Origin of the sequence: Rothia sp. HMSC071C12, assembly GCF_001813895.1 — a bacterium.
Classification (GTDB): Bacteria; Actinomycetota; Actinomycetes; order Actinomycetales; family Micrococcaceae; genus Rothia; species Rothia mucilaginosa.
The window spans coordinates 280,610-338,280 of the sequence record NZ_KV814378.1 but is presented as its reverse complement, the minus strand read 5'-3'; the positions used below and the strand labels follow the sequence as shown (position 1 = coordinate 338,280).

Annotated in this window: 40 protein-coding genes, 3 tRNA genes and 1 pseudogene; 36 read left to right on the top strand and 8 right to left on the bottom strand. The window is 61.0% G+C overall.

The genetic code is table 11. The features are described from left to right. Positions 1–448: 448 nt before the first annotated feature. The 3 genes from HMPREF2942_RS09055 to HMPREF2942_RS09045 all read left to right on the top strand — a co-directional run bounded on the left by HMPREF2942_RS09055 (position 449) and on the right by HMPREF2942_RS09045 (position 3,859). On the top strand, positions 449–1,096 hold the full coding sequence (locus tag HMPREF2942_RS09055; RefSeq protein ID WP_070604573.1) for a MerR family transcriptional regulator: 648 nt from the start codon (positions 449–451) through the stop codon (positions 1,094–1,096). Between the two features lie 191 nt (positions 1,097–1,287). Continuing rightward, on the top strand, positions 1,288–2,100 hold the full coding sequence (locus HMPREF2942_RS09050; protein WP_005507726.1) for a ParA family protein: 813 nt from the start codon (positions 1,288–1,290) through the stop codon (positions 2,098–2,100). Positions 2,101–2,401: 301 nt separating this feature from the next. Then, a complete protein-coding gene (locus tag HMPREF2942_RS09045) occupies positions 2,402–3,859 on the top strand; it encodes a mycothione reductase (protein ID WP_012903832.1) in 1,458 nt (485 codons plus the stop codon). Positions 3,860–3,985: 126 nt separating this feature from the next. Here the strand turns inward: HMPREF2942_RS09045 and HMPREF2942_RS09040 are convergent, their stop codons facing one another. Next, complete coding sequence (locus HMPREF2942_RS09040) at positions 3,986–6,148, bottom strand: AMP-binding protein (RefSeq protein WP_070688913.1); 2,163 nt, start codon at positions 6,146–6,148, stop codon at positions 3,986–3,988. 151 nt (positions 6,149–6,299) lie between these two features. Next, the gene (locus tag HMPREF2942_RS09035) at positions 6,300–7,166 is read right to left on the bottom strand and encodes an alpha/beta hydrolase (protein ID WP_070688912.1); all 867 of its coding nucleotides are present in this window, start codon (positions 7,164–7,166) and stop codon (positions 6,300–6,302) included. Positions 7,167–7,391: 225 nt separating this feature from the next. On the opposite strand from HMPREF2942_RS09035, the gene HMPREF2942_RS09030 reads away from it, so the two are divergent. Both HMPREF2942_RS09030 and HMPREF2942_RS09025 read left to right on the top strand, forming a co-directional pair. Further along, positions 7,392–8,141, top strand: a complete 750-nt coding sequence (locus HMPREF2942_RS09030) for a lysophospholipid acyltransferase family protein (protein WP_070688911.1) — start codon at positions 7,392–7,394, stop codon at positions 8,139–8,141. 351 nt (positions 8,142–8,492) lie between these two features. Then, entirely contained in the window at positions 8,493–9,857 is a 1,365-nt protein-coding gene (locus tag HMPREF2942_RS09025; RefSeq protein ID WP_049340751.1) for a class II 3-deoxy-7-phosphoheptulonate synthase, read from the top strand. Positions 9,858–10,029: 172 nt separating this feature from the next. Here HMPREF2942_RS09025 and HMPREF2942_RS09020 read toward each other — a convergent pair whose 3' ends face one another. Next, complete coding sequence (locus HMPREF2942_RS09020; RefSeq protein ID WP_239662206.1) at positions 10,030–11,730, bottom strand: serine/threonine protein kinase; 1,701 nt, start codon at positions 11,728–11,730, stop codon at positions 10,030–10,032. Between the two features lie 249 nt (positions 11,731–11,979). Between HMPREF2942_RS09020 and HMPREF2942_RS09015 the strand changes: the two genes are divergently transcribed. Next, positions 11,980–12,348: an Rv2175c family DNA-binding protein gene (locus HMPREF2942_RS09015; protein WP_070506761.1), complete on the top strand. Its 369-nt coding sequence runs from the start codon at positions 11,980–11,982 to the stop codon at positions 12,346–12,348. A 127-nt stretch (positions 12,349–12,475) separates the two neighbouring features. Here the strand turns inward: HMPREF2942_RS09015 and HMPREF2942_RS09010 are convergent, their stop codons facing one another. Beyond that, entirely contained in the window at positions 12,476–13,708 is a 1,233-nt protein-coding gene (locus HMPREF2942_RS09010) for a polyprenyl synthetase family protein (RefSeq protein WP_070688910.1), read from the bottom strand. A 185-nt stretch (positions 13,709–13,893) separates the two neighbouring features. Between HMPREF2942_RS09010 and dinB the strand changes: the two genes are divergently transcribed. The 24 genes and pseudogenes from dinB to nrdR all read left to right on the top strand — a co-directional run bounded on the left by dinB (position 13,894) and on the right by nrdR (position 46,064). Then, a complete protein-coding gene (gene dinB / locus HMPREF2942_RS09005; protein ID WP_070688909.1) occupies positions 13,894–15,303 on the top strand; it encodes a DNA polymerase IV in 1,410 nt (469 codons plus the stop codon). Between the two features lie 172 nt (positions 15,304–15,475). Further along, positions 15,476–15,877, top strand: coding sequence for a DUF3040 domain-containing protein (locus HMPREF2942_RS09000; protein WP_005506566.1), 402 nt, complete (start codon positions 15,476–15,478; stop codon positions 15,875–15,877). Between the two features lie 557 nt (positions 15,878–16,434). Then, a complete protein-coding gene (gene mraZ / locus HMPREF2942_RS08995) occupies positions 16,435–16,866 on the top strand; it encodes a division/cell wall cluster transcriptional repressor MraZ (RefSeq protein ID WP_005507741.1) in 432 nt (143 codons plus the stop codon). 102 nt (positions 16,867–16,968) lie between these two features. Then, entirely contained in the window at positions 16,969–18,033 is a 1,065-nt protein-coding gene (gene rsmH / locus HMPREF2942_RS08990) for a 16S rRNA (cytosine(1402)-N(4))-methyltransferase RsmH (protein WP_070688908.1), read from the top strand. 20 nt (positions 18,034–18,053) lie between these two features. Continuing rightward, positions 18,054–19,043 (top strand): cell division protein FtsL, encoded by a 990-nt coding sequence (locus HMPREF2942_RS08985; RefSeq protein WP_070688907.1) that lies wholly within the window; start codon positions 18,054–18,056, stop codon positions 19,041–19,043. A gap of 62 nt (positions 19,044–19,105) precedes the next feature. Further along, positions 19,106–20,971 (top strand): peptidoglycan D,D-transpeptidase FtsI family protein, encoded by a 1,866-nt coding sequence (locus HMPREF2942_RS08980; protein ID WP_070688906.1) that lies wholly within the window; start codon positions 19,106–19,108, stop codon positions 20,969–20,971. 168 nt (positions 20,972–21,139) lie between these two features. Next, a complete protein-coding gene (locus HMPREF2942_RS08975) occupies positions 21,140–22,885 on the top strand; it encodes a Mur ligase family protein (protein ID WP_070688905.1) in 1,746 nt (581 codons plus the stop codon). Further along, a complete protein-coding gene (murF, locus tag HMPREF2942_RS08970; RefSeq protein ID WP_070688904.1) occupies positions 22,878–24,497 on the top strand; it encodes a UDP-N-acetylmuramoyl-tripeptide--D-alanyl-D-alanine ligase in 1,620 nt (539 codons plus the stop codon). The genes HMPREF2942_RS08975 and murF overlap by 8 nt, the downstream gene beginning before the upstream one ends. 6 nt (positions 24,498–24,503) lie before the next feature. Further along, complete coding sequence (gene mraY / locus HMPREF2942_RS08965) at positions 24,504–25,709, top strand: phospho-N-acetylmuramoyl-pentapeptide-transferase (protein WP_049353001.1); 1,206 nt, start codon at positions 24,504–24,506, stop codon at positions 25,707–25,709. Beyond that, a complete protein-coding gene (murD, locus tag HMPREF2942_RS08960; RefSeq protein ID WP_049353000.1) occupies positions 25,709–27,295 on the top strand; it encodes a UDP-N-acetylmuramoyl-L-alanine--D-glutamate ligase in 1,587 nt (528 codons plus the stop codon). The genes mraY and murD overlap by 1 nt, the downstream gene beginning before the upstream one ends. A 149-nt stretch (positions 27,296–27,444) precedes the next feature. Continuing rightward, positions 27,445–29,577 carry an FtsW/RodA/SpoVE family cell cycle protein gene (locus HMPREF2942_RS08955; protein ID WP_070688903.1) on the top strand — a complete coding sequence of 711 codons (2,133 nt, stop codon included), beginning with the start codon at positions 27,445–27,447 and terminating at the stop codon, positions 29,575–29,577. A gap of 210 nt (positions 29,578–29,787) precedes the next feature. Continuing rightward, a complete protein-coding gene (gene murG, locus HMPREF2942_RS08950) occupies positions 29,788–30,888 on the top strand; it encodes an undecaprenyldiphospho-muramoylpentapeptide beta-N-acetylglucosaminyltransferase (protein ID WP_049350352.1) in 1,101 nt (366 codons plus the stop codon). After that, a complete protein-coding gene (murC, locus tag HMPREF2942_RS08945; protein ID WP_070634444.1) occupies positions 30,888–32,387 on the top strand; it encodes a UDP-N-acetylmuramate--L-alanine ligase in 1,500 nt (499 codons plus the stop codon). The genes murG and murC overlap by 1 nt, the downstream gene beginning before the upstream one ends. 9 nt (positions 32,388–32,396) lie before the next feature. After that, positions 32,397–33,995 (top strand): cell division protein FtsQ/DivIB, encoded by a 1,599-nt coding sequence (locus HMPREF2942_RS08940; protein ID WP_246824416.1) that lies wholly within the window; start codon positions 32,397–32,399, stop codon positions 33,993–33,995. Between the two features lie 197 nt (positions 33,996–34,192). Beyond that, positions 34,193–35,377 carry a cell division protein FtsZ gene (ftsZ, locus tag HMPREF2942_RS08935; protein WP_070688901.1) on the top strand — a complete coding sequence of 395 codons (1,185 nt, stop codon included), beginning with the start codon at positions 34,193–34,195 and terminating at the stop codon, positions 35,375–35,377. A gap of 149 nt (positions 35,378–35,526) precedes the next feature. Then, positions 35,527–36,375, top strand: a complete 849-nt coding sequence (locus tag HMPREF2942_RS08930) for a purine nucleoside phosphorylase YfiH/LACC1 family protein (RefSeq protein WP_070688900.1) — start codon at positions 35,527–35,529, stop codon at positions 36,373–36,375. A 52-nt stretch (positions 36,376–36,427) separates the two neighbouring features. Further along, positions 36,428–37,261: a YggS family pyridoxal phosphate-dependent enzyme gene (locus HMPREF2942_RS08925; protein ID WP_049360261.1), complete on the top strand. Its 834-nt coding sequence runs from the start codon at positions 36,428–36,430 to the stop codon at positions 37,259–37,261. Positions 37,262–38,037: 776 nt separating this feature from the next. After that, positions 38,038–38,349: pseudogene (locus HMPREF2942_RS09570) on the top strand (cell division protein SepF); the annotation flags it as partial. A 10-nt stretch (positions 38,350–38,359) separates the two neighbouring features. Then, entirely contained in the window at positions 38,360–38,659 is a 300-nt protein-coding gene (locus HMPREF2942_RS08915; protein WP_070629514.1) for a YggT family protein, read from the top strand. Positions 38,660–39,120: 461 nt separating this feature from the next. Further along, entirely contained in the window at positions 39,121–39,663 is a 543-nt protein-coding gene (locus tag HMPREF2942_RS08910; protein ID WP_049352995.1) for a DivIVA domain-containing protein, read from the top strand. Between the two features lie 356 nt (positions 39,664–40,019). Next, positions 40,020–40,634, top strand: a complete 615-nt coding sequence (gene lspA, locus HMPREF2942_RS08905; RefSeq protein WP_141755606.1) for a signal peptidase II — start codon at positions 40,020–40,022, stop codon at positions 40,632–40,634. A gap of 122 nt (positions 40,635–40,756) precedes the next feature. Next, positions 40,757–41,743, top strand: a complete 987-nt coding sequence (locus tag HMPREF2942_RS08900) for an RluA family pseudouridine synthase (RefSeq protein WP_005506532.1) — start codon at positions 40,757–40,759, stop codon at positions 41,741–41,743. A gap of 144 nt (positions 41,744–41,887) precedes the next feature. Beyond that, positions 41,888–45,430 (top strand): DNA polymerase III subunit alpha, encoded by a 3,543-nt coding sequence (gene dnaE, locus HMPREF2942_RS08895; protein WP_070688899.1) that lies wholly within the window; start codon positions 41,888–41,890, stop codon positions 45,428–45,430. Between the two features lie 178 nt (positions 45,431–45,608). Then, on the top strand, positions 45,609–46,064 hold the full coding sequence (gene nrdR / locus HMPREF2942_RS08890; RefSeq protein ID WP_005506525.1) for a transcriptional regulator NrdR: 456 nt from the start codon (positions 45,609–45,611) through the stop codon (positions 46,062–46,064). 136 nt (positions 46,065–46,200) lie between these two features. On the opposite strand, the gene ppgK is transcribed toward nrdR, so the two are convergent. Both ppgK and map read right to left on the bottom strand, forming a co-directional pair. After that, positions 46,201–47,052 carry a polyphosphate--glucose phosphotransferase gene (gene ppgK, locus HMPREF2942_RS08885; RefSeq protein ID WP_070688898.1) on the bottom strand — a complete coding sequence of 284 codons (852 nt, stop codon included), beginning with the start codon at positions 47,050–47,052 and terminating at the stop codon, positions 46,201–46,203. A gap of 143 nt (positions 47,053–47,195) precedes the next feature. Then, positions 47,196–48,107: a type I methionyl aminopeptidase gene (gene map, locus HMPREF2942_RS08880; protein WP_070688897.1), complete on the bottom strand. Its 912-nt coding sequence runs from the start codon at positions 48,105–48,107 to the stop codon at positions 47,196–47,198. A 257-nt stretch (positions 48,108–48,364) separates the two neighbouring features. Here map and HMPREF2942_RS08875 point away from each other — a divergent pair, with 257 nt between their 5' ends. Continuing rightward, the gene (locus HMPREF2942_RS08875; protein ID WP_083313480.1) at positions 48,365–48,622 is read left to right on the top strand and encodes a hypothetical protein; all 258 of its coding nucleotides are present in this window, start codon (positions 48,365–48,367) and stop codon (positions 48,620–48,622) included. 153 nt (positions 48,623–48,775) lie between these two features. Here the strand turns inward: HMPREF2942_RS08875 and panB are convergent, their stop codons facing one another. Continuing rightward, positions 48,776–49,690, bottom strand: coding sequence for a 3-methyl-2-oxobutanoate hydroxymethyltransferase (gene panB / locus HMPREF2942_RS08870; protein ID WP_070688896.1), 915 nt, complete (start codon positions 49,688–49,690; stop codon positions 48,776–48,778). A gap of 54 nt (positions 49,691–49,744) precedes the next feature. Next, the gene (locus HMPREF2942_RS08865) at positions 49,745–51,592 is read right to left on the bottom strand and encodes a geranylgeranyl pyrophosphate synthase (protein ID WP_070688895.1); all 1,848 of its coding nucleotides are present in this window, start codon (positions 51,590–51,592) and stop codon (positions 49,745–49,747) included. 423 nt (positions 51,593–52,015) lie between these two features. On the opposite strand from HMPREF2942_RS08865, the gene glnA reads away from it, so the two are divergent. The 5 genes from glnA (at position 52,016) to HMPREF2942_RS08840 (ending at position 57,557) form a co-directional block, all read left to right on the top strand. After that, positions 52,016–53,356: a type I glutamate--ammonia ligase gene (gene glnA / locus HMPREF2942_RS08860; protein WP_049340701.1), complete on the top strand. Its 1,341-nt coding sequence runs from the start codon at positions 52,016–52,018 to the stop codon at positions 53,354–53,356. A 159-nt stretch (positions 53,357–53,515) separates the two neighbouring features. Then, positions 53,516–56,869 carry a bifunctional [glutamine synthetase] adenylyltransferase/[glutamine synthetase]-adenylyl-L-tyrosine phosphorylase gene (locus HMPREF2942_RS08855; protein ID WP_210399428.1) on the top strand — a complete coding sequence of 1,118 codons (3,354 nt, stop codon included), beginning with the start codon at positions 53,516–53,518 and terminating at the stop codon, positions 56,867–56,869. A gap of 401 nt (positions 56,870–57,270) precedes the next feature. Beyond that, positions 57,271–57,343, top strand: a tRNA-Gly gene (locus tag HMPREF2942_RS08850). Between the two features lie 47 nt (positions 57,344–57,390). Next, a tRNA-Cys gene (locus tag HMPREF2942_RS08845) sits at positions 57,391–57,461 on the top strand. Between the two features lie 24 nt (positions 57,462–57,485). Beyond that, a tRNA-Val gene (locus HMPREF2942_RS08840) sits at positions 57,486–57,557 on the top strand. The last annotated feature ends 114 nt before the right edge of the window (positions 57,558–57,671 follow it).

Here is a 57,671-nt window from a genome sequence, read left to right as displayed (position 1 = left end):
CAGCCCGTACGCATTTACTTTTTAAACTCCCCCTGTATAAACTCCCCTGTGGGATGGGCGCCCAGAAAAAGCGAACGGAACGGCGGAGGAGGAGCGCCCCTATGAGGCGTTAATGAGGCAAGAATGAATCTGAAAAGATCGTTCGCTCCGGTGGGTTCAATTTTAAGTAGAGCCCTCTATCAGTTAAAATAGATTGAACAACCGCGCCTATCGCGCATCGGTCGCACTATCGAATCGTGTTCTACGAACCGAATAGTCGAGCCAATGTGTAGTATTGAAAACCGCGTAGCTAACCTCGCAGAGGGAAGCCACGCGAATCATAGATGCAGATTCTAAGGCCTAGCCCTAGAATCTCACCCCGAAAATCGGGGCTACACCGGAACGAAGTCGACCACATTTGATAGGGCGCGGTGAATCGCATTAAACGGGTTAACGAAAAGGAGGGACCGTGCTAGAGCAGCAGGTAGCCGAAAATGCAGGCGAGGCCGCAGGCACCCATGAGGCACCCCAGGGCTTCGACCAGCCCCTGGATGGCTTCGACACCCTCTTCCCCGTAGCGCCGCCTCCGCGCGGTGAACAAGGCGTACTCTTCACCGACCCGGTCTCTGTCGTCGAGGAAAACCTCGGCTACCGTGGCGCCGTCGCCTGCAAGGCAGCAGGCATCACCTACCGTCAGCTCGACTACTGGGCACGCACCGACCTGGTTGTACCCACCGTGCGTAGCGCCTCCGGCTCCGGTACCCAGCGCCTCTACAGCTTCCGCGATGTGCTCGTGCTTAAGATTGTGAAGCGACTGCTCGACACCGGCGTGTCCCTGCAGCAGATTCGCACCTCCATCGAGCATCTGCGTACCCGCGGCATTGACGACCTCGCGAACATCACCCTGATGAGTGACGGTACCACCGTCTACGAATGCACCTCCCCGAGCGAGGTTATCGACCTGGTTCAGGCTGGTCAGGGCGTCTTCGGTATCGCGATTGGCCGCGTCTGGCGCGAAATCGAAATGAACCTCAACGGCCAGCCCGGCGAAGAGATGCACGAAAACTTCGAAGGCGACGAACTTGCCGCCCGCCGTGCCCGCCGCGCACAGGCATAAAACACAAAACGTGAATCAGCCCGCGCTCACTACCTATCGGGTAGCGAGCGCGGGCTGAAGCTTTAAATGCGAGGGAATATTCAATGCTCACTTGAGAAAAAACTCAAGATACACCCCTGTCAGAGCCAGAAGAAAAGCGAAGATTCGCTAAAATAAAGGGGCATTACACCTCACTCATAAAAGGGACCTGCATGCCCCGCATCGTCAGTATCAGCAGCCTCAAGGGTGGCGTTGGCAAAACGTCCATCACTTTGGGGCTCGCCTCCGCGGCATTACACAGCGGACTCTCCACGCTTGTTATTGACCTCGACCCCCACGGCGACGCCAGCACCGGCCTGGCAGTGGATGAAACCATCCCCGACGTCGCCTCCCTGATTGCCAGCTCCAATGAGCGCGCCTTCGCGGAGGAAGCCGGTAGCTCCTCCTGGAACGCGCTCGTCGGCAAACCCACCCTGCTGACCAATAACCCCGTGACCACCGGTAGCGTGAAGGTGGCGCGAGGCTCGGCGCGCTCCACCCTCGTGGACCGGCAGGAAGCCGCGCCGTTCATCCGCCGATTCAAGCGCATGGTGGAGGCGGCAGCGGACGCCTACGACGTGATTCTGATTGACTGCCCGCCGTTCCTCGGAACCCTGTCTTCGATGGGCTGGGCGGTGAGTGAGCGTATCCTCTCGGTCGCTGAGCCTTCCCTTTTCTCTGTAGCGGGCACCGAACGAACCCTGCGTGCCATCGTGCGCTTTCAGCAGGAAAGCGGCATCAGCATTGACGGTGCGGGAGTAGTTATCAACAAGATGCGCCCCAACGACAGCGAACACCGCTACCGACGCGACGAAATGCGCTCCCTCTTCGGCGAGCTCGTGGCAGATCCTGTGCTCGCTGAAAGCCCCGTGCTGCAACGCGCCCAGGGTGCGGCGTACCCGATTCATTTTTGGCCCGACGAAGAGTCGGTTGATCCCGCCATTGACTTCACCCGCCTGCTGGCTGGGCTCATGGCAGACCTCTAAGCGCAGACATCTACGCGTCACTAATCCGCGGGCTCACATAGTTTCAACGCTTGAGGTTTCAACGCTTGAGTGCGTCTTCTCAAAGAACCTCTGTATTTTCAGCGCTGTGTTCTCAGCCCTGTGTTCTCAGCGCTGTGTTCTTTGGGACGGCGCACTTTCGTATATCCGTCAACATTGACACTAGATAGTGGGAATAGCCGGTAGCCTCCACGCGTTATAGTGGCAGTAACAGAAATAACCCCGCCATCGAGGGGCACGCTGGGAACGAGCCCAGCCTCAACATCATCAACGAGAGGACCACATGAGCATCGAGAACGTAGAACGCATTGACGGCGTAGCACAGTACGACCTCATCGTCATCGGCTCCGGATCCGGCAACACCCTCATCGGCCCCGAATGGGACGACAAGAAGGTCGCCCTCATCGACGGCGGTATCTTCGGCGGCACCTGCCTGAACGTTGGCTGCATCCCCACCAAAATGTACGTCTACCCGGCGACCATCGCGCAGAAGACCCGCGAGGTCAAGCACCTGGGCGTCGACGCACACGTAGACGCCGTGCACTGGGCGCAGATTCGTGACCGTATCTTTGCCTCCCGCATTGACCAGATTGTTGAAGGCGGCCGCAACTGGCGTGCCGGTCTGCCCAACGTCGACTTCTACGACCAGTACGCGCGCTTCGTCGGCTCCCACACCGTCGAGCTGACCGACGGCACCCGCCTGCAGGGCCGCCAGATTGTTGTTGCGGCAGGTTCACGCGCCGTGCTGCCTCCCGTACCCGGTATCGACTCCTCCAAGGTCTACACCAATGACAACGTCATGCGCATGGACGAGCTGCCCGCCCGTATGGTCGTCATCGGCGGCGGCGTGATTGCGGCAGAATTCTCCCACGTTTTCTCCGCATTCGGTACCGAAGTAACCCAGCTGAACCGCTCCTCCCGCCTGCTACGTGGCGTGGACGAAGAGGTCGTGGCACGCTTCGAAGAAGCCGCAAGCAAGCAGTGGAACATCGTCAAGGATGCGTCCCTCTCCGAAATCCGTGAGAACGCCGACGGCAGTGTGACCGTCGTAGCTAAGCACACTACCGAGAACGGTGAAGAACTGCTCGAAATCCCGGCAGACGCTGTGCTCGTGGCAACCGGTCGTCGCCCCAACACCGACACCCTCAACGCGAAGAACTACTTCGACGTGCAGGACGGCGGCCAGCTCAGCGTCGATAAGTACCAGCGCGTGCTCTACAACGGTGCACCCGTACCCGGTGTCTACGCCCTCGGCGACGTCTCCAGCCGCTACCAGCTCAAGCACGTGGCAAACCACGAGGCCCGCGTTGTGCAGCACAACCTCAGCCACCCCGAGGACCTGCGTGCCAGCGACCACCGCTACGTACCCGCCGCGGTCTTCAGCAACCCGCAGATTGCCGTGGTCGGCATGACCGAAGAGCAGGCGCGCCAGGCCGCTGAGCGTGAAGGCTTTGAGATCACCGTCAAGGCACAGAACTTTGGCGACACCGCCTACGGCTGGGCAATGGAAGACAAGATTGGCCTGTGCAAGCTCATTGCCCGTAAGGACAACGGTGAGCTGCTCGGTGCACACCTGGTCGGTGAAGAGTCCTCCGTGCTCATCCAGCCGCTCCTGCAGGCAATGAGCTTCGGCATGGATGCGCGCACCCTCGCACGCGGCCAGTACTGGATTCACCCGGCACTGACCGAAATCGTTGAGAACGCGCTGCTCGGTCTGGAATTCGACGAGCCCGCAAACTAAGAACCCGCCATCTAACGACGGCTAGATAACGTCCGAAAATCGAGGTTTCTAGCGAACAAACAGAGAGGAGGGGATCGTACCTAAGCGGTACGACCCCCTCCTCTCGTTATTGGTGGCCAGAGCCGGTTATGCCTTGTCGCTGTCAGACTTCTGCGGGTTCTGCTCTGCAACAGTCTTCTTCTCAGTCTGCGCGGGCTTCTCAGCGGGAGCATTAGCGGAAGACTTCTCAGCCTTTTTTACCTCTTCAGCCTCCTCTTCCTGAGGCTTCTGCATCATCTCGGCGGTCTGTTCACGCAGCTCCTCAAACTTCTCAGCCGCCTGCTCACGCAGCTCGGCAAGACGCTCCGCCTGGTGGTCCGCGTACTCGTGCAGACGCTCTGCCGCCTGCTCACGCAGTTCAGCGAACTTCTCAGACTGCTCCGCCGCGTACTCCTGCAGACGAGCCAAAGAATCCGACGTGCTATCAGAAACCTTGCCGTACATCTCATCCACGTAGGAGGAGAAGTCCTGCAGAATCTTCGCGCGGCGCAGCTTCTGCGAAGGAGTCAGGTAGCCGTCCGCCTCGGTCAGATCACGGTTCATGATGCGGAACTCGCGAATACCCTCGGCGCGGGAAACCAGCTGGTTCGCCTCGTCCACGAGCTTCTGAATTGCGGCACGAACCGCCGGGTGAACAGCAGCCTCCGGGATGGAGAGTGAACGGGGCAGACCCAGGTGCTCCAACTGCTCGGGTAGGGTATCCGGATCCAGGGTCACCAGAGCCGCAATAAACGGCTTCTCGTCGCCAACCAGCATCGCCTGAGAAACCAGGGGAGAGGTACGCAGATGACTCTCCGCAATACCCGGAATCACGTTCTTACCGCCGGCGGTGACAATGATTTCCTTCTTGCGGCCCACAATCTTCAGGTAGCCGCGCTCATCGAAACGAGCCAGGTCACCGGTGCGGAACCAGCCGTCCTCAGTGAACGCCTGAGCGTCCTCTTCAGGGTTCTTGTAGTAGCTGCTAATCACGCCCACGCCACGAACCAGAAGCTCGCCGTCCTCAGCAATATAGCCTTCGGAACCGGGGATGAGCGGGCCGATCATACCAATCTGGTACGGGTTGATGCGGCCAGCCGCAATCGGGGCGCAGGTCTCGGTCAGGCCGTAACCCTCAACCACCTGCACACCCACCGCGTGGAAGAAATGAGCCAGGCGCTCGCCGAGGGGACCGCCGCCGGAGACCGCGTAGTGTAGCTGCCCGCCCAGAGCCGCACGCAGCTTGGAGTACACGAGACGGTCGTACAGGGCGTACTGCGCCGCGAGCTTGAAAGATACATGTCCGGTGACCTTCGCCTTCGACCAGGCAATCGCGATGTCCACCGAGCGGTCGAAAAGAGCTTTGTTGAGAGAACCGCCCTTCTCTGCCTTGGCCTTGGCCCCCTCATACACCTTCTCGAAGACTCGGGGGACCACCAGCAGCATGGTCGGCTTGAAGCTATCAAGGTCGGCCGCGAGGTTCTTAATGTTCGGGGAGTGGCCGATAACCACACCGGCGTCCAGGGCCAGCACCTGAATCAGGCGAGCCAGCACGTGGGCCAGCGGCAGGAAGAGAATCGACGAGTTGCGGGGGTTCGCAATTTCGCTTTCCACGAAGCGCGTGTTGGCGCTCAGGTTCAGGAAATTGCCGTGGGTGAGCGGGCAACCCTTGGGGCGGCCGGTCGTGCCGGAGGTGTACACAATGGTCGCGAGGTCGTCACAACCGGCTGCGGAACGTACCTGCTCCAGCTGCTCATCGCTGACCTCGGAGGCGCGAGCACTGAGGGCATCAAGGTCGCCGTTCTCAATGACCCAGCGGTGCTTGAGCTGGAACGGCTCAGAAGTAGAAGCGGCGTATTCTTCAGCCTCAGCCACACGATTCAGGAGCTTCTCATCCTCGACGAAGATGGCGACAGCCTCAGAATGGGACAGCGCCCATGCAGCCTGGGCGGCAGCGTTCGTCTCATATACCGGCACGGAGATGGCGCCCGCGTACCAAATCGCGAAGTCAATGACAGTCCACTCAAAACGGGTGCGGCTCATAATACCCACACGGTCACCCGGGCGGATACCAGAGGCAATCAGGCCCTTAGCCAGGTCGGTCACCATCTGGTGGAACTGCTGGGCGCGAACCGGCTGCCAGTTACCCGGAGACATCTGACGGCGGTACAGTACCGGATTGGAGCTATCGGCACGGTGGCGCTCAACAATGCTTGTCAGGTTCAGCGAGGGGTCGACAAGAACCTCAGCGGGAGTGGAGAAGACTTTCATAATGCGCCTTTCAAATCAGGGCGTGAGCCCGTGGCGAATCCGGTGCCGCGGGGCGCCCTCGATGGTTCGAGGTGCCGTGATGGCTATCTGAATGTTCTGCCCACCTCGGCGGGTGATGCATTCGCCGGTTGGTACGCTGAACCTTCAGAATTTAGTGGTTTAGTGATGCGACAAAAGCTTGAACAGTAGAGAGAAGATACTCGGCGTCGTAGTCGAGCGTTGCCACATGGTAGCTGCGGGTCAGCCACCTAAATTCTACAGGAACTGAACAATGTTCGAGAAAATATTTGTGGGAGCTATCCGACACAGTATGATCGCCCAGTGAACGCAAATACAGAATCGGCGACTTCAACTGCGGGATCAGAGCACGAGTCTCAGCACCCAAAAGATGCAGCTGATGCACCGCCGCGGTCGGAACGATAGAATACGCGCCCTCACTCACGCCCGGAACCGCAATATCGGAACCAATCGCCTTGAGCACCGGCAGAACCTTCGACACCTTACCGGCGTGGCGCATCATCGGGTTCACATCCACCATATAGGGGTTAATCAGCACCGTACCCGCCACCGGCAGACGCGCTGACAGATGAGTCGCAACCGTACCGCCCATGGACATGCCAATGACCACCACCTGCAGGCCCTGATTAGCCAGGCGGCGGTACCCCCGCTCAGCAGAATCCAGCCACTGCTGGTACGTGCTATCACGCAAATCCTGCCAACGGGTCGCGTGCCCAGTCAGCACAGGCATCTCCACCGCGTAACCGAGCTCCATAAAATGCTGAGCCACCGGGCGCATGCTATGCGGCGAACCCGTAAAACCATGCACCAGCAAAATACCCACGGAATGCTGCACCGAATCAGGGGCAAAAGAAACAGGGGAGTGGTCGAACGCATCCTGCTCTTCCCCGAGGCGACGCGCCAAAGATTCCTTAACATTTTGGGTCGCAAGAAGCCTGCGCTCGCGAGCCTTGCGCCGAATCCTCTTAATCGGTTCCAGCGAATTATCGAAAATGCTCATGGTCCTCCTCCGCCAACCTGCGCGAGTATGAGCGCAGGTGAGGCTCTATAGCGTACCCTGACCGGCTACCACGGATACAGCACCGATGCTGGTATATCGCCCCCAGCGCACCCGATACACCGGTGCGCAGAAAAATCGTTCTCTTTTCTTTAATTATCGCGCGTTCTCTCGCTACGCTCCAGACAAGATAGAATTGACCCGGGAATATTCAGAGAGGAGTCCCCAATGCCTAACACCGCCCTCTATTCAACGCTCAAGGTTCTTGGCTCACCCCTGCTGCAGGGACTGTACCACCACGACGTGGTTGGCCTGGAAAACCTGCCCGAGGGGCCCTACATCGTCGCCAGCAACCACCTGGCATTTTGCGACTCCATTTTTATTCCTCTCGCCATGCCGCGCACCGTGAACTTCCTCGCCAAGAGCGACTACTTCACCACCCCCGGCGTGAAGGGCCGCGCCATGGCGGCATTCTTCCGCGGCGTTGGCCAGCTTCCCATGGACCGCTCCGGCGGCCAGAAGAGCCAGGAATCCCTTAACGCCGGCGCGCAGGTCCTCAAGGACGGCGGCATCATCGGCATCTACCCCGAAGGCACCCGTAGCCCCGACGGACGCGGCTACCGCCCCAAGGTCGGTGTCGCCCGCCTCGCAGTTGAAGCAGGCGTGCCCGTAGTGCCCGTCGGACAGATTGGTACCGACCTGATTCAGCCCTCCGGCTCGAACCGTATCCGTCTGCGCCATGACGGCAAGCCCATCCAGGTGCGTACCATTATCGGTAAGCCCCTCACCTTCGAGGAATACACCGACGGCTCAGACCTGAGCCACCGCGTTCAGCATGAAATCGCCGACCGTATTGGCTCCGAGATCCGTGCCCTCAGCGGCCAGGAATACGTGGACGTGTACGCCGACCGCGTCAAGAAGCTCATGACTGATAAAAACATGAGCGCTGATGAGGCAGTCGCACACCTGCAGCACTAGGCATTGAGACAGCACCCTGAGACAACACCTCGGGTGCGCATATACTCCAGATGCGCACATACGCCAGAGGGCGGGATGCGGTACATGCCGCATCCCGCCCTTTCGTATGCGGCTCTGCAACGGTGCTCATCAACCCGCGTATCGCCGACACCGGGTGGCGCCGACACCGGGTGGCGCTATCTAAACATGTGAGATGTACCTGACTGCAGGGTTAGGTGTTGAAGCAAGCAAGAGTACAATTAGGTCTATTCGGCCTGAAGAATCGCAAGCCAGCACGCCGCACACGGCGCGCCGAGCACCCGAAACGCGGCTGAATCAGAAAACGCACAAGACCATCCCGATGGAGTGAAGATGAGCAATCAAAACCTCAACACCTCGCAGGCCACCGACCACGGCCTAGACACCTGGCGTCAGCTGCACATTGACCAGCAGCCCACCTGGAGCGAGCACGAAGATTTTGAGAGCACTATCGCCGAGCTGAACTCGGTACCGCCGCTCGTCTTCGCCGGTGAGGTCGACGCCATGCGCCAGGCACTCGGTGAGGTCGCTGAAGGCCGCGCATTCCTGTTGCAGGGCGGCGACTGCGCAGAAACCTTCGCTGGTGCAACCGCCGACAAGATCTCCGGCCGCATCAAGACCATCCTGCAGATGTCTGCAGTGCTCACCTACGGCGCCTCCATGCCCGTGGTGAAGATGGGCCGCATGGCGGGCCAGTTCTCCAAGCCGCGCTCCGCAGACATGGAAACCCGCGGCGACGTCACCCTGCCCTCCTTCCGCGGCGAGACCGTCAACGGTTTCGACTTCACCCCCGAAGCCCGCGTACACGACCCCAAGCGCATGCTGCGCGGCTACCACACCAGCGCATCCACCCTGAACCTGGTGCGCGCCTTCACCAAGGGCGGCTTCGCCGACCTGCGCGCCGTGCACCAGTGGAACCGAGGCTTCACCTCTAACCCCGCCCACGAGCGCTACGAGAAGACCGCTAACGAAATCGGCCGCGCCCTCAAATTCATGGAAGCATGCGGTGTGAACTTCGAGGCCCTCAAGACCACCGACATGTACGTCGGCCACGAGGCACTAGTTCTGGACTACGAGCGCGCCCTGACCCGCATCGATTCGCGCACCCACCTGCCCTACGACACCTCCGCACACTTCCTGTGGATTGGTGAGCGCACCCGCGGCATCGATGACGCCCACGTGGACTTCCTCTCCAAGGTCCGCAACCCCATCGGCGTGAAGCTCGGCCCGACCACCACCACCGAGGACGCACTCGCACTGATTGACAAGCTCGACCCGAACCGCGAGCCCGGCCGCCTGACCTTCATCACCCGCATGGGCGCGAAGAACATTCGCGAGAAGCTGCCCTCCATCGTTGAAGGCGTGCAGGCCGAGGGCGCGAAGGTCGTGTGGGTGACCGACCCGATGCACGGCAACACCATCTCCGTGCCCTCCGGCTACAAGACCCGTCGCTTCGACGACGTGCTCGACGAGGTTCGCGGCTTCTTCGAGGTGCACGAGGCTCTGGGCTCGTTCCCCGGCGGTATCCACGTGGAGATGACCGGCGACGACGTGACCGAATGCCTGGGCGGCTCCGACGCCATCGACGAGGCAGCACTGGCTGACCGCTACGAGTCCCTGTGCGACCCGCGTCTGAACCACTCGCAGTCCCTGGAAATCGCGTTCCTGGTCTCCGAGTACCTCAAGAACCGCGCATAAAACGTTCATGCGCCTCGCCGGACTAGTCGGTGAGAAATAGCAGAAAAAACAACAATGCCCGGGTCTTCACTCATCGTGAGTGAAGACCCGGGCATTACGTTTAACCTGCGCACCACACAGACGAGGACAGAGTGCACAGACGAGGACGGAGTGCTCGAGGGGGGGAGCACTACTAGAAGGTCAGGAACGCCTCAATATTGCGCCACCACTGCGACTGCACCAGTGAGGTCGCAAGCCACCAACCGGTAAAGCTCGAACCCATGCCCAGCAGAATCAGCGCCAGAGCCCAACCGCCCACCGCCATACCCGAGGGCGGGGTCCTAAACTGCTTGGCGGGCAGGCGAGGATCCTTCTGCGAAGACTGCTCGGATTCCTGAGAAGAAGCGGCCTCCTCTGCCGGTGAAGCCTCCGACGCGCTCGCCGCCCCCTTAGACTTCGAGCGACGCGTGCCGGAGGGACTCAACGAACGCTCCGCATGGATTGGGGCGTACTCGCCATGAGCCGAGATGAACTCCTGCTCCGTCTGCGGGCCAATGCCAACGGACTGAGTCAGCGGACCCTTCGCCGCGGCGGTACGGCGGCTCATGAATGAGCCCAGACCACGCTTGCCGGATTTGCCCTTTGAGCCTTCCTGCTCCTGATCAGTGTCAGAATCGTCATTATCGGAGGCAGAACTCACCAGAGGCGGAATGCCCTGGCGGTTGAGCACGGAGTCCTCAGCATCTACGTCGGCAAGGTGCACGCCCTGACCCGCCGTCGAAGCATCGTACACGAGGCTGTCGGGGGAGTAGACATCGTAGGCGAGCAAATCGCGGGCATCGCTAAAAGCACTAATCGGGGTGTTACGCACCATCTGCGCGGCACCGCTACGCTCCGCAATATCGGCAACAGCCTCCCAAAGGGGAAGCTCCGGCTCCGGGCACGAGGGGGCGCGCCAAGCACGCTCGTGCTCACCCAATGACTCAGAAATCTCCAGTAGGGCCGTAAACAGCTCGGTCGCATCCTCTGGGCGGGCGTGAGGCTGCTTGCGGGTACACCACGAAATCAGCCCCGCAATATCGCGGTCCGCACCCGGTGCGACATCGGTCAGCGCGGGCATCTCAATATTCGCGTTGTGGTAGAGCACCTGCTGGTCATTCTCCAGACCAACAAAGGGCAGACGACCTGAAAGCATGCGGTACATCATCACGCCGAGCGCAAAAATATCGGCTTGCGCGCCGACCTTCACCTTCGGATCAAGAACCTCCGGCGCTACGTAGGCGGGGGTGCCCATGGGGGCGCCCGCATCCACCTGATCGTCACGGCGGGAGAGACCAAAGTCCGTGAGCTTCACCTGACCGTTAGCGTCGAGAAGAATATTGCCTGGCTTAATATCGCCGTGCAGGTAGCGGTTAGCGTGTACCTCCGAGAGCGCCTCCACCACCGGAATGAGAATATCCAGAGCCTCACCCAGGGACAGGGCATTACGCACACGCAACAGCTGGCTCAGGGTGCAACCGTGCACATACTCCAAGACGATGTACATGACCATCTCGCCCGAAAAATATTCGGTACCCGAAGAAATCACACCCACCGTATGTCCGCCGCCGCCCACCTGGCGCATCGAGCGCTCCTCACGGTGGAACTTCTGACGGTTCGCTGCATCCTCAGCCAGAGCGGGGGAGAGAACCTTGAGCGCAACCGGGTTATTCGACCACAGGTCCAGCGCATAATACACCTCGCTCATGCCGCCGCGGCCAATAAGCGAACCCACCTGGTAGTGACCCTCAATAATGGCGCCACTGAGCCACTGCGAAGAACCAATAGCGGTATCCGGGGCAGCGGGACGAGTGGCGGGAGGAACAGAAGTATTTGCAGAAGAACGAGGGTTCACAGGAGAAATTCGGCGTGGGCTGGGAGTATTCATACGTCTCAACATTTTAGCCCGCCCACCTGGGCAGAAGCGATGCCAAAGGGCGCCGAGCAGGTGAACACTCAGCGAATTCTTAAGAAGCACCGACGGGTCCGAACCCAACCTAAGAACCGCCGGCAACGCGCAAAAAGGAAAGGTGCGCAGGAGAGCTCCCGCTCCAGATGCGGGTCAAAAGTGGTAAATACGTGCCAGCTCTGGCACTCTTAAAAGGTGACTAACGAAAATATTGCTCAGACCTTCGCCCTCGTCGGCGATTGGGTAACCATCCCCGAAATTGCGCAGGCACTCGACCTGAAGGTGACCCGCGTTCACAACCTGATTTCTGACGGTACGCTCATCGCGCTGCGCGACCCGGAAACCAACGTGCGCAAGGTACCCGCACTGTTCATGAACGGTTCGCGAGTACTCGAATCCCTCAAGGGCACCCTCGCTGTCCTGAAGGACTCCGGCTTCAGCGATGAAGAAGCTATCGTGTGGCTGTACACCAACGACGACTCCCTGCCCGGCCGTCCCATCGACGCACTGATTGACGGTCGTAAGACTGAAATCCGTCGCCGTGCGCAGGCACTGGCTTGGTAATACCAGCTTGGTAATAGCGGCTCAGTACTATAGCTAAATATGTTGAGGCGGCATACTTCGGTATGCCGCCTCAACTTGTTTAACGTTCTAACTGTGTTGAACCTCTACGCCTTGCGACGTAGCGCATCTATGCCTTGCGACGCAACGCACGGCCCACAATATCGGTCAGTGCCGCATGCGTCAGCTCGTCCAGGTTCATCGCCTCCAGCGCTTCAAACACAGCCTGAGACTTCTGCTCAATCAGCTGCTCATGCTTGGCGAAAGCACCCGAAGAAACCATCAGCTCGCGGATGCGCTCCACCTGCTCATCGCTCAGCTCGGGGTCGCCCAAGCTATTGTGCAGAAGCGCCGCATCCTGCTCGTTCAGGGCAGCGGAGGTGAGCGCCACCAGCACGGTACGCTTACCCTCACGCAGGTCATCGCCAGCGGGCTTACCGGTCACCTCCGGCTGGCCGAAGACGCCCAGCTCGTCATCACGTAGCTGGAAGCCCTCACCCAGCGGCAGACCGAACGCACGGTAACCGGCAAGTACCGGGTGCTGCTCGCTCACGGCACCGGTGCCGTTCTCCATCGCGGCAGCCTGCAGAGCCAGAGCACCACCAATCGTGAAGGGGTGCTCGCACGAGTACTTGGCGGACTTGAAACGAATCACGTTCAGGGCACGCTGCAGAGCCGCCTGAGCGTCCTCGGTTTCGAGAACCTCGGAGTAGACGTCCAGATACTGACCCGCCAGAACCTCGGTGCGCATCCGGTCAAAAATAGTGCGCGCAGGGGCGCCATAAATCGCTCCCTCACCCAGGGACGCGAAAACCTCGGCAGACCACGCCAGGGTCAGATCTCCAGCAAGAATACCGCCGGTCAGACCGTAGTTGAAAGCATCACCGCGCCAACTATTCTGCTCGTGCGCTGCCTCGAAACGCTTGTGCACGGAGGGAGCGCCGCGGCGGGTATCGGAGCGGTCGATAATGTCGTCGTGAATCAGTGCGGAGGTCTGGAACAGCTCCACCGCCATGCCGGCCTTCACAATAGACCAGGACGCGCGGTTCTCGGTTACGGGTGCACCGCCGGCACCGCGCCAACCCCAGTAGCTCAACAGGGCACGCAGGCGTTTGCCTCCGGTGGAGAGGGACTCAATAGCCTCCAGCAGAGGCAGGGTTTCGGGAGAAATACCCTCGAGCAGTTCGCGCTGGCGGGCAAAAAACTCAGCCATGAGGGTGTCAAAAGCGTACAGGTAGGCTCGCTGCTCTTCAGCAATACGCTCAGCGAGGTGCGCAGAAGTCGCCGGGATATTCGGTGCCGCTACGGTGAGGCTCTCGGTCGCCTGGGGAGTGGGGGCTCCGGAAGGAGAAGGGGGAGTCATACTATCCTCGCTGATGGTCGCTATGTACGGTCCTGATGCCGTGCGGTGTGCACTTCTTCTAGCTTAGTGGAGAAAAGCCCAAGAGAACGCATTTACGAACACGTTTACGATATATTACCCCTATTGTTCGTAGAAATGTGCTATATTTTCGGTAGGTGGGCGTAGAAGTTATGAGAGGAGGCGACATGGGGCAGATGCGAATCAGCAAGAATAGTGGCGTAAGGAACGGCCGCGTCATTATGCACCTGGACATGGACGCCTTCTTCGTCAACGTCGAACTCCTCGAAAATCCCGCTCTGCGCGGCGAGCCCATTATCGTGGCGCCCCTGGGCCCCCGCTCGGTCGTATGCTCCGCCTCCTACGAGGCGCGCGCCCACGGAGTGCGCTCCGGAATGCCGCTCAGTCGCGCCCGGAACCTTAGCCCCAACGCCACCGTCCTGCCGCTGCGCGGCGACTACCGGCACTACTCCCGCGCCGTCATGGCAATCCTTCATGACCTGAGCCCCTACGTTGAGCAGGTCAGCGTGGATGAAGCCTTCGTAGACCTCACCGGCGCCTACCTGCACGGCCAAGACCCCGTCGCCCTGGCCCAGCGCGCTCGCGACCGCATCGCGCAGGAGCTATCCCTGCCCTCCTCTGCGGGGGTTGCGCCCAATAAGCTGCTCGCCAAAATGGCGTCCACCGGTAGTAAACCCAACGGGCTGTGGGTCATTCCGCCCGAGCGCGTTCAAGAATTTCTTGACCCGAGAAAAGTCTCCGACCTGTGGGGAGTGGGTGCCAAAAGTACCGAGCAACTCTCCCGATACGGTATTCACACCATCGCCCAGATGAGGTCCATGAGCCTGGACTGGCTCAAAGAACGCTTCGGTACCGCTCAGGGCGAGCACCTCTGGGCCATGGCGCGCGGCATTGACGAACGCCCCGTAATCACCGAACGTGAAGAGAAAAGCATGGGTGGCGAGCACACCTTCGAGACGGATACGACCGATGCCCAGGAGGTGAGCGCTGCCATTCGGGAGCTGAGCCTCAAGCTGGGAAAGCGCCTGCGATCCGCTGGCAAACTCGCCGGAGGGCTCAGCCTCAAAATCCGCTACAGCACCTTCGAAACGCACACCCGCGCTATCCCACTAAACGTGCCCGTGGACTCCGGCATACAGATTGCCTCCCTGGCGTTGGAAGCCCTGCGAGCCGATGAAATTCTGGTGGGTCAGGAGGCGCCACGCGCCCTGCGGCTCATCGGAGTGCGCGCCGAAAAACTCGCCCGCGCAGAAGACGGAGTGCAACAAACCCTCTTCGACTCCATTGAGATCGGGACAAACCCACGCTCCTCACAAACAGCCTCCTCACAAGCTGCCTCCGCACAAAACGCCTCCGCACAACAAGGAGGCGGGGGAGCGGACAATAGCCCGCAGAACGGTACTCGCTCGGGAGCTGGCGCTCACTCGGGGTCTGGTGCCCGCCTCGTGAAGAGCGGCAGATGGTCCGAGGTTGAGCACGTCATGGACGCGATTCACCGTAAGTACTCACAGGAAAGCCTCAAGCCAGCCTCCGGAGTTACCGCGCCCGAGAAGAGCATTGACGAAAATAGGTCATAAAGAGCTTCTGTCCGAAAAAAGAATGCGCCAACCCCACCCCGCGCGGTACGATGGGAAACATACGACCGGAAACATCCAGCGGGAAGAAGCGCCCACCGCGCCAGCTGATGCACTAGCTAACCCGGCTGATACCGACGTCATCTTGAGTAGCGACACCTCAAAGGAGAAAACGATGGCACTGTCCGAGCGTGAACAGAAGGTTCTGGACCAGCTCGAAGAACTCATGAGCAATGAGGACCCGCACTTTGCCTCCTCCATGTCTTCAACCGGCAACACCGCGCCGGTTTTCAGTGCTCGCCACCTGGCTCTCGGTATTCTCTTCGTTCTTATTGGCCTGGGCATCATTATTGGTGCGGTTGCATCGAATATGATTTGGCTGGGTGTCTTCGGCTTCCTCTTCGCGGCAGGTGGCGTGTACTTCGCAACCACCAGCAAGAAGACCCCGGTAGATTCCTTCCTCGGCGGTAAGGCAGAGGGTGCAGCTCGCGTGCGTCAGCGTGAGCAGAAGGAGCGTTCCTCCTTCATGAATCGTCTGGAGGACCGCTGGGACGAACGCAATAACGGCCAGTTCTAGTACTGCTTTGGCGCAATAGTTTTTCTTACGGCTAGTATTTCTCGTGGCTGAGCATCCGTACTCTCTAGGGTCTTAAGACTTCATCAAGACTTCACAGGCGGAAGGTAAGAATTCTCTTACCTTCCGCTTTTTCTATGCCCGAAATAGTGAAGCGTGGATGCTTTATGAAAGCTGGTAGACGGGTCACGCCGATTCCTGAAGCTTGCTCTGTTATTGAGCCTTTACTTGAGCCGGGGTATGGCAAGCATGCTGAGGGTATTACGCTGAGCGGACACACCCGAAGCTGTGTAGAAGCTGTGCGGCAGCGTTAAAAATGCAGAAGAGAGCATAAAAACACTAAAAGATACTCTGCCGGGTGGGGTAGGTGGTGGAAAGTGGGGTAAAGTGGAGGGGAAAGCTGAAAGTCAGTCCTATCGCCGTGCCCTCAAACAGACGGCGGAGGCGTCGGCCCGGCACACCCCGCCACCGGCACCTACAGGATGTGTGGAGCAACCACGCTCCCGCAGGCTTCAGCACATCGGCACACATCAGGGGCACACATCGGGGAGGTGAAGTGAATGTTCTTAGGTACCTACTCACCACGAATGGACGCCAAAGGACGCATCATCCTTCCCGCCAAATTCCGTGAGGAACTCTCAGCAGGCCTCGTTCTGACCCGCGGTCAAGAACGATGCCTGTACGTTTTCCCCGCCGCAGAATTTGAACGCATCCACGAACGGATGCGCACCGCGCCCCTGCCGGGACGAGCCGCCCGAGACTTCCTGCGAGTCTTCCTCTCAGGAGCCTCAGACGAACTGCCCGACAAGCAGGGACGCATCACCATCCCGCCGATACTGCGCCAATACGCAGGACTGACCGACAACCTCGTCGTCATCGGATCCGGTACCCGCGCAGAAATCTGGGATGCAGCCGCCTGGGAGGAATACCTCGCCCGCACCGAAGCTGAATTTGCCTCCCTCGACGAGGACCCGTTCAGCCCGCTACTCTAGCCAGTTTTGCTGGTGTAGCGGCGACCGCCCGGCATCTCTCTATCACCACCGCACCACTCTTCCGTAAGCTTTCCCGCAGGACAAACTCTCACAGGAGCACCCATGAGCGTAGACCACGCCCCCGAAACCGGTACGACCGCATCCGGCGCTGCCGCCAAGGTGACCGGCGCATCCATTGAGAACCTCTCCCAGCGTGAAGCGAGTGAACGCCACGTGCCCGTGATGCTGGACCGCTGCATTAACCTGCTGGCACCCGGCATTGAACGCGCCGTCGAGGAACGCGGCACCGCCTACGTTATTGATGGCACCCTCGGTATGGGTGGCCACTCCGAGGCGTTGCTTGAACGCTTCGAGAACCTTGTGCTCATCGGCATTGACCGCGATCTGCAGGCGCACGCCATCGCCGGTGAACGCCTGGCGCGCTTCGGTGACCGCTTCGTACCCGTGCACGCCGTCTACGACGAAATTGACCGCGCCATGGAAACCGCCGGCGTGCAGGGCATCGACGGCATCCTGATGGACCTGGGCGTCTCCTCCATGCAGCTGGACGAACGCACCCGCGGCTTCGCATACTCCTACGACGCACCCCTGGACATGCGCATGAACTCCGAAGACGAGCTCACCGCCCGCATCGTCGTCAACGAATACAGCGAAGACCAGCTGCGCCGCATTATCCGCAACTGGGGCGAAGAGAAGTTCGCATCGCGTATCGCCCGCGCCATCTGCACCGCCCGCGCCAACACGCCCCTGGAAACCACCGGTGAGCTCGTGCGCATTATCCAGAAGGCTGTGCCCGTCGCCGCGCAGCGCACCGGCGGTCACCCCGCCAAGCGCACCTTCCAGGCGTTGCGCATCGAAGTGAACCACGAACTGGAAGCCCTCGAACGCGCCGTACCGGCAGCCCTGGAGGCGCTCAACCTCGGCGGCCGATTCGTCGCCATGAGCTACCACAGCCTCGAAGACAAAATCGTCAAGAGGGCACTGACCGCAGAAGCATCCTCCAAGGCGCCCAAGGGCTTCCCGGTAGAGCTTGAAGAGCACAAGCCCACCGTCAAAATCATTACCCGCGGCGCCGAACCGCCTACCGACGAGGAAATCGAACAGAACTCTCGCGCCGCCAGCGCCAAGCTGCGCGCCGCCGAGAAGATCCGCATCCCCGCCAAGTAGAAGACAGAAAGCGAAGAAGAGTGAGCACCCAGCACGCATCCCAGCGCCCCACCCGCACACAGGGCGCACCGCGGAGTCGACGCGCCGGTTCCTCGCGCCCTGCCGCCGGTACCCCCAGCGCCGTTGGCTCTACCCGCGCATCCTCTACAGGCGGCTCCACCGGGGCGAGCCGCGCCTCCACCCGAGCTCACTCCGGTCGTACCCGCACCGCGCGTCTGGAGCCGGTCACTGCATCTCAGCCGGTGGTCCGCCCCGTCAGCACCGCGGCTTCGCACGGCGGTAAGCGAACCTCGACGAATGCGAGCCGTGTGCCCTCGAGCGTTCGTGCGGCAGCACGCACCGAAGAGACCCGCGAGGAGAAGCCGAAGTCGCGTCACCCGCTCTCGACCGTGCGCCGCCGAGCACGCAAGCTCAGCCCGCCCACCATGCTCGCTGTTTTTGCGGCAATTCCGCTGACCCTGGTCTTTATTCTGCTGCTGAACGTGCTGATTGTGACCCGCCAGTACGACATGGTGGATCTGCGCGCGCAGGAGCAACAGCTTGTGCAGGAAAACCAGGCGCTGCAACAGGAGATTGGCTTCAAGGAAGCCCCGCAGGACCTGGCTGTTCGAGCAAGCACTCTGGGCATGTTCGTGAGCTCTTCGCAGGCGACCCTGAACCTGCAGTCCTCCACGATTGAGGGCACCCCCGCCCCGGTGGCAAGCCCGACCGGTGCTGAGGGAAACAAGCAGGAGAATCTGATTTCGCCTCCGGCAGCTGGCTCGAACGAAAGCTACGCCAAGAGCATTGTGGACGCGGACAAGTCCGTTCAGCAGCGCCACGGCCAGGCGAGCGCTACGGCAAAGGCATCTGCAAGCGCCTCGGCAAGCCCCGCGCAGCAGGCTAACCCCGCCCAGCAGGCCAACCCCGCACCGGCGAATAGCGCCCCTGCTAGCCCGGTTGCTTCCGCCGCACCGAGCGCCGCTCAGCAGCCCGCAGCTAGCCCCGCGGCAAGCCAGCCCGCACGATAAACAACATTGACCACAGGATGCGTAGCATCACCGATAGACCAGACCAGCGAAAGGACCACCGCATGAGCTCCGACGCGCGTAAGAACGCGAACGAATCGGCATCCGGTCAGCCGGACCTGACCCGCCGTGGCTTTGTCGCCGGCGCCGCTGCCACCTGTGCTCTGGGCGTCATTGGTGCGAATCTGTTTATCCGCCAGGGCTTTGATCCCGGTGCGGTGGCGAATGCGTCCCGTCAGAAGCGTTTGCGCTCCCAGGTGCTGCCTGCTGTGCGTGGCCAGATTCTGGATATCAACGGCAATGTCATGGCGCGTACTGTGCAGCGCTATAACCTGACCGCTGATCAGAGTGCCGTGGCGACCTTCAAGCGTTACAACGAGGACCGCACCCAGAAGATTGAGGTCACCCCCAACCAGCTGGTGTACGAGATGGTCGATATTCTCAAGACCGTTGACCCGGGCATTACCGACGAGTTCATCAAGTCCAAGCTGGACGGCACCTCCAAGTACTCGGTGATTAAGGCAAATATCACCCCGGAAATTTTCAATAAGATTGATGCCCTTGGTGCGCCCTTCATCTACGGTGAGGCGTTCTCCCAGCGCCTGTACCCCAACGGTAGTGTGGGTGGCTCCGTGGTCGGCAAGTACAACATTGTTGAAGAGGCTGACGGCAACGGCAAGGGCGGCACGGTGTCCCGTAACTTCTCGGTGGGCATTGAGCGTGTCTTTGAGAAGGAGCTTGCCGGTACCCCCGGTGAGCGCACCTACGAGATTAGTGCTGATGGTGTGCGTATTCCGGTGGCTAAGGAAGAGCAGCGCCTGGCGGTGGACGGTAAGAATATTCGTCTGACCATTAACCGTGATGTGCAGTATTTTGCGCAGCAGGTGGTACGTGCCCGCGCTGAGGAGCTGAAGGCTGAATGGTGTACCGCCATTGTTATGGATGTGCGTGACGGCTCCATTTTGGCTCTCGCTGATTCCTCCACGATGGACCCGGGCGCGGCAACCATTGAGGATACGGCGGACATGACCCCGCGCGCTATTTCGCAGAGTGTGGAGCCCGGCTCGACCGAGAAGATGCTGACTTCTTCAGCGCTGATTGAGCAGGGCCTGACCACCCCGACTAGCGTGTATGACGTGCCCGCGACCCTTACGATTGACGGCCAGACTTTCAAGGATGCGTTTGAGCACGGGGCGCAGCGGCGTACTTTCTCGGGCATTATTACTGACTCGATGAACACCGGTACGGTGCTGGTCGGTCAGAAGCTCAGCAAGGAAGAGCGCTACAACTGGTTGAAGAAGTACGGCGTCGGCGAGTTTACCGGCATTGAGTTGACCGGTGAGGAGCAGGGTATAATCGCTGATTGGCGTGATTGGGACGGCCGTCAGCAGTACACGGTGCTGTTCGGTCAGGGTGTTGCGCAGACTCCGCTGCAGACCGCTATGATTTTCCAGGCACTGGGCAATAAGGGCGTTCGTCTGAAGCCGCGTATTGTGGACGCAATTATTGACGCGGACGGCACCGAACATAAGCGTGCCGTGGAGCCTGGCGAACGCATGGTCAGCGAGCAGACTGCCGCCTCCTGCCTGACTCTCATGGAGAATGTGGTGGAGCAGGGCCACGCCCGTCCGGCGAAGGTGACCGGCTACCGCGTGGGCGGTAAGACCGGTACTGCGGAAACTCCGAGTGAGAAGGGCGGCTACGACGGCAACACGACTTCCTTTATTGGTGTGGCGCCGATTGAGAACCCTCAGTTCTTGGTGGCGGTGACCATGCAGCGTCCTGAGGGTAGCGTGGGTGCGAACGGTACGACGGCTGAGTTCTCCAAGATTATGGAGAAGACCCTGCACACCTATAATGTGCCGCGTTCTACCGGTGAACCGGAGTTGATTCCGCTTTTTGCTGAGGATAGCCCCAATAAGACGAGCTAAAGGCGAGCGGGGGAGAGGGCTCCGGTAGCTGATTCGTGATGAAGAAGCCCCGGGACTGAACACCTGTCGAAGCCTAAAGCCCGTAGAATATTGAATGACCCTGTGTGCCTTGAGCGCATTGACCATACAGAGCTCACCGCTTCGGACAGCGGAGAGGAAAGAAGGACGATGGATACCGCATCTCACGCACCCGGCCAGAACCTGCTGGGCGGCGACGCTCAGACTCTGCGCCCGAATTCTGTGCGCCCGGTGAGTTTGGCGCACCTTCGCGAACATCTGCAGGGATTGGGTGCTCAGGTGAGTTCCCAGCTGGCTAGTGGCGTTCAGGGTTCTGAATCCGGTGATTCTGTTGAGGTTACCGGTATTAGCATGGACTCCCGAGGTGTTCGCCCGCAGGACCTGTACGTGGCTCTGCCCGGTGCGAAGGTGCACGGTGCGCAGTTTGCTGAGGCCGCGTTGAATCTGGGTGCTTCCGCTATTTTGACGGATGCTGCCGGTGCGCAGCTGCTGGGTGAGGCGCCGGTGCCTGTCCTGGTGACTGAGAACCTGCGCGAGTATGTCGGTCCGTTGGCTGCGCTGATTTATGGTTCGGCTTCGTTCCCCGCTACTCACCGTTACGCGGTGACCGGTACGAACGGTAAGACCACCTCCACCTACATGTTGGAGTCGGTGTTCCGCACCGGCCTGGGTGTGAAGACGGGTCTGATTGGCACTATTCAGATTCTGATTGATGGTGTGTCGGTTCCTTCGAAGATGACCACCCCGGAGTCTCCTCACGTGCATTCTCTGCTGACGATTATGGGTCAGCATCAGGTGCGTTGCGCCGCAATGGAGGTGTCCTCGCACGCGATTGATTACCACCGTGTGGACGGTGTGAAGTATGCGGTTGCTGGCTTCACGAACCTGACCCAAGACCACCTGGATCTGCACGGCACCATGGAGCATTACTTTGAGTCGAAGGCGCAGCTGTTCACCCCCGAACGTGCTGAGCTTGCGGTGATTACTGCTGATGACGAGTGGAGCGAGAAGATGTTCTCCGCTGCTTGCGAGCAGATGGGTGCTGAGCAGGTTCACCGTCTGGTGACTGCGCGCGGTGCCGGTCTGGCTGAGGTGCCCGCAGAGTTTGGTGCCCGCGACTGGGCTGTGGTGAAGGTTCAGCGTGAGGGCCTGGGCCACCGCTTCCACGTGGCTAATGGCGCCGGTGAGAGCGTTGAATGCTACACCGGTCTGCCCGCTGACTTTAACGTTTCGAATGCTGCGCTGGCGGCTCTCATGGCGTACCTGGATACTGACTCCGCTGAGCGTGAGCGCCTGCTGCCCGAGCTGGCGTCCGGTTCGGCTCTGACTCCGGTGGTGCCGGGTCGTATGCAGCTGATTTCTTTGGCTCCGCACGCGATTGTGGACTTTGCCCACAACCCTGATGGCCTGACCCGCGCCCTGGAGGCGATGGACCGCCCCGGCGACGGCAAGGTCATGATTGTTTTCGGCGCGACCGGTGAGCGCGACCAGCTCAAGCGCCCGATTATGGGTGCGATTGCGGCACAGTACGCAGATATTGTGGTTGTGACTGATGACGACCCGCACGGTGAGGCGCCCGAACCGATTCGTGCTGCCGTTGAGGAGGGCGCGCAGAAGGCTGAGAACCGCCGCGCCACCCAGATCCTGAATATTTCTCCGCGTGCCGCCGCTATTGATGCGGCAATTGCCCTGGCGGGCGAGCACGACGCCATCCTGATTGCTGGCCGCGGCCACGAAACCGAACAGGATGTTGACGGCGTGGATATCGCCCTGGACGACCGCGTTGAAACCGCCCGTGCCCTGCGTGCGCACGGTTTCGAGATCCTGCCTGACTACCAGCGCATGCTCGATGAAAGTGACTCTAAGACCGCTGAAGGTATGGTGAAGAATGATTAAGCTCAGCGCCGCCCAGATTATTGAGGCAACCGGCGGCACCGCTATCGGCCTGGAGGGCCGTGAGGAGCAGGTGTACGCAGACTTCGCCACCACCGACTCCCGTGAGGTGCAGACCGGTACCTTGTTCGTGGCGAAGCCCGGCGCGGTCACTGACGGCCACAGGTTCATCCCCATGGCCTTTGAGAAGGGCGCGACCCTGGCTCTGGTCGAGCGTGAAGTACTCGATGAGCAGGGCGTGCCCTACCCGAGCATCCAGGTGCCCGATGTGGTGCTGGCGATGGGCGATTTGGCGCGCTACTCGATTGAACAGATGCGCGCTCAGGGCGAGCTGACGGTCGTCGGTATTACCGGTTCTGCCGGTAAGACCACCACCAAGGACCTGCTGGCCGCCATTTTCACCCCGGAGGGCCCGACCGTTGCGCCGGTTGGCTCCTACAACAGTGAGGTGGGCGTGCCCCTGACCGTTTTCCGTGCGGATGAGTCCACCCGCTACCTGGTCATTGAGATGGGTGCGGACCACGTGGGCAACATCGAGTACCTGGCGAATATTGCGCACCCCGATCACGGTGCAATCCTGAAGGTTGGTACCGCGCACGCTGGCGAGTTCGGCGGCGTGGACAATATTGAGCGCACCAAGGGCGAGCTGGCTGAGGGCGTTCAGCCGACCGGTTCCCTGGCGCTGAACGCTGACGATGAGCGCGTGCTGCGCATGGCGTCGCGTTCGGTTGCACCCATTACCTACTTTGGCGTGGGCGAGAAGACCGACGCGAACGGCCAGCCCTACGAATGCTACGTGGCGGCGCTGAACCTGCGCACCACCGACGCTGGCTGCCCCGAGTTCACTCTGCGCCTGCCCGACGGTAGCGAGTACGAGATTTCCTCGCAGCTGATCGGTGAGCACCACGTGCACAACCTGCTGGCTGCTGCGACAATCGCCTACAACAGCGGTATTTCGGGTGAGAAGATTGCTCGCGCGCTCAACAAGGCGGCGGCGGCTTCGAAGTGGCGTATGGCGCGCACCGACCGCGCTGACGGCGTGACCGTCATTAACGACGCCTACAACGCGAACCCCGAGTCGATGGCTGCGGCACTGCGCACCCTGGCGCAGCTGGGCCGCACCGTTGACCCTGCAACCGGTCAGCCGCACCGCACCTGGGCTGTTCTGGGTGCCATGCTGGAGCTCGGTGACGCCTCCGTGGAGGAGCACGACCGCATCGGTCGCCTCGTGGTGCGCATGAACATTTCCAAGCTGATTGCTGTGGGCGACGAGACGAAGCCCATCTACAATGCTGCTCATCTGGAAGGCTCCTGGGGTAATGAGGCGACCTGGGTGAAGACCCCGGAAGAGGCAGAGCAGATTCTGCGTGCCGAGGTTCGCCCCGGCGACATTGTGCTCTTCAAGTCCTCGAACGGCGCGAAGCTGGGCATTCTGGGTGACCAGGTTGCTTTCGCCGAGTACACCTTCGGTGCTGAGGAAGAGCAGGCACCGACCTGGCTTTCTGCCGGTGACTTTGTTGAAACCACCGATTTGAGCGACCACCTTGCCGCTCACCTGGACGGCACCGCTAAGGGCGACCGTACTTCGACCGAACAGACCACGAACGAAGGGTAGCGCTTTATGATTACCGTGCTGATTGCTGGAATCTTCGGATTCCTCATCTCCCTCACCGCGCTGCCGGTGTTCATCAAGAAGATGTCGGCCCTCAACCTTGGCCAGCTCATCCGTGAGGAAGGCCCGGCAGCCCACCAGCACAAGGCGGGCACCCCCACCATGGCGGGTCTGATCTTCATCCCCGCGGCGATTCTCGCCTACTTCTTGACCCTGGCGGTGAGCGCACTGCTCTTCGGAACCGCGCCGGTACCGACCGCTACCGCGTGGCTGACCATCGCCTTCACCCTGGGCATGCTCGGTGTGGGCGCGGCGGACGACATCATGAAGTTCCGCAATAAGGGCAACGAGGGCCTGACCGAGAAGCAGAAGACCATTGGTCTTCTGGGCGTGACCCTGCCCTTTGCGTACCTGGCGTTCCAGTTCCCGAATGAGTCGGGTGCTCGTCCGGCGTCGACCGCCATCTCTTTCGTACGTGACCTGCCCATTGACCTGTTCGCGGCGGGCGCGGTCTTCGGTTCCATCCTGCTGGTTGGTTGGATTACCCTCATCTCCCTGTCCGGTACGAACGCGGTGAACTTCACCGATGGTCTGGACGGCCTGGCTGGCGGCATCATGATGACCATCTTCTCCGGCTACCTGACCATCAGCATCTGGCAGTACGTACACGCCTGCTCCGCTGGCGCTGGCACCGCCTGCTACGATGTGCGCGACCCCGGTTCACTGGCGCTGATTGCCGCATCCCTGGTGGGTTCGCTGGCTGGCTTCCTCTGGTGGAACGTGTCGAAGGCACAGATCTTCATGGGCGACTCCGGTTCCCTGGCGCTCGGTGGCGCAATGGTTGCTTTCGCGCTGTTCACCCGCACCGAGCTGCTTCTGCTGGTCATCGCTCTGATTCCCGTGCTGGAAGTGTTCTCTGTGATTGTGCAGAAGTTCGTGTTCAAGACCAGCCGTAAGCGTTCGGTCGCAGCGGGGGAGAAGCCCCTGCACGCGCACCGTTACTTCCGTATGACCCCCTTCCACCACCACATGGAGAAGGTCGGCGTCAACGGCAAATACTCAATTGATAAGCGAGGCATTGCCCCCGGTACCGTCAGCAGCGGCGAAGTGAACTCCGTGTTCCGCCTCTGGGTTGTTAACGCCCTCTGCGTGCTCGTTGCCCTGGCGCTGTTCTTCGGTGACTGGTTCTCGCAGACTTCTGGAGTGATTCACTAATGTCAACTAATGAACAGCCGGATACAGCTCGCATTGAAGCGAACGCCGCCGCTATTGCGGTGAACCCGGTGTATGAGAACGAGCGCCTCGCGGAGCTGACTCACTGGGGTGCGCCCTGGGCTAACCTGCGCGTGGTCGTGGTGGGCATGGGTACCAGCGGCGACGCTGTGACCGATGTGCTCGCCCAGCTGGGTGCGAAGATCGTTGTCATCGACGGGGCTGATACCCCGGAGAAGCGTGAACGCATCGACCTGTACGCTAACGCCTACGGCAACGTTGAGGGCCTGTTCGGTCCCGAGCACATGCGCGCACTGCCCCCGGTGGACGGTCAGGAACCCGAGCTTGTGGTGACCTCCCCGGGCGTGCGTCCCGACCACCCGGTCATGCTGGACGCGTATGAGCGTCGCATCCAGATTTGGGGCGATGTGGAGCTGGCGTGGCGCCTGAATGAGCGCAACGACCGCCCGACTCCCAAGTGGCTGTGCCTGACCGGTACGAACGGTAAGACCACCACCGTGGGCATGGTCGATTCCATCCTGAAGGCTGCCGGTAAGAAGTCTATTCAGGTGGGTAACGTGGGCATGCCCATCGTGTACGCCATTGCAGACGATGAGCCCTATGAATTCTTCGCGGTGGAGCTGTCCAGCTTCCAGCTGCACTGGACCTACTCGATGTCCCCGTACGCTTCGGTGGTTCTGAACATCGCTGAGGATCACGTGGACTGGCACGGCTCCTTCGACGGCTACAAGGCTGATAAGGCTCGCGTGTACGAACACACTCAGGTCGCCTGCATCTTCAACACCGACCACGTAGACACCCTGCGCATGGTTGAGAACGCGGACGTTATTGAGGGCGCTCGCGCGATTGGCTTCAGCTCCACTGAGATGCCCTCCGTGTCGATGCTCGGCCTGGCTGAGGATATTCTGGTGGACCGCGCCTTCCTGAAGAACCGCTACAACGAGGCGTACGAGCTGGCGGTCCTGCAGGATCTGGCTCCGGCACCCGGTAAGATGCCCGCGAAGCACACCGTGGAGAACGCTCTGGCGGCTGCGGCGCTGTGCCGTGCGGCTGATATTGACCCGAAGGCTGTGGGCGCGGGCCTGCGTTCTTTCAAGACCGGTGCGCACCGCAACCAGCTGGTGGGCTACGCGAACGACATCATGTGGGTGAACGATTCGAAGGCTACGAATCCTCACGCTGCGAACGCGTCGATGAGCGGCTACCCCTCGCTGGTGTGGATTGCTGGCGGCCTGTCGAAGGGCGTTGAGTACGATGAGCTGATTGCTGCTCACGCTAAGCGTCTGAAGGCTGTGCTGATTATCGGTACTGATACTGCGGCGCTGAAGTCGGCGTTGGCTAACCATGCTCCGCAGGTTCCGACCTACAATATGACCGCCGCTGTGGCTGATTCTTCGGACGGTATTGCCGTGATGAACGCGGCCGTTGCGAAGGCTGCTGAGCTGGCGCATCCGGGCGATACCGTGCTGATGGCTCCCGCGTCTGCTTCGATGGACCAGTTCAAGAATTATGCGGTGCGCGGTGATGCGTTTGCGAACGCTGTTGCCGCCCAGCTGGCAGACTCTTAGGACATTGCCTGTAGAGGGTGTCTTGGGTGACCGGGGTGCTTTCTGAGGGTTCTTCTCGGGGGTGGGATGGTAATGGTGTCCCACCCCTGAACCTTTTTCGTGTATTCGCCACGACGGATCCGTGGCAGTTGAGGCCTATAGGAGGGCATGTGAGTACCAGCGCATCTTCGGAGCGTTCGGCTTCTTCGGCGCGTTCGACCGCGAGTGGTCGTTGGGCGTCTTTGCGAGCCGGTTTGGAGGATTTCTCTGCGCCGTTCCGTACTCGTGCCGATAGGCTGTACCGTCGTGGTTTGAAGGCTGACCTGTGGGATGTGCCGGTGATGCTGCTGGTCACGACCCTGGGTCTGGCTATTTTTGGCTGCATTATGGTGCTGTCGGCGTCGAGCGTCACCATGATTTCTCAGGGGCAGTCGCCGTTCTCGCAGGTTTCGTCTCAGGTCATGTTCTTGGTTCTTGGCGTGATTGCGATGGCGGGTATTACGCGTATCCCTGTTGGGTATTACCACAAGAAGTCTGTGGTGTACGCGATGCTGGTTGCCGCCTTGGTCATGCAGCTTGCTGTGGTGGTCGTTGGCGTTGAGGTGAACGGTAACCGTAACTGGTTGAAGCTCGGCCCGGTGCAGATTCAGCCGTCGGAGTTTTCGAAGCTTGCGATTATTATGTGGCTGGCGTGGGTGTATAGCCGCCACGGCGATATTTCTCGTAGTATTTGGCGCACGCTGTTCCCCTCGATTTATGGTGTGGGTGCCCTGGTGCTGCTGATTATGCTCGGTGGTGACATGGGTACCGCCATGGTGTATGGCTTCATCTTTGTGGGCATGATGTGGCTGGCGGGTGCTTCTCGCAGCTCGCTGCTGAAGATTGGCGGCGCGTTTGCGGTGTTGGCGCTCGTGGGTGTGCTCAGTAGCGCGAACCGTGTGGCTCGTATTTTCGGTATTTGGGGTTCGTGCACGAACGCTAACTGTGACCAGGCAAATTCTGGTGAGGTGGCGCTGACGACCGGTGGCTTCTTGGGTGTTGGTCTGGGCCAGTCGCGCCAGAAGTATAACTACCTGGCTGAGGCGCATAACGACTATATTTTCGCCATTATTGGTGAGGAGCTGGGTCTGCTGGGTACGCTGGCGGTTCTGCTGCTGTATGTGGGCCTGGTGTACTGCGCGGTTCGTATTATGCTGCGTACTACTGATCCGCTGGTGCGTTTGGCTACGGGCGGCATCATGATTTGGCTGACTTCTCAGGCGATTATCAATATGGGCATGGTGTCCCGTATCCTGCCGGTGATTGGTGTGCCTTTGCCGTTTGTCTCCTATGGTGGTTCGTCGCTGTTGTCCTCGTTGTTTGCGGCGGGTTTGTTGTTGGCGTTTGCGCGGCAGACTCCGTTGCGTGGCGCGACGAAACCGTCGAATATTGAGACCCAGAGCGCGCGTGAGGTTCGTCGTGAGAATGCTGAATGGCAGCGTCGTACGCCGTTGCAGGATGTGCTGAATCAGGAAGAGGCAGCTCGTGCGGCTGCCGGTGGTCACCTGTTGAAGGAACATAATCCTTTGAAGGTTGTTTTCGGCCCGGAGAGCACGTTGCGCCGATGGTTGGGTTTTGCGCCGGATCAGCAGCGCGAGTTGTCTCGTGTGGCTCGTGAGCAGGAGCGCCAGGCCCGGGAGCAGGCTCGTCGTGAGGAGGAACAGGCTCGCCAGGAGGCGGCGCAGGCTCGAGAAGAGGCGCGTCTGGCTCGTGAGGAAGCTGCCCGTGTGAAGGCGGAGCAGAAGGCTGAAGCTCAGAAGCAGAAGGCCTCGCAGAAGCCTGCACCGCAGAAGCCTGCACCGCAGAAGGTAGCTCCGCAGAAGGCTCCTGCTCAGCCTCGTACCGGTCAGCAGACTCGCCCCGCTCAGAAGGCTACCGCTGCGAAGCCCGCAGGTCAGAAGCCCGCGGCTCCGAAGCAAGCTGTACAGCAGCGCGCCGTGCAGCCGCGTACTGCTCAGCAGCCTGCTACTCAGAAGCGAGTGCAGCAGCCTCGTGGCGCTCAGCCCCGTAGCGCACAGCACCGTCCGTCGGGTTCGCTACCTGCGGGTCTGCAGCCGTTGCATCCTGAGGACCGTCAGCGTCGTGCCCAGCGACAGGGTAATCCTCGACAGGGCGCTCAACGTCAGGCAGCGCCGCGACAGGGCACTCAGGCAAAGGGTACTCAGGCCAAGGGTGCTCCGAAGAACAGCGCTCAGCAGGCGCAGCGTCCGGCTCAGGGCGCGGCTCGGAACTCGGCTCAGCGCGGCACCCGTAAGCAGGGCTAAACCCCGCGGAACCCGCTCCGCGAAGCCTGCATATCGGGGGCTGGCAATCGGGGAAGTGAGCTGCGGTTCGCACCTCTACCCGTGATGAATATGTGCTGAATATAAGATAAAGCCCTCGCTATTGAGTTGTAGCTCAATGGCGGGGGCGCTCTTTTGAACAGGTGCGATAGCGTAAAATGATGCTGTACCGATGTGTTGGGAGAAAGACCTATGACGAAGAAGGCGCCCTCTATAGTCTTCGCCGGTGGTGGCACCGCCGGTCATATTAATCCGATGCTCGCGATTGCGCGTGCGGTTCGTGATCTTGAGCCGAATGCTAAGATTCTGATGCTGGGCACCGCCGACAAGATGGAAGCCGAGCTGGTTCCGGCAGCTGGTTTCGATATTGAGTTCATTCCTCGTGCGGCGTTCCCTCGTAGCATTAACCGTGCCGCTTTGGCTTTCCCCGCTAAGTTCTTTGGTGGCCTGTCGAAGACCCGCCGCATCCTCAAGGATGTAGATGCGGATGTGGTCGTTGGCGTGGGCGGCTACGTGTGCCCGCCTGCGTATTTGTCGGCGTTGAGCGCTAAGATTCCCGTGGTGATTCATGAGGCGAACGCGAAGCCCGGTTTGGCGAACCGCCTGGGTGGCACGTTTGCGAAGTTCACCGGTGTTGCGTTCCCTAATACTCCGTTCCCGCGCGCGACCCTGGTGGGCATGCCGATGAAGGATGAGATTGCCTACCTGAACCGTGAGGCGCACCGTTCGAAGGCTCGCCGTAACCTGGGCCTGGACCCGCAGAAGCCGACCGTGATTGTGACCGGTGGTTCGCTGGGCGCGCAGAGCCTGAACAATGCGGTGGCGGCGTGCCGTGACCACTTTGCTGAGTGGGACTTCCAGATTCTGCATATTACCGGTAAGGGTAAGGCTGTTCTGGATGAGAATGGTGAGCCGTTGAGCGCGCCGAATTACCGTCAGATTGAGTTCAGCAACGGCATGCAGGATGTGTATGCTGCCGCTGATCTTCTGCTGGTGCGTTCGGGCGCGGCGACCGTCAGTGAGGTTGCTGCGGTGGGTGTTCCCGCGATTTTTGTGCCGCTTCCCATTGGTAATGGTGAGCAGGCTCTGAATGCTCGTTCTCTGGTGGAGGCGTCTGCGGCTCTGCTGGTGAAGGATGCAGAGGTCACCGGTGAGTGGTTTGCCCGTGAGATTCCGGCTCTTATGGCGAACCCGGAGGAGCTGGAGCGTATGGGCGCTGCGGCGTATGAACTTGGTATCCGTGACGCGGCGCGCGTTATGGCTGAAGCAGTATTGAAGGCAGCTGAGAAGTAATGACTGAATTGATGAATCTTGAGATGGTGTTGCCGGCACCGCTGAACCCGCCGTTCCCTGAGCGTGCGAAGATGAGCGAGTTGGGCCGTGTGCACTTCATCGGTATTGGTGGCGCGGGTATGAGCGCTATTGCCGCTCTGATGCTGCAGGCTGGTGTGACGGTGAGCGGTTCTGACCGTGCCGAGTCGGCTACTGTTGAGTCGTTGCGTGCTGCGGGTGCTCGTGTGGGTGTTCCTCAGCAGGCTGAGAACATTGTGGATGTTGATACCGTGGTGATTTCTACTGCGATTCGTGAGGATAACCCGGAGCTTGTTGCCGCTCGCGCGCAGGGTCTGCGTGTGCTGCATCGTTCTGAGGCGCTTGCCGCTGTGATGGGTGAGTCTCAGGTGGTTGCTGTTGCCGGTACTCACGGTAAGAGCACGACCAGCTCCATGATTTCTGTGATGTTTGATCAGCTGGGTGCTCAGCCGTCCTTTGCGGTGGGTACTGTGATTGCTGGTCGCGGCACGAACGCTCACCTGGGTGCTCAGGGCCCGGAGTCGATTTTTGTGGCTGAGGCTGATGAGTCGGACGGTTCGTTTGTGCGTTACCGCCCGGCGATTGCTGTGGTGACGAACGTTGAACCGGACCACCTGGATTTCTATGAGACCGATGAGCGTGTCTTTGAGGCGTTCAACCGTTTTGTGGGTTCGCTGGCGCCTAACGGTGTTGTGGTGACCTGCGCTGATGATGCGGGCGCGGCTACTCTTGCGGCTCGTTCTCGTGCGGCGGGTGTGCCCGTGGTGACCTACGGTGAGTCTGAGGACGCTGACCTGCGCATTAGCGAGATTACCAGCGCTGGTTCTTCCTCGTCGTCGCACCTGTCCTGGTCTTTTGAATGCCGTGGTGTGCGTTATGAGGGTGAGCAGGATCTTGCTCTGAAGGTGCCCGGTATCCACAACCAGCTGAACGCTTCGGCGGCTTTTGCATCGGCACTGATTTCTGGTTACGAGGCTGCCGATATTGCTCGCGCGCTGGCTGAGTTCGTGGGTGCTGACCGCCGCTTCACTCTGCGCGGTGAGGTTGCCGGCGTGAAGGTCTTTGATGACTATGCGCACCACCCGACCGAGGTGTTCCGTGCCTTGGAGACCGGTCGTACCGTGGCTGATGGCCACAACCTGTACGTGATTTTCCAGCCTCATCTGTTCTCGCGTACTCGCGAGTTCGCGAAGGAGTTCGCGCAGGCTCTGTCGATGGCTGACCGCGCTCATGTGCTGGATATTTACCCGGCTCGTGAGCTGCCGATTGAGGGCGTGACCAGTGAGCTGATTACCGGTGCTGGTTTCTCTGAGGTTCGTTACGCCACCGCTGAGGGCGCTATTGAGGATATCGTGGCGTGCGCTCAGAGCGGCGATATTGTGATGACCGTTGGCGCCGGTGACGTGACCGCTTTGGGTGCTCGTCTGCTGGAGTCCCTGCAGGTTCGTCACGGTGGCGAGTCGAAGAAGTCGGAGGCTTAGGCTGTGCCGATGAGTTCTGGTCTCTCTTCGGAGGGGCATTCCTCCTCGCGCGCGCCGAAGGCTCCGCGTTCGCGTGCTCGTTTGCGCGCCCAGCAGGTAGCTGAGAATGCGCAGGTTGAGGCTAAGCATGCCGAATCCGCGCAGGCTGAGTCTGCCCAGTCTCAGGTGGCAAAGACGACCAAGGCTGCGGAGGCTACGAAGTCTGCGGAGGCGGTGAAGCCCGCCAAGGCGACCGCTTCCGAGGGCTCGGCCCAGGCAGCCGCTACTCAGTCTTCGAGCTCTGTTCGCCATGCGCCGCGTAAGCCCGTGGCGCATAAGGCTTCCGCTCAGCACGGTGCTGATTCTTCGTCTCGTAAGAGCGCTGCGGCGGTGCATTCTTCGGCGCAGTCTCTGAAAGATTCGGTGCGTTCGGCTCTGATGACCGGTCGCACCGTGTCTGAGGTTGAGCATGCCCCCGAGCTGTTTGATGTTGAGGCGTTTGAGGATTCTTCGTCTAAGGCAACGTCTGCTCAGAGTGCCTCTGCTCAGCCTGAGAAGAGCACCGGCAAGGATAGCGATAAGGGCGCCAGCAAGAAGTCTGCGTCCGCCTCCGGTAAGGCATCTGCCCAGTCAGATGCTGCCGGCTCTCGCGAAGAGCCTGCCGCCCAGAAGGCTGAGGAAAGCGCCGACAAGAGCACTGATAAGGCGGGGGAGAAGGCTGCTGAAGAGCCTCGCCCCACGAGCCGTTTTGGTCGTTGGCGTGCCGAGCGTGAGCAGCAGCGTGCCGCGGAGATTGAGAAGGAGCGTGAGCGTGCGAGCCGCCAGGCTCAGCGTGAGCGTCTGCGTCAGGATCCGGGCCTGGACGGCCTGCGTGCTGAGGAACGCCCCCGTAAGGAGCGTGCGCCTCTGACTCGTGCCCGTAAGCTGCTGTACACCGCTTCGGCACTGGCTATTATCGCGGTGCTGTATGTGGTGCTGGTCTTCTTCTCGCCCCTGTTGGCGACTCAGAAGATTACGGTGCGCGGCGCATCCCTACTGGAGACCACTCAGGTGGAGCAGAAGCTGGAGCCCCTGCGCGGTGTTCCGCTCACTCGCATCGACGAGAAGAAGGTGCGTGAGCTGATCGGGCAGGATAACGTGATTCGTAGCGTGCAGGTGGAGAGCCGCCCGCCGCATGAGCTGGTGGTGACTCTGAAGGAGCGTACCGCGGTTGCGGTTGTGAAGCAGGGCGATACGTACCATACTGTTGATAGTGATGGTGTGAGCCTGCTGGAGTCGGCAACTCAGCCCGATACCTCGGTGCCGCTGGTGCGTTTCAGCGGTGATGACCCGCAGACTTCGGCTGAATTCCACACTATTTCTACGGCGCTTTCGGCGATGCCCTCTGAACTTCTAGCTCAGGTTAAGGAAGCCAGCGCTACCTCAACCTCAAGTATCACTCTAACCTTGAGGGATAATACTACGGTGCAGTGGGGAACCGCTGAAGAGAGCGAGTTGAAGGCTAAGGTCCTTCTCTCCCTGCGCCAGGCTATTGCCAAGCGTGCTCAGGAGGAGAACTCCTCTGAGGCGCAGACGCAGAAGGTGGCCGTCTACGACGTGTCTGCCCCGCGCGTACCGGTGACCCGTTAGGGGGAACCATTCAGGCGCTTTATCCTCCCTTTTTGTGTGAAATCCGCAAAAAGAGGGGGTAATTGCGCTGTGTGACTAGGAACCAACAAAAACAGTTTGGTATCCTAGCAGATAAAGTCATTCTTTAGAGGAAACCTTCAGGCTTAGATTAAGCTGCGGGTCTTCCGAAGCTGGAACACGGAACAATCGAGGAATACATGGACGCTGGAACTCCCCAGAACTACTTGGCAGTCATCAAGGTCGTTGGTATCGGCGGCGGTGGCGTCAACGCAGTCAACCGCATGATTGAGGTTGGTCTGCGCGGCGTTGAGTTCATTGCTATCAACACTGACGCTCAGGCTCTGCTCATGTCCGATGCAGACGTTAAGCTGGACGTTGGTCGTGAGCTGACCCGCGGTCTTGGCGCGGGCGCAAACCCCGAGGTTGGCCGTCAGGCAGCCGAGGATCACGCGCAGGAAATTGAGGAAGTCCTCAAGGGCGCAGACATGGTCTTTGTGACCGCAGGTGAGGGCGGTGGCACCGGTACCGGTGGCGCACCCGTCGTGGCACGTATTGCCCGCTCCCTCGGCGCTCTGACCATTGGTGTGGTGACCCGCCCCTTCACCTTCGAGGGTCGTCGCCGCTCCAACCAGGCTGAGACCGGTATCGCTGCTCTGCGCGATGAGGTTGATACCCTGATCGTTATTCCGAACGACCGACTGCTGTCGATTTCGGATCGCAACGTCTCCATGCTGGACGCATTCAAGTCCGCTGACCAGGTTCTGCTCTCCGGTGTGCAGGGCATTACCGACCTGATCACCACCCCCGGCCTGATCAACCTTGACTTCGCTGACGTTAAGTCCGTCATGCAGGGTGCAGGTTCGGCTCTGATGGGCATCGGCTCGGCAACCGGTGAGGACCGTGCCGTGAAGGCAGCTGAGCTGGCTATCGCTTCGCCGCTGCTGGAAGCATCCATCGACGGTGCACACGGCGTTCTGCTGTCCATTCAGGGTGGCTCCGACCTGGGTCTGTTCGAGATCAACGAGGCTGCACGCCTGGTTCAGGAAGTTGCTCACCCCGACGCAAACATCATCTTCGGTGCTGTTATTGACGACGCACTGGGCGATGAGGCTCGCGTGACCGTGATTGCTGCTGGCTTCGACGCAGTGAACCCGGAGACCAACTCCAACGCTTCCACTGCTGCTGCTACTCAGGCTCAGCGCACCCAGGCATCCTTCGGCGGTTCCACCGCTGCTCCGGCTGCTAACGGCTACGGCTACAACGCACCCGCTGCTGCTCCGGCTTCCACCGGCGCTGCTGGCTTCGACGTTGACCTTCCCCCGGTTGTGGAGGAAGCTCCGGCTCGCCGCGACACCCTGGATGTCCCTGACTTCCTGAAGTAGTCTGCCCGGCTGTGAACGCCTAGGCGTTGCACGGCTGAGAGTCTTATGAAGCTATAGGGGAGCTGAGAAACAAGCACATTGTGCTGTTCTCGGCTCCCCTTTGCTATACCCGCCGTTATACCTGCTGACACCTGATGAAGGAATAGATGATGAGCGACGCTCCCAAAACTCCGCTACTTGCTGCTGCCGATACCCGCACCTTGGGCTCTTGGCGTGTGCGGGTGGGTTTCACCTCCCGCGCGGCGGGCAACCTGGGTCTGCACGTGGACGATGAGCTCGGTGGCGGTATGGATGCCTCCCTGGTGCGCACCCTCAACCACCGTGCCGCCCTGGAGGAGGCGCTGGGTACCGAGCCGTTCTTCTACCTGAACCAGGTGCACGGCGTGCAGATTGCCTACCCGGAAGACTATGCGGTGGAATCCTACGCCCCCGGCGCCCCCGAGGAGCGTACCTCTGAGCGTGGCCGCGCGGTGCTTGAGAACTCTCCGGTAGCCGATGCGGCGATTAGCACCGAGGGCGTGCCCCTGGCGATTATGGTGGCGGACTGCATCCCCGTGGTGCTTGTGGGTGAGCGGGTCGCGAACTGGCAACCAATCCTGGCGGTGGCTCACGCTGGCCGCCGAGGCCTGCTCGACGGTGTGCTCCAGCAGACCGTGCAACGGATGCGTCAGCTTGGCGCGGAGAAAATTACCGCCTGGCTGGGTCCGAGCATCTGCGGTAGCTGCTACGAGGTGCCCGAGGCGATGCGCGCCAAATCCACCGAGCTGATTCCGCAGGTGCATTCGGTGACCAGTCAGCAGACCCCCGGACTGGACCTGCCCGCAGGCGCCCGCGCCGTGCTGGAAGAGGCAGGGGTGCAGGTGAGCATGGATTGCGCCCAGTGCACCTTTGAGGAGCCTGAGGTGTATTCGCATCGCGGGTTCACGAACCGCGGTGAGAAGCCGGGTCGCATTGCGGGTCTGGTCTGGCTTGAGAAGACGGCGGAGCCCGCCGCCTAGAGCTGCTAAATATAGAGCCGCTAAAGACGAGAGCCGCTGAAGGAGAGAAGAGATGCCTGAAATGAACACAGAAGAGAACCTGCAGTACACTCCCGAACGCGCCGAGCAGCTGCTGCAGAACTACCGCCGCGTGCTTGAGCGTATCCGCGCCGCAGAACAGGACCATAGCGCCGTGCGTACCGAGGTGAGCGCCCCGGTGCAGCTGGTGACGGTCACGAAGTTCTTCCCCGCCTCCGACGCGGCGGCGCTGCTGGATGGGGGAGTGACCCTCTTCGGTGAGAACCGTGACCAGGAGGCGAGCGCGAAGGCTCGTGAGCTTGCCGCCTACTGCGCCCAGCGTGAGGTGCAGCCCCCGCACTGGGCGTTTATCGGCCAGTTGCAGACGAATAAGGCGAAGTCCGTGGTCAAGTACGCCTCCAGCGTGCATTCGGTGGACCGCCCCTCCCTGGCGGACGCCCTAGCGAAGGCGTACGCGAACCAGCTCTCCCGCTTTGAGGTGGGGGAAGCGCCCGCACCCGCCGCGGCGGAGCAGGGTGCGCTGACCTGCCTGGTGCAGGTGTCCCTGGCGGAGGTCGCGACCGCTGGCCACGCTGCCGAGGGCGCGCGCGGCGGTACGAGTGCATCCGAGCTGCTGGAGCTTGTGGAGCGCATTGAGAACCACGAGCACCTGCGTTGCGGTGGCGTGATGGCGGTGGCGCCGCTGGGCATGAACCCGGACGAGGCGTTCGAGAAGCTGTACGGCTTGGCGTCGCTGGTGCGTGAGCAGGTGCCGCACGCGACCGAGATTTCCGCCGGCATGAGCGGCGACCTGGAGGCGGCGGTGCGTTGGGGTTCAACCTGCGTGCGCGTGGGTAGCGACATCATGGGTAAGCGCCCGGCGCTCTAGGCCCTTTAGCCGTTAGTCTTTTCAGCTGATGGGTCTGCTGGCGGCGGCATAATCATCGGTGCCCTGACCACCCGCGCGGGGTGGGCGCTGGTAATATATACATGCCGGTGCATGACGTACCGTCACGCACACACCTTCTGACGAAGCACCACGGCAGACCCTGTACACCACAAGCAAAGAACAGCGAGAGAATCATGGCGAAGCAAAGCCGTCTGGCGGGTTTCCTCGGCCTGGAACGATACCAGGACGCCGAGGCGACGTCGGAAGAATCCCCGCAGGCTGTGCAGGCTGACACCCGCAAGGAGGCGAACGCCTCCGCAGGGCAGGCTGCTACAGCACAGAAGACCGATAGCGCCAACAGGCTCTCAGCACTGCCCGGCTCGGCACAGTACAGCGTCGCCGAGTCGCATGCCGGGTCTCAGGGCGAAACCTACCACCTGCAGGACGAACCCGCCTATACTGAACAGGAAGAGTACCTGCAGGCTGATAGCTACGATGACGGTACAGAAACCGAGTATCTGGACGCAGAAGAACCTGCCGACGGACGAGCAGCCGTAGATGCAGCGGCACACGCCACCGCTCATACACCTGAAACCACAGCTGATCTGGCGGAAACCGAACAGACTTGGGACGACGCCAGCGCAGACAATTGGGAGGACACCCCGGTGCCGAATACCGAATACACCGAGCAGTACGCCGATACGTACTCCAACGACGGCTACTACGAACAGGGCTACGAGCCCGAAGAAACCAACGGATACACCTACGGTTACGAGGAAGAAGAGGACGAATTGCGTCGTATCACCACTATCCACCCCCGCTCCTACAATGACGCAAAGATCATTGGTGAGGCATTCCGCGAGAACATCCCCGTGATTATGAACGTGGAAGAAATGCCCGACGCAGACGCAAAGCGCCTGGTGGACTTCGCATCCGGTCTGGCATTCGCACTGGAGGGCCGCATTGAGCGCGTCACCGCTAAGGTGTTCCTGCTGACCCCCTCCAACCTGGAGGTTCTGGGCGTGGCTAACTCCGAGGTTCCCGCCGGCTTTGAGACCGACGGCGAATTCCCCTTCGACCAGGGCTAAGGACTGATAGATGGGTTATATTTTCGCCCTCATTACGATTATTCTGTACGTTCTCTACGTCTCCATGCTGCTGCGCATGCTCTTTGACTGGGTACGCATGTTCGCTCCGGAGTGGCGCCCCAAGGGCATTGTGTTGCTCTTCGCCAGTGGCGTGTACGCGGTGACGGACTGGCCGATGAACCTGTTGCGTCGTCTGATTCCGCCGGTGCGTGTGGGTAACGTTGCGTTGGATACCGGTTTTCTGATTCTGATTGTTCTGCTGTCTTTCCTGCTGAACATCATGATGACGATTACCGCGAAGCTGTCCTAACGTAGCCCCTCCATCGGAGAGATACGAGAACTAGGCATGAGAGCCCCGCTTGCGCTTGGCATCCTGACATGGGATGACGTGCTGGCGGGGTTTTCTGTACCCAATTTCTGGGCCGAGAAGAACCTCCCGCGAGGGGGGAGAGACGAATACAGCCGGCGTCGAATCATGCGAAATGCACCCGCGAGCAGATATCGAGCTTGATTACGGCGGGGATAGGGATAAACGCAGCGCGTGGTGAATCCCACCCTTGCGCAGAGCGAATATTTTACGATTCAACCGACGTATAACCGGGCACAGAAACCAAAGAATAGTAGAATTGGTGCCAACGACTGCATCGCGGCATAACCATGCCCTGAATCATCGGGACCCTAAAATATTGGGGCCACGCCCTATCTGGCTGGTGAATCCGCGGCACTCAACATCACCACCAAACCCCGTAGGGATACCCAGAGGAGAAGCCCATGGCAATCACCCCCGAAGACCTGATCACTAAGAGCTTCAAGATCGTCACCGAAGAGTCCGGTTACGACCGCAACGAGGTCGACGACTTCCTGGACGAGCTCGTTGTCGAACTGCGCGCACTGTACTCCGAGCGTGACGCTCTGGAGCGTCAGGTCGAGCAGCTCTCCGCAAACGCTCCCGATTCCCCCGCAGCGGCTGTGGCACCCGCACAGTCCTCGGCAGCGCCGGCAGCAGCACCTCAGGATGCAGCAGCACTGCTTGCTATGGCACAGAAGGTTCACGACGACTACGTGGCACAGGGCGAGAAGGCTAAGGCTGAACTGATTGAAGAGGCAGAGAGGAAGGCAGACGCTATGGTGAGCGAAGCTCAGCAGCAGCGCGAAGAGGTTCTCTCTCGCCTCACCGACGAGAAGGAAGAGCTGGAGATCGCTGTTGAGGCTCTGCGCGGCTTCGAGAGCCGTTACCGCTCCAAGCTGCTGCAGCACCTGGATGCACAGGTTCAGGAGCTGAAGAACCTCAAGTCCATCGAGGCTTCCGCATAAATCAGCGTGCCTAAATAAGCTAACGACGCTTTGAAGCGTATGCCGCCCGGATTCTTTCTCTTCCACCGCTATTCACCGGGGAAGATCGAAAGAACCGGGCGGTATTCTCATGCCCGCCCGGCACGGCCTAAAAACCCAGCGTGCAAAGCGGGGGAGAGCACCCGCCACATCACCGCCGAATACTCGATGCGCTACCCCTATTTGCTAAGCTAGAGGGGCACTATCGAACGCGAGCGCACTCCGCCTCCGTACCATGGGGCCTCCGTACCATGGGGCCTCCGCGCCATAGGGCCGGCGCACCGTAGGCGCAACAACCGGAACAGACCGCAGCAACCGGCACAGACTAGAGGAGAGCTATGACCAACACCCCCAAGACTGCTGAATCCTCAGTCGCACAGGTAGCCGATAACGCCGCCGAAGAATCTACTGGTCGCCGCGTGCGCATCCTCTCGGCTCGCTCCGCCGGCATCCTCGCGCTCGTGCTCGCCGCCGTCGTGTTCGCTATCGATCAGGGCACCAAATACCTGGTCGTCACTCAGATGCAGTTGGGGGAGCGCATCACCGTCATTGACGGGCTTCTGTGGTGGTACTCGATCCGTAACTCCGGCGCCGCATTCAGCATGGGCGAGAACGTCACCTGGGTCTTCACCCTCGTCATGGTCGCCGCCGCAGCCGTGGTGCTCTACCTGCTGCGCCGCACCCGCGCCCTGTCCTGGACCCTCGCGCTAGGCGGACTGCTTGGCGGTATCTGCGGCAACCTTTTTGACCGTCTCTTCCGTGAGCCCGGCTTCGGCTCCGGTCACGTGGTTGATTTTATTTCCGTGCCGAACTTCGCGATTTTCAATATTGCAGACTCTGCAATCTGCGTGTGCATGGCGTTCATCGTTCTGCTGAACTTCAAGGGCCTGAACCTCAACGGAACCCGTGTGCAGGCTGACGACAAGAATGCGGCAGAGAAGAGCGCCAAGTAGCTCCCCGTTCCGGCATACGCGCCGACGGTTACGTTGCCGACACACGTGCCTACTAAGACGTTCTCACACAGACGACCCCTCACACAGACAACCTAAGCAAACACCACCCGAAGGAGAGCCGCATGAGCGAAACCACCAACGCCGCCGAAGATACGGCACGCATCCGCGCCGAATTCACCGTTGAAGGCGCGCTCGCCGGTATGCGTCTGGACGCCGCGCTCGCCGGTGCCCTCGACGCGCCGCGCACCCGCACCTCCGGGTGGATTCGTGACGGCCACGTGACCGTGACCAACAACGGCAAGACCGTGAAGATTGGCAAGTCCTACAAGCTTTCCGCAGGCGATGAGGTCGTCGTCGATGCACCCGCACCGCGCGATCTGGCGGACATCCGCCCCGAGAAGGTGGACGGCTTCCGCATCGTGCACCTGGACGAGGACATCGTTGTGGTGGACAAGCCCGCGGGCGTGGCGGCACACCCCTCACCCGGCTGGCACGGTCCCACCGTCATCTCCGCGCTCATGGGCGAGGGCATTTCGGTTGCCACCTCCGGCGCGGCAGAGCGCCAGGGCATTGTGCACCGCCTGGACGTGGGCACCAGCGGCTTGATGGTCGTAGCCCGCAGCGAACGCGCCTACACCGAACTCAAGCGAGCCTTCAAGGAACGCACCGTGGACAAGGTCTACCACACCCTCGTGCAGGGCCTGCCCGACCCGCTACGCGGCACCATTGACGCACCCATCGGCCGCCACCCCGGCAACGAATGGAAGTTCGCCGTGGTTGAAGACGGACGCAACTCCATCACCCACTACGATGTGCTCGAAGCCTTCGGCCCCGCATCCCTGGTGGAGGTGCACCTGGAAACCGGGCGCACCCACCAGATTCGTGTGCACTTCTCCGCGCTGCGCCACCCCTGCTGCGGCGACCTGACCTACGGCGCCGACCCGCGCTTTAGCGCCGAACTGGGTCTGACCCGCCAGTGGCTGCACGCGCACCGCCTGGGCTTCGACCACCCCGGCACCGGCGAGCGCGTGACCTTCACCAGCGAGTACCCGCTCGACCTGTCCTACGCGCTGACCGCTCTGCGCGAGGGTAAGGTTCAGCTCGGCTAAACAGCTCAGCTTGGCTAGACAGCTCAGCTTGGCTAGACAGCTCAGCTCGGCTAGACAGCTCGGCAACTATAGCCGCCCGCGGGCCGTCGCACACAGCTTCACATTCACCGCCCATCCTCCAGCCCACACCTCCAGGAGATTCCCGTGGCAACCAAAGAATTTACGCACCTGCATGTGCACACCGAGTACTCCATGCTCGACGGTGCCGCGCGCCTGGGTGACCTGTTCACCCACGCTAAAGAACTCGGCATGAAGTCCATGGCGACCAGTGACCACGGCTTCCTCTTTGGTGCCTTCGACTTCTGGCGCCAGGCTAAAGCGCACGACATCAAGCCCATCATTGGTGTGGAGGCGTACCTGACCCCCGGCACGCACCGCACCGACCGTTCGCGTGTGCGCTGGGGCGACGGCTCCCGCGATGACGTCTCCGGTGGTGGCGCGTACACCCACATGACCATGTGGGCTGAAACCACCGAGGGCATGCACAACCTGTTCCGTGCCTCCTCGATTGCGTCGCTGGAAGGTCAGCTGTACAAGCCGCGTATGGACCGCGAGGTGCTGCAGACCTACTCGAAGGGCCTGATTGCGACCACCGGCTGCCCCTCCGGTGAGGTTCAGACGCGCCTGCGCCTGGGTCAGTTTGACGAGGCGGTCCAGGCGGCGAGCGAATTCCGCGATATTTTCGGTAAGGATAACTTCTACTGCGAGGTCATGGACCACGGCCTGGACATTGAACGCAACGTCCAGGAGGACCTGCACCGCCTCGCCAAGAAGCTGAACCTGCCCTTCGTCGCCACCAACGACCTGCACTACACCCGCCAGGAAGACCACACCGCCCACGCGGCGCTGCTGTGCGTGCAGTCCGGCTCGACCCTCACCGACCCCAAGCGCTTCAAGTTCGACGCGGATAACTTCTACCTGCGCTCGGCTGAAGAAATGTACGCCCTGTTCGGCGACATTCCCGGCGCGTGCGAGAACACCCTCGAAATCGCTGAACGCTGCAACGTGGAGTTCAACACCAAGGCGAACTACATGCCGAACTTCCCCGTGCCCGAGGGCGAAAACGAGGAATCTTGGTTCGTGAAGGAGGTCGAGAAGGGCCTGCACTACCGCTTCCCGCAGGGCGTTCCCGACACTGTGCGCAAGCAGGCAGAGTACGAGGTGGGGGTTATTACCTCCATGGGCTTCCCCGGCTACTTCCTCGTGGTCGCCGACTTTATCAACTGGGCTAAGCGCAACGGTATTCGCGTGGGCCCGGGCCGTGGCTCCGGTGCAGGCTCGATGGTGGCGTACGCGATGCGCATTACCGATCTGAACCCGCTCGACCACGACCTGATCTTCGAGCGATTCCTCAACCCCGACCGCGTCTCCATGCCCGACTTCGATGTGGACTTTGACGATCGTCGCCGCGGCGAAGTCATCGACTACGTGACCGAAAAGTACGGTGAAGAGAAGGTCGCGCAGATTGTCACCTTCGGCACCATTAAGGCGAAGCAGGCGCTCAAGGACGCCTCCCGCGTGATGGACCAGCCGTACTCGGTCGGCGAGCGCCTCACCAAGGCGATGCCGCCGGACGTCATGGGTAAGAACATCGCCCTGGCGAACGTGTACAACGAAGAGGATAAGCGTTACGCCGAGGCGGCAGATTTGCGCGCCCTCATCGAGGACCCGGTCGATAAGATTTACGGCCAGGTGTTTGAAACCGCGAAGGGCCTGGAGGGTCTGAAACGTCAGTGGGGCGTGCACGCTGCGGGCGTGATTATGTCCAGCAAGAATCTGGTGGATGTGATTCCCGTGATGCGCCGCGAGGCTGACGGCCAGGTCATTACCCAGTTCGATTACCCCACCTGTGAGGGCCTGGGCCTGATCAAAATGGACTTCCTGGGTCTGCGTAACCTCACCATCATCTCCGATGCGGTGGAGAACATTAAGGTCAACCGAGGCATCGACCTGGACCTGGAATCCCTGTCTTTGGACGATCCGGAATCGTACCGTCTGCTGGCGCGCGGTGACACCCTCGGCGTGTTCCAGCTCGATGGCGGCCCGATGCGCTCGCTGCTCAAGCTCATGGAGCCTGAGGAGTTCGAGCACATTTCGGCAGTGTTGGCGCTGTACCGTCCGGGCCCGATGGGCGCGAACTCGCACACCAACTACGCTCTGCGTAAGAACGGTAAGCAGGAGATCGAGCCGATTCACCCCGAGCTGGAAGAACCGCTGAAGGATATTCTGGACACCACCTACGGCCTGATCGTGTATCAGGAGCAGGTTATGGCGATTGCTCAGAAGGTCGCGAACTACACTCTGGGTGAGGCAGACTTGCTGCGCCGTGCGATGGGTAAGAAGAAGAAGGCGGAGCTGGATAAGCAGTACGCTACTTTCCACGACGGCATGATTTCTAACGGCTACTCTGAGGGCGCTATTAAGGCGCTCTGGGATATTCTGCTGCCGTTCTCTGACTACGCGTTCAACAAGGCACACACGGCTGCGTACGGTCTGGTGTCGTACTGGACGGCGTACCTGAAGGCGCATTACCCGCAGGAGTACATGGCTGCGCTGCTGACCAGCGTGGGCGATAACAAGGACAAGCTCGCGCTGTACCTGAACGAGTGCCGCGCCATGGGCATTACCGTGCTCGCGCCGGACGTGAACGAGTCCACCCTGACCTTCGCCCCCGTGGGTGAGGACATCCGCTTCGGCATGGGCGCAATCCGTAACGTGGGCGCGAACGTGGTCGAAGGCATGATTGCCGCCCGCAAGGAGAAGGGCCGCTACGAGTCCTTCAACGACTTCCTGAAGAAGGTGCCGCTGCAGGTGTGCAATAAGCGCACTATCGAGTCGCTCATTAAGGCGGGCGCTTTCGACGACCTGGGCCACACCCGCCGTTCGCTGTCCCTCATTCACGAGGCGGCAGTGGACGCAGCCGTGGCGGTCAAGCGTAAGGAAGCGGCGGGTCAGTTCGACCTCTTCGGTTCCCTCGGCATGGATGACGCCCTGGGTGATGAGCTGACGGTGACCATCCCCGACGTGCCCGAGTGGGACCGCCGTGAGAAGCTGAACTTTGAGCGTGACATGCTGGGCCTGTACGTTTCGGACCACCCGCTGCGCGGCCTGGAGCGTGCGCTCTCGGATGCCGCAAGCCATTCGGTGCACGACATCATTGGTGAAGATTCGCACATGCGCGACGGCGAAACCGTCACCGTTGCGGGCATGCTCACCGGCGTTTCGCGCCGTATCGCCAAGTCCAGCGGTAACCAGTACGCCTCCGTGGAGCTGGAAGACCCCTCGGGCGCAACCATTACGGTCATGTTCTTCTCCCGCGCCTACGAGACGATGGGCGCCGCCCTGGCGGACGACCTCATCTGCTCGATTCGTGGCCGCGTGCAGCGCCGCGACGACGGCAGCGTGAACATGAGCGCGCAGGAACTGCAGATCCTGGAAATCAGCGATGACGGCCGCGCCGCACCCATCACTATCGTGGTACCCGAGTACCTGGTGACCGAGGCGAACCTGAAGGAGCTGAAGGAGACCCTGCGCGACCACAAGGGCACCGCGGATGTGCGCATGCTCGTGCGCACCCGCGATAAGGAGCAGCTGGTGCTGCTGGACCCGAGCGTGCGCGTGGAACCGAACCCGAGCCTCTTCGGTGAAATCAAGACGATTTTCGGTCCGAGCTGCATTCGACGCTAACAACGCACACCCCCCCCGCTGAGGGGAATGACAGGGTGGATTCTGCATAGCAGAGTCCACCCTGAGCGTATATTCACTCACAACATACGGTGTATCCGCTCTATATCACGGTAGAATAGGTATAAATATTCTTGAGCGCTGTATACGCGGGCGCTAGCGCCCAGCCAAGGAGAAACGAATGTACTGCCCCTATTGCAAGCACACCGACTCGCGCGTGGTGGATTCCCGCACCACCGATGACGGCGCCGCAATTCGCCGCCGCCGCCAGTGCACCTCCTGCGCTCGCCGCTTCACGACCGTTGAAACCACCACCATTTCGGTGATTAAGCGTTCCGGCGTGACCGAGCCCTTCGACCGTTCGAAGATTGCCGCCGGCGTGCGTAAGGCATGCCAGGGCCGCCCCGTGGGTGAGGACGATTTGGCGAAGCTCGCCCAGGAGGTTGAGGAGCTGATTCGTGCTCGCGGTCTGGCGGAGATTAACGCGCACGAGGTGGGTCTGACTATCCTGGAGCCGCTGTCGAAGCTGGATGCGGTCGCCTACCTGCGTTTTGCGAGCGTGTACCAGGCGTTTGAGAACCTTGAAGACTTTGAGGAGGCGATTGCGCGTCTGCGTGAGGACCGCATCGCCCAGTAACTAGCTAGATTAGTAACTAGCTAGCCCAGTAACTAACTCAGCGCCGGTAGCCGCTATAGATGAGCGCTGGCATACAGAAAGGGGCTGTTCCCGAGATATCTCTCTCAGGAACAGCCCCTTTAGCTGTAGCTATACTTTACGCTTCGCCGCGGCGCTTGCGTTCCTGCAACATGCCGCCAGCCCACAGTGCCGCACCCACAATACCCGCGTTGTTACGCAGGGCAGCCATGACCATGGGGGTACGAATCTGATCCTCAAAGTAGGGCATGAACTTCTCCGGGTTCTTGGAGATACCGCCGCCAATGATGAACAGGTCGGGGGAGAAGAGCATCTGAACGTGCTCGAAGTAGCGGTACAGGCGCTTGCCGTACTTCTTCCAGGACAGCTCGTGCACCTCGCGGGCACGGGCAGAAGCCTGAGACTCGGCGTTGTGGCCGTCGAGCTCCAGATGACCCAGCTCGGTGTTCGGGATCAGCACGCCGTCGTTGATGAGGGCGGAGCCGATGCCGGTACCCAGGGTGATGACAGCGATCAGGCCGTCACGGTTACGGCCCTGACCGTAGGTTGCCTCAGCCAGGCCCGCTGCGTCAGCGTCGTTGAGGCCGTAGACGGTACGGCCGCCCAGCGCCTCGCTCATGACCTGCTCCAGGTCGGTGTTAATCCAGGAGTCGTCCACGTTCGCTGCGGAGAAGACCATGCCGTTCTTCACCACTGCGGGGAAGTCGATGCCGACAGCGGACTCGGGGTCCGGTGCCAGTTCGCGGCCCTGCAGCTCGTCGACTACGCGGCGTACAACCTCAGCCACAGCGGCGGGGGTTGCGGGCTTGGGGGTGTCGATGCGGAAGCGGTCGGACACGAGGTTACCGGTGCGCAGGTCAACGATGCCGCCCTTAATGCCGGTGCCTCCAATGTCCACACCAATCTGCAGGTCCTTGGGGGTGGGGGCGGGCAGTTCGGTGATGACGCCGGGTTCTGCGTAATCGCTCATGGTTTTCTCTCTTTCGCCCCGCCTACTGCCGTGTAACTGAGGGGAGTGGGCGGGTTTGTTAGTGGGTGAACTGATATAAAAGTGAGGTGCTGGGCTCGTACCTGCACAATACCTGCACAAGTAGGAAACCCAGAGGGCTGCGCTTAGGGCAGGGTCAGGATGTCCGCGCCGTCAGCGGTCACCACGAGGGTGTGCTCGAACTGCGCGGTGCGCTTGCGGTCGCGGGTGACCACAGTCCAGTCGTCGTCCCACAGGTCCCATTCGATGGTGCCGAGGGTCAGCATGGGCTCGATTGTGAAAATCATGCCCTCACGGATCTCAGTGTCGTAGGCGGGTGCCGCATCGTAGTGGGGGATGATGAGGCCCGAGTGGAACTCACGACCCACACCGTGACCGGTGTAGTCGCGAACCACGCCGTAACCGAAACGTGCCGCATACTTCTCAATGACGCGACCAATCACGTTGATCTGGCGGCCCGGCTTCACAGCCTTAATCGCACGGTTCAGGGACTCTTCGGTGCGCTCAACCAGCAGGCGGGACTCTTCGTCCACGTTGCCGACGAGCAGGGTCTTGTTGGTGTCGCCGTGCATGCCGTCCAGGTATGCGGTGACGTCCAGGTTGAGGATGTCGCCGTCCTCCAGCACGGTGGAATCCGGGATGCCGTGGCAGATGACCTCGTTCAGGGAGGTGCACACGGACTTGGGGTAGCCGCGGTAATCCACGGTGGAGGGGTACGCGCCGTGGTCGCAAATGTACTCGTGGACCAGCACGTCAATCTCGTCGGTGGTGGTGCCGGGTACGCAAATCTTGGATGCTTCAACGATGGCGCCTGCCGCAATCTTGCCGGCTGCGCGAACCCGCTCAACTTCCTCGGGGGTGTACATGTTCGAGTCGTTACCCTCGTTGGCGGTGGGCTTACCCACGTACTCGGGGCGAACAATGTGCGAGGGGACCGTGCGCATGGGGGTGATGCGTCCGGGAGTCAGGCAACCCACGGGTGCTCGACCGGGCTCTGCAGGAAGATTGTGCGAAGTATTCGTTTTGGTTGAAGACATAGTTTCATCTTACCGGGCGTGGGCGGGTTGTGTCCCTTGCGGGGGCGCTAAAAAGCGGCGGATACATAAGCCGTACCTTTTTCCCAGATTGTGAATAAAATTTCATGCACCCCAGCGGCAAAACTGTGCGCAGCGGAAGGCAGAGGCGGAAGACCCTGGAGGGGGAGCGCCGTGAGAAGCTCTGCCCGCCTCGTTGCCACGAACCTATGTGCGTGAGAAACTAGAAACACCAGCCCCTCACCGTCGAAGGAGAACCCATGAGTGAGAAGAAAAACCGCCTGAGCGAAGCCATCGAATCGGCGGTCGAAAAGACCCTGAACTCCGCGACCGAAGCCACCAGCCCGCATCCCGAAGAGTACTGGTACAACCTCAAAACCGGCGAGGTTGAGCGCGGCCAGCAGAGCGCCGTCACCTCCCTGTGGGGCCCCTTCAAAACCTACGAGGAGGCGGCACACGCCATGGACCGCGCCCGCGAACGCAACGAAGCTTGGGATAAGGACAGCGACTGGAGCTAAAGATTCAACGCTCCCGGCGTTGTTTGAGGCTACCAACACCACAAAAAGTTTGAGACACAGAAGACCCCCGCACCCGGAACACCGGATACGGGGGTCTTTCTTCATCAAGTTTTTCTCAGGCTTTCTTCTTGAGCTTTCTTCTCAGCCTAAAGCCTACTCAAAAGTGTGCTCAGCCGCCGGGAACTCACCCGAACGAACCTGCTCACGATAAGCACGCGCAGCGTCCTCCATGACCTGACCGACCTGCGCAAACTGCTTCACAAAACGCGGCACGCGACCGGAACGAACACCCATCATGTCCTGCCAGACCAGCACCTGACCGGTCGTCACATTCGAGGCACCAATACCAATCGTCGGCACAGTACCCACAGCCTCATCCACACGGCGTGCGGTCTCGGTAGTCACCATCTCCATGAGCACGCAGAACGCACCAGCCTCAGCCAGAGCCACCGCATCCTCACGAACACGCTCGGCAGCCTCGCCACGACCCTGCACGCGGAAGCCACCCAGGGCATGCTCCGACTGCGGGGTGAAACCAACATGCGCCACCACCGGAATACCGGTACGCACCAGGGCACGAACCCACTCGGCCATCGAAGCATCCGCCTCAATCTTGACCGCGTGCGCGCCGCCCTCCTTCATCAGACGAACAGCGCTCGCAACCGCCTGCTGCGGCGACTGCTCATAGGAGCCGAACGGCAGGTCAGCAACCACCATGGCGCGGGAGGCACCGCGAGAAACCGCCGCAACCAGCGGAATCATCTCATCCAGGGTGATGGTCAGGGTCGACTCGTAACCGAGTACCACGTTCGCCGCAGAATCGCCCACCAGCAGCATGTCGATGCCCGCGCGATCAAAAATCTGCGCAGTCAGGGCGTCATAGCAGGTGAGCATGGAGAACTTCTGCCCGGTCGCCTTAGCCTGCGCCAGGTGAACGGTACGCACCTTCTTGACGGTATCCAGGTCAAAAGGCTTCTCAGTAGAAACAGGCACGGGAGCAGCCGCGGAGGTAGCGGCAGGCTGCGCCGCGTAGGGCGAAGAGATCTCGGAAGAACGCTCAGTAGTCATGCTGACTATTCTAACCCTGCACGGCTCCAACCTGGCGTACCGCTCAGCCCGAACCTAGTTCCAGATGAGGTTAATGTAGTAGGTCGGGAACGACGCAGCAGCGTTCTTATTCATCAGCTCCGGAATAGCGGAAGAAGCATCACTAAACTCACGCGGCAAATCGCGCTGAATGAGCGCCTGCTGCACCAGCGCATCCCAGTACAGCTGCATGATCGAATAGGTGCAGACTTCCTTCACGACGTCCTCCGCGTAGGACTCCCACGCAGGGAGCGCCGCATCGTTATCGAAGAACCCCTCATAGCCCTGGGACAGGCCCGTATCGCAGGCATTCACCGCGTTCTTCGCGTACTGCAGCCAATAGCTGCGGCTCAGCTCATCGGTGGTGTTGAAAGTAAACGCCTCATAGTCTGCCTTCAGCAGGGCGTAAGACGCCTGAATAGAACCGGCAAGTGGGGCGTGCGAGGAGAAGACAATAACGTCCAGAAGAGCAGCGATGTACTCCATCTGCACCTTCTCGTACGCAATGCCGGAAGGCTGCACCGGACCAGAATGCATCTGCACCAGCGCCTCCACCGCGTTGATGAAACGCTCAACGTCGGCGGTAGCCTTCACCATCAGATTCAGCAGACGCTGAACGCACTGATAATCCTCAGACACCTGCGAGAACACGCCAAAAGACAGGATGCCACGCTCAGAAGCAGCCGTCGCCAGAATCTGGTGCGTCAACCGCTGGCTCTCCGCCTCCGCCTTCGCCACGCTTACCAGCAGAGCACCGCAATACGCCAGGGCGCGGCCATCCACCAGCTGAGGCTGCTGCCGATGCAACGGCAGAAGACGCTCATGAATCTGATGGAAAATAGCGCTCTGCGCCAAAGCCTTCTTGCCCAGCTCCTCAGTCTTCAACAGCACAGTATCCGCCGAGAAATCACGGGGCACGAAACGGCGCGCATCCGGCGCAGTAAACGGCGAATAGGGGCGACCCATCACCGGCTGCAACAGCGACATCGTGGTAAACAGCGAAAAACGAGCCGCCACCGGATACAGCGAATCCGGGTAGTTCGGCGCATCCGGCGCGTTGACACGCTCCGTGCACAGAGTCAACCAGGTCTGCTCCACCGCCCGATCAGACGTAATGCCAACACCCATACCCAGGATGCTCTCACCGAACGCCTCCGACGGAAGCTTGCCGGGGTTCATGGCACGCGCCTGCATGAGCGCCACAGCCAGCTCCACCGTATAGTTCGTGCGGCGCTTCTTGCCCGCTTCGTCAAGGTGCTGGAACGGACGCACACCCGCAATCTTCTGGCCGCGCGCCAGCGTATGCAGCTCCTTATTCATGGCGAACTGCTGCGGGTTACGCTGCATCATCTTCGACACCTCGTAAGCGCTCTTACGGTTCAGCTTCTCACGGCGCTGAGCACCCTCAGCCGACAGCGCATCATACTTGCCGCGGCTTGCGTGAACGTACCAGGAACGAATTACCTGAAGCGGCAGGAAGAAGAACGTGTACTTCCACGACCAACTAAAAATAATGACCGGAATAGCCGCGCTCGACCCCAAACGGCCCGTGTAACCGGTCCAGATGAACTCCACAAACGCACCAACCAGCGCCCACAACGCCAAAGTGCGAACCCTAAACGCCACTCGGGAGGGGCGGTCCAGCAGGTAGGTCGCACCACCGGTCTTGTTATTCTTCATGACGGTCGGGCCAAAGACCGCAACCGCAAAAAGACAGACCAGATACAACACCAAGAAAACAATGGGGGCAGCAATAAGTAGCAGCCACTCAAGCCCGGTGGGGTCAGCAGCAACCAGTGTGCTTGCCGCTAGAGGAATCTGTGCGGGCGCCACCTGTGCGGGTAGCGCCTGCGAAGCTGATGAGAGAAGAACGGAATGTAGCATACCCCCATTATCGCAAGGCGCCCCCGAACACGCCCCGCGAACCGTCATCTGCCAGGTATCTGAACACAACCATATGCTAGGTATCTGAACACAACCCGCACCGCAGAAAGCGGGGGAGCGGCCCCGATACCGCCCAGAATCTGAGCTACCGCGGCACACGAAAAGAGAATTTACACAAACGAAACCTCCCACCCACCCGCCACACAGCAGAACCCGATAGGCTAGATAACAACAGGACACACGCCGGGGCAAGGAGGCGCCAGCACCGCTGGTACACAACCCGCCGCAACCCCTTGGAAGCCCAAGGGACACGCAGGACCTTCCGCAACAGGGTCTTCTTCACCTCGGCAGCAAATTTAGCGCGCCTCCGCCACCCACAGACGGGTACCACGCGGATGCGCGCCCGCACCGAGAGGGCAACTCATGGACCGCCAACAGGAATTCGTACTGCGCACCATCGAAGAGCGCGACATCCGCTTCATCCGCCTCTGGTTCACCGACGTGGTCGGCACCCTCAAATCCGTTGCGCTCGCACCGGCTGAAGTAGAAAGCGCCTTCGATGAGGGCCTAGGCTTTGACGGCTCCTCGATTGAGGGTTTCTCCCGCATCTACGAATCCGACATGTTGCTGCAGCCGGACCCCTCCACATTCCAGATCCTGCCCTGGCGCGGTGAAGAAGACATCACCTCCCGCATGTTCTGTGACGTACTCACCCCCGACGGTGAAATCAGCGCATCCGACACCCGCGGCGTGCTCAAGCGCGTACTCAACAAAGCTGCGGAGATGGGCTTCACCTGCTACACCTCGCCCGAAATTGAGTTCTATCTGCTCGAATCCTCCAAGCTCGGCGCCGACGGATTCCCCGTGCCCGTGGACTACGAATCCTACTTCGACCACACCCCCGGCGGCATCGTGCAGGACTTCCGCCGCAAGGCAGTGACCATGCTCGAAGAAGTTGGCATCTCCGTCGAATTCAGCCACCACGAAACCGGCCCCGGCCAGAATGAAATCGACCTGCGCCACGCCGACGCCCTGCAGACCGCCGACAACGTCATGACCTTCCGCACCGTCATCAAGGAAGTCGCCTACTCGCTGGGCATGTACGCAACCTTCATGCCCAAGCCCTTCACCAAGTACGCCGGCAGCGGCATGCACACCCACTTCTCCCTCTTCGAAGGCGACACCAACGCATTCTTCGAAGCCGGCGCCGAATACCAGCTGTCCAAGACCGCGCGCCACTTCATCGCCGGTGTGCTCAAGCACGCCCCCGAATTCACCGCGGTCACCAACCAGTTCATCAACTCCTACAAGCGCCTCTGGGGCGGCGGCGAGGCACCCTCCTACGTCTCCTGGGGCCACAACAACCGCTCCGCCCTCGTGCGTGTGCCTCTGTACAAGCCGAACAAGATGCAGTCCGCCCGCATCGAGTACCGCGGCCTGGACTCAGCATCGAACCCGTACCTCGCCTACGCGGTGATTCTCGCAGCAGGCCTGAAGGGCATCGAAAACGAGTACCCGCTCATGCCCGCCGTGACCGAAGACCTCGCCGCCATGACCAACGCCGAACGCCGCGCCATGGGCTACAACCCGCTGCCCGCGTCCCTGCGTGAAGCCATCAATATCACCGAAGAATCCGAGTTCATGGCGGAGGTTCTGGGCGAGCAGGTCTTCGAGCAGTTCCTGCGCAATAAGCGCGCCGACTGGGACCAGTACCAGGCTCAGGTGACCCCCTACGAGCTCAAGCACAACCTCGGAATCCTCTAACGGCTGGATCCTCTCACCTCCTCACAGGATGAGTGAGCGCTGACAGCCTCAGGGCGGTACCCGCTACCGGTAACACGCCGGCGGGTACCGCCCACAGGTGTATCAGCATCGCTTTTTATCCCGCCGAAATTTATACTCTCTACCCACAGTTCTCACGCTATGACTGACAGCTCTCACTACCCGGTCACCGGGCTCATCCGCATTGTTGACCCCGCCAAAGAACCCAAGCCGCTGACCGACATCGCCCCCGATGCGCTCGACGACGAGCAACGCGCCGAAGCCGAACGCAAAGCCCAGCTACGCCTGCGCACCCGCATGATCGCCACCGGCTTCCACGACCCGTCCAAGGCAGAACGCTGGCTCAACGCACCCGAACTGAAGCACGTCTCGCAGGATGCGCTCTTTGCCGGGCTGCGCCTCGCGCCCTCACCGGATATTGCCCTGCCCGCCCTCGTGCGCCTCATCGAGAAGCACCCGGCGGTCGCCGAACGCGCCAACCGCGGCGACAAAGAATTCGGCATGTACCGCCTGCTCGGCGCATCCCAGGCGATTGGCGATTTTCTCTACCGCCGCCCCGAACACATTGACCCGCTCTTCGACACGCAGGTGTACCCGGCTGAGAGCGCGCTGATTCGCTCCCAGCACCCGGCGTCGATTCTGCCGGAAACCGACGGGGAATTCCTGACCCCCATCGCACCGCTGGACACCCCCTACCGCCGTGACATCCTCACCGCCCTCGGTGCCGACCCCCACGCGGAGCGTCCGCGCGCTGCCGCCGAGCAGACCGGCAAAGACGGCTACGTGACCCTGCGCGTCGCCTACCGCGCCGCCCTGGCGCGCATCGCCCTGCTCGACGTGTGCTGTGAAGACCCGGTCGAAATGATGCCCACCATCGGTCGTCACCTCGCCGATTTGGCTGCCGCCGCGCTGGAGGGTGCACTCGCCATTGCCCGCACCGAAGTGGCGGAGGGGCTGGGCCCCGGCCTGGCGGCTCCTCGCCGAGGCGAAGCCGTAGACGCCCTGGACTTGGCGATTATCGGTATGGGTAAGTGCGGTGCCCGCGAGCTGAACTACATCTCTGACGTTGACGTGGTGTACGTGGTTGCGCCCGTGGAACCCGCCACCGCTGGCGCCGCGCCTCATGCCGGGGCAGAAGGGGAGAGCACCCCGCTCAAGCTCACCGAGAACGAATGTTCCACCATCGGCACGGAGCTCGTGCACGCCCTCACCCGCGCCATCATGGGCCCCGCACCCGAACCCGCCCTCTGGGAAGTCGACGCGAACCTGCGACCCGAAGGCAAGGACGGCCCGCTCGTTCGCACCGTCGAATCCTACGTTCAGTACTACAAGCGCTGGGCGGAAAACTGGGAGTTCCAGGCGCTGCTCAAGGCGCGCCCCATCGCCGGTTCGGCGCAGCTGGGTGCCCGCTACGCCCGCGCCATTGACCCCTTCGTGTGGGAGTCCGCCGCCCGTGAATCCTTCGTGGAATCCGTGCAGGCGATGCGCGCCCGGGTGACCGACAATATTCCCTCGAACCAGGTGGACCGCCAGATTAAGCTGGGTCCGGGCGGCCTGCGCGATATTGAGTTCACCGTGCAGCTGCTGCAGCTCGTGCACGGTCGAACCGACCCCGCTGTGCGCACCAAATCCACCGTGGATTCCCTCGCGGCGCTGACCGCCGTCAGCTACATTAGCCGCACCGACGCCGAAGCATTCAGCCGCGACTACAAGAAGCTGCGCGTGCTCGAGCACCGCATCCAGTTGCAGCAGCTGCGCCGCACCCACCTGATGCCCGAGAAGGAAGCCGAACAGCGCGCTCTTGCCCGCTCGATTCTCTCCCCGGAACGCAACGGCACGCTCTCCGCCGAGCAGATGCTGAAGGCGTGGCAGAAAATTAAACGGAATGTCCGTTCTCTGCACGAGCGAATCTTCTTCCGCCCGCTACTCGCCGCTGTCTCCACGCTCAGCCGCGACGAAGTGGTGCTCAGCGAACAGGCGGCACAGGACCGTCTTGCGGCGCTGGGCTACCGCGACCCGCGCGGCGCCATGCGCCACATCAAGGCACTCACCACGGGACTTTCCCGTAGCGCAGACATTCAGCGGCACCTCATGCCCGTGCTACTGGGCTGGTTCGCCCGCGGCGTGGACGCGGACGCCGGTCTGCTCGGATTCCGCATCGTCTCCGAATCGCTCGGCAGCACCAGCTGGTACCTGCGCATGCTCCGCGACTCGCCCGCAGCCGCCGAACGCCTCAGCCAGCTGCTCTCCAGCTCACGCCCCATGACCGACCTGCTCGAGGACGCTTCCGCCTCCATCGCCTGGCTGGACAAGGTTGCCGACCTCAAACCGCTGGGGGAAGAAGCGCTCGCCTCCGAAATTTCCTCCCTGCTGGCACGCCACGCGGACGCCGCCGAGGCGATGCGCGCCGTGCGCTACCTGCGCCGCCGCGAAACCCTGCGCACCGCCATGGGCTGGACCCTGGGCATCGTCGACATTGAGGACACCTGCGCCGGTCTTGCCGCCATCGACGAGTGCACAATCGGTGCGGCGCTACAGATTGCCCTGCGTGAACTCCAGACGGCACCGGAAGGCGCCGAACCCGCCGAAGCTGAGGCGGTAGCGGGGGAGAAGCTGCTCACCCGCATCGCCGTCATCGGCATGGGCCGCCTCGGCGGCGCCGAGAACGGCTTCGGCTCCGACGCGGACGTCATGTTCGTCCACGAACCCCTCGACGGGGCCGACGAAGACACCGCACAGGAACAGGCGGCACGCATCGTCAACCGCACCCTGACGCTCCTCAAACAGCCCGTCAAACCCGCCATTCGCGCCGAACGGCCCCTCGAAGTGGACGCCGACCTGCGCCCCGAAGGCAAGCAGGGCGCTATCGTGCGCTCGCTGGACTCCTACCGCTCCTACTACGAACGCTGGGCGGAAACCTGGGAGTTCCAGGCGCTCACCCGCGCCCGCCCCATCGCGGGCGACGAGGCGCTCGGCGAGGCTTTCGTGGAGCTCATCGACCCGTACCGCTACCCGGCAACTTTCACGCCCGAACAGGTGCAGCAGATTCGCCGCATGAAAGCGCGCGTTGAAAACGAACGCATGCCACACGGTGCCGACCGCACCCGCCAGCTCAAGCTCGGCCGCGGCGGACTATCCGACGTGGAATGGCTCGTCCAGCTCGTACAGCTGCGCCACGCGCACGCCGTGCCGGGGTTGCGCACCACCTCCACCCTGAAGGCGCTAAACGCCGCGGTTGAAGCGGGGCTGGTCGAGGCCGCGGACGCTGAAATTCTCAGCGGCGCCTGGCTACTCGCCACAAAGATTCGCGGCGGCAACGTACTGCGCGGCGTGCGCCAATCCGACACTCTACCCTCGGGACGCGCCGACCTGGAAGCAATCGCCCGCTGGTGCGGATACCCCGCCGGTAGCGCACGCGCCCTCGAAGAGGACTACCTGCGCCAAACCCGCAACGCCCGCAAGGTCTACGAACGCCTCTTCTTCGAAGAGCTCTAAAAAGATTCCAGAAAAACATGAGCCTGGCGTATTTGCCGGTGCGGATTTCTGATGCGGATTTCATAGGGGAGGGGCGGGGAACCTGGCTCCCCGCCCCTCCTTTTCGTGTCCTTGTGAAAAATTTTGTGGACGTTTCGCGGACATCGTGTGCCCGCCGCTGCCCTCACGGGAACAGTAACCACCCCAAAACCCCAAAAATGTGACCGGCACCATGAAAATAAATTTTGCTCGCGCACCTCAAAAACGAGCCCAAATACCCCGTTCTGCCCCGGAAACACGCGGAACACAATATGATCTACAAAGGATTTGGCAAACACTCAAAAACCCCGTATAGTATTTACCTGTCAGCACGACGGAGCGAAAAACTCCAACGGAATGATTCAAATTGAATACGCTGATATGCGGTTGTAGCTCAGTTGGTAGAGCACCACCTTGCCAAGGTGGATGTCGCGAGTTCAAGTCTCGTCAACCGCTCGTAAGGACTCCAAGAGTTCGAACGCGTTCCCTCGTGGAGCGTATGCGGTGAGGTGGTCGAGTGGTTAGGCAGCGGCCTGCAAAGCCGTGTACGCGGGTTCGAATCCCGTCCTCACCTCGCAACAAAACAACTGTTTTGTGAGCGCGATTGGCGCAGCGGTAGCGCGCTTCCCTGACACGGAAGAGGTCACTGGTTCGATCCCAGTATCGCGCACAGATAAAGCCCTTAGCTTTCGAGCTAAGGGCTTTTGTGTTTATGTTTTCATTTTCTTGGTTTGCGGAGGGATGGTGCCCTCCTTGTTCCTACAGGGGACCCGCCCTCGCTTCG

Coding starts and splice junctions, on each gene's coding strand:
- HMPREF2942_RS08875 (WP_083313480.1), top strand. CDS start 48,365: ATGAGTGAGAAGAAAAACCGCCTGAGCGAAGCCATCGAATCGGCGGTC.
- HMPREF2942_RS09010 (WP_070688910.1), bottom strand. CDS start 13,708: ATGACTCCCCCTTCTCCTTCCGGAGCCCCCACTCCCCAGGCGACCGAG.
- HMPREF2942_RS08900 (WP_005506532.1), top strand. CDS start 40,757: ATGAGCGAAACCACCAACGCCGCCGAAGATACGGCACGCATCCGCGCC.
- HMPREF2942_RS09000 (WP_005506566.1), top strand. CDS start 15,476: ATGGCACTGTCCGAGCGTGAACAGAAGGTTCTGGACCAGCTCGAAGAA.
- murD (WP_049353000.1), top strand. CDS start 25,709: ATGTCAACTAATGAACAGCCGGATACAGCTCGCATTGAAGCGAACGCC.
- HMPREF2942_RS09050 (WP_005507726.1), top strand. CDS start 1,288: ATGCCCCGCATCGTCAGTATCAGCAGCCTCAAGGGTGGCGTTGGCAAA.
- HMPREF2942_RS08925 (WP_049360261.1), top strand. CDS start 36,428: ATGCCTGAAATGAACACAGAAGAGAACCTGCAGTACACTCCCGAACGC.
- map (WP_070688897.1), bottom strand. CDS start 48,107: ATGTCTTCAACCAAAACGAATACTTCGCACAATCTTCCTGCAGAGCCC.
- rsmH (WP_070688908.1), top strand. CDS start 16,969: ATGAGCGTAGACCACGCCCCCGAAACCGGTACGACCGCATCCGGCGCT.
- murG (WP_049350352.1), top strand. CDS start 29,788: ATGACGAAGAAGGCGCCCTCTATAGTCTTCGCCGGTGGTGGCACCGCC.
- HMPREF2942_RS09045 (WP_012903832.1), top strand. CDS start 2,402: ATGAGCATCGAGAACGTAGAACGCATTGACGGCGTAGCACAGTACGAC.
- mraY (WP_049353001.1), top strand. CDS start 24,504: ATGATTACCGTGCTGATTGCTGGAATCTTCGGATTCCTCATCTCCCTC.
- lspA (WP_141755606.1), top strand. CDS start 40,020: ATGACCAACACCCCCAAGACTGCTGAATCCTCAGTCGCACAGGTAGCC.
- dinB (WP_070688909.1), top strand. CDS start 13,894: ATGGGGCAGATGCGAATCAGCAAGAATAGTGGCGTAAGGAACGGCCGC.
- HMPREF2942_RS08930 (WP_070688900.1), top strand. CDS start 35,527: ATGAGCGACGCTCCCAAAACTCCGCTACTTGCTGCTGCCGATACCCGC.
- nrdR (WP_005506525.1), top strand. CDS start 45,609: ATGTACTGCCCCTATTGCAAGCACACCGACTCGCGCGTGGTGGATTCC.
- mraZ (WP_005507741.1), top strand. CDS start 16,435: ATGTTCTTAGGTACCTACTCACCACGAATGGACGCCAAAGGACGCATC.
- HMPREF2942_RS09040 (WP_070688913.1), bottom strand. CDS start 6,148: ATGAAAGTCTTCTCCACTCCCGCTGAGGTTCTTGTCGACCCCTCGCTG.
- glnA (WP_049340701.1), top strand. CDS start 52,016: ATGGACCGCCAACAGGAATTCGTACTGCGCACCATCGAAGAGCGCGAC.
- HMPREF2942_RS09030 (WP_070688911.1), top strand. CDS start 7,392: ATGCCTAACACCGCCCTCTATTCAACGCTCAAGGTTCTTGGCTCACCC.
- murF (WP_070688904.1), top strand. CDS start 22,878: ATGATTAAGCTCAGCGCCGCCCAGATTATTGAGGCAACCGGCGGCACC.
- HMPREF2942_RS08865 (WP_070688895.1), bottom strand. CDS start 51,592: ATGCTACATTCCGTTCTTCTCTCATCAGCTTCGCAGGCGCTACCCGCA.
- HMPREF2942_RS08940 (WP_246824416.1), top strand. CDS start 32,397: ATGAGTTCTGGTCTCTCTTCGGAGGGGCATTCCTCCTCGCGCGCGCCG.
- HMPREF2942_RS08975 (WP_070688905.1), top strand. CDS start 21,140: ATGGATACCGCATCTCACGCACCCGGCCAGAACCTGCTGGGCGGCGAC.
- ppgK (WP_070688898.1), bottom strand. CDS start 47,052: ATGAGCGATTACGCAGAACCCGGCGTCATCACCGAACTGCCCGCCCCC.
- HMPREF2942_RS08915 (WP_070629514.1), top strand. CDS start 38,360: ATGGGTTATATTTTCGCCCTCATTACGATTATTCTGTACGTTCTCTAC.
- HMPREF2942_RS08910 (WP_049352995.1), top strand. CDS start 39,121: ATGGCAATCACCCCCGAAGACCTGATCACTAAGAGCTTCAAGATCGTC.
- murC (WP_070634444.1), top strand. CDS start 30,888: ATGACTGAATTGATGAATCTTGAGATGGTGTTGCCGGCACCGCTGAAC.
- HMPREF2942_RS08980 (WP_070688906.1), top strand. CDS start 19,106: ATGAGCTCCGACGCGCGTAAGAACGCGAACGAATCGGCATCCGGTCAG.
- HMPREF2942_RS09035 (WP_070688912.1), bottom strand. CDS start 7,166: ATGAGCATTTTCGATAATTCGCTGGAACCGATTAAGAGGATTCGGCGC.
- HMPREF2942_RS09025 (WP_049340751.1), top strand. CDS start 8,493: ATGAGCAATCAAAACCTCAACACCTCGCAGGCCACCGACCACGGCCTA.
- HMPREF2942_RS08855 (WP_210399428.1), top strand. CDS start 53,516: ATGACTGACAGCTCTCACTACCCGGTCACCGGGCTCATCCGCATTGTT.
- panB (WP_070688896.1), bottom strand. CDS start 49,690: ATGACTACTGAGCGTTCTTCCGAGATCTCTTCGCCCTACGCGGCGCAG.
- ftsZ (WP_070688901.1), top strand. CDS start 34,193: ATGGACGCTGGAACTCCCCAGAACTACTTGGCAGTCATCAAGGTCGTT.